This is a genomic window from Rhizobium sophoriradicis (assembly GCF_003939025.1).
GTDB classification, from domain to species: Bacteria; Pseudomonadota; Alphaproteobacteria; order Rhizobiales; family Rhizobiaceae; genus Rhizobium; species Rhizobium sophoriradicis.
The window spans coordinates 1-57,671 of record NZ_RQIH01000020.1 but is presented as its reverse complement, the minus strand read 5'-3'; the positions used below and the strand labels follow the sequence as shown (position 1 = coordinate 57,671).

41 protein-coding genes and 11 pseudogenes (1 of these 52 running past the window's edge) are annotated in these 57,671 nt (G+C 58.6%); 26 read left to right on the top strand and 26 right to left on the bottom strand.

Going from position 1 to position 57,671, the window contains the following annotated elements:
* On the top strand, positions 1 to 2,138 hold the end of the coding sequence (traA, locus tag EFR00_RS27940; RefSeq protein ID WP_077991369.1) for a Ti-type conjugative transfer relaxase TraA. It extends 2,560 nt beyond the left edge of the window; only the last 2,138 of its 4,698 coding nucleotides appear in the window; the start codon falls outside the window, past its left edge; its stop codon occupies positions 2,136 to 2,138.
* Positions 2,139 to 2,242: 104 nt separating this feature from the next.
* Here traA and rctB read toward each other — a convergent pair whose 3' ends face one another.
* Both rctB and EFR00_RS27930 read right to left on the bottom strand, forming a co-directional pair.
* Entirely contained in the window at positions 2,243 to 2,713 is a 471-nt protein-coding gene (rctB, locus tag EFR00_RS27935) for an SMa0974 family conjugal transfer regulator (RefSeq protein ID WP_077991370.1), read from the bottom strand.
* Positions 2,714 to 2,876: 163 nt separating this feature from the next.
* Positions 2,877 to 3,890, bottom strand: a complete 1,014-nt coding sequence (locus EFR00_RS27930) for a class I SAM-dependent methyltransferase (RefSeq protein WP_077991371.1) — start codon at positions 3,888 to 3,890, stop codon at positions 2,877 to 2,879.
* On the opposite strand from EFR00_RS27930, the gene EFR00_RS27925 reads away from it, so the two are divergent.
* The 5 genes from EFR00_RS27925 to EFR00_RS27905 all read left to right on the top strand — a co-directional run bounded on the left by EFR00_RS27925 (position 3,889) and on the right by EFR00_RS27905 (position 8,634).
* Positions 3,889 to 4,182 carry a hypothetical protein gene (locus EFR00_RS27925; RefSeq protein ID WP_054185335.1) on the top strand — a complete coding sequence of 98 codons (294 nt, stop codon included), beginning with the start codon at positions 3,889 to 3,891 and terminating at the stop codon, positions 4,180 to 4,182. The two genes, EFR00_RS27930 and EFR00_RS27925, sit on opposite strands and share 2 nt — an antisense overlap.
* Entirely contained in the window at positions 4,179 to 5,030 is an 852-nt protein-coding gene (locus tag EFR00_RS27920) for a helix-turn-helix domain-containing protein (protein ID WP_245304433.1), read from the top strand. The genes EFR00_RS27925 and EFR00_RS27920 overlap by 4 nt, the downstream gene beginning before the upstream one ends.
* A gap of 63 nt (positions 5,031 to 5,093) precedes the next feature.
* Positions 5,094 to 6,359, top strand: coding sequence for an MFS transporter (locus tag EFR00_RS27915; protein ID WP_077991377.1), 1,266 nt, complete (start codon positions 5,094 to 5,096; stop codon positions 6,357 to 6,359).
* A gap of 2 nt (positions 6,360 to 6,361) precedes the next feature.
* Complete coding sequence (locus EFR00_RS27910) at positions 6,362 to 7,768, top strand: hypothetical protein (protein WP_077991379.1); 1,407 nt, start codon at positions 6,362 to 6,364, stop codon at positions 7,766 to 7,768.
* 380 nt (positions 7,769 to 8,148) lie between these two features.
* A complete protein-coding gene (locus tag EFR00_RS27905) occupies positions 8,149 to 8,634 on the top strand; it encodes a helix-turn-helix domain-containing protein (protein ID WP_077991382.1) in 486 nt (161 codons plus the stop codon).
* An 82-nt stretch (positions 8,635 to 8,716) separates the two neighbouring features.
* Here EFR00_RS27905 and EFR00_RS27900 read toward each other — a convergent pair whose 3' ends face one another.
* The 4 genes from EFR00_RS27900 to EFR00_RS27885 form a co-directional block, all read right to left on the bottom strand.
* Entirely contained in the window at positions 8,717 to 9,952 is a 1,236-nt protein-coding gene (locus EFR00_RS27900; protein ID WP_077991385.1) for a CapA family protein, read from the bottom strand.
* Between the two features lie 81 nt (positions 9,953 to 10,033).
* Positions 10,034 to 10,876 carry a transporter substrate-binding domain-containing protein gene (locus EFR00_RS27895; RefSeq protein ID WP_011053397.1) on the bottom strand — a complete coding sequence of 281 codons (843 nt, stop codon included), beginning with the start codon at positions 10,874 to 10,876 and terminating at the stop codon, positions 10,034 to 10,036.
* A gap of 57 nt (positions 10,877 to 10,933) precedes the next feature.
* Complete coding sequence (locus EFR00_RS27890; protein ID WP_016737468.1) at positions 10,934 to 11,683, bottom strand: ABC transporter permease; 750 nt, start codon at positions 11,681 to 11,683, stop codon at positions 10,934 to 10,936.
* Between the two features lie 4 nt (positions 11,684 to 11,687).
* Entirely contained in the window at positions 11,688 to 12,353 is a 666-nt protein-coding gene (locus EFR00_RS27885; protein ID WP_077991388.1) for an ABC transporter permease subunit, read from the bottom strand.
* A 242-nt stretch (positions 12,354 to 12,595) separates the two neighbouring features.
* On the opposite strand from EFR00_RS27885, the gene EFR00_RS27880 reads away from it, so the two are divergent.
* Both EFR00_RS27880 and EFR00_RS33735 read left to right on the top strand, forming a co-directional pair.
* Positions 12,596 to 13,507 (top strand): LysR family transcriptional regulator, encoded by a 912-nt coding sequence (locus EFR00_RS27880; protein WP_029875814.1) that lies wholly within the window; start codon positions 12,596 to 12,598, stop codon positions 13,505 to 13,507.
* 173 nt (positions 13,508 to 13,680) lie between these two features.
* A pseudogene (locus EFR00_RS33735) lies at positions 13,681 to 13,858 on the top strand (IS630 family transposase); the annotation flags it as partial.
* A gap of 209 nt (positions 13,859 to 14,067) precedes the next feature.
* Here the strand turns inward: EFR00_RS33735 and EFR00_RS27875 are convergent.
* Both EFR00_RS27875 and EFR00_RS27870 read right to left on the bottom strand, forming a co-directional pair.
* Positions 14,068 to 14,178, bottom strand: a pseudogene (locus EFR00_RS27875) (IS630 family transposase); the annotation flags it as partial.
* A 58-nt stretch (positions 14,179 to 14,236) separates the two neighbouring features.
* Complete coding sequence (locus EFR00_RS27870; RefSeq protein WP_010068053.1) at positions 14,237 to 14,431, bottom strand: hypothetical protein; 195 nt, start codon at positions 14,429 to 14,431, stop codon at positions 14,237 to 14,239.
* A gap of 471 nt (positions 14,432 to 14,902) precedes the next feature.
* Here EFR00_RS27870 and EFR00_RS27865 point away from each other — a divergent pair, with 471 nt between their 5' ends.
* Positions 14,903 to 15,079 (top strand): DUF3606 domain-containing protein, encoded by a 177-nt coding sequence (locus EFR00_RS27865; protein ID WP_004668584.1) that lies wholly within the window; start codon positions 14,903 to 14,905, stop codon positions 15,077 to 15,079.
* Between the two features lie 789 nt (positions 15,080 to 15,868).
* On the opposite strand, the gene EFR00_RS27850 is transcribed toward EFR00_RS27865, so the two are convergent.
* Positions 15,869 to 16,135, bottom strand: a complete 267-nt coding sequence (locus EFR00_RS27850) for a hypothetical protein (RefSeq protein ID WP_237358605.1) — start codon at positions 16,133 to 16,135, stop codon at positions 15,869 to 15,871.
* Here EFR00_RS27850 and EFR00_RS33730 point away from each other — a divergent pair.
* From EFR00_RS33730 to EFR00_RS27825, 4 genes are all read left to right on the top strand, one after another.
* Entirely contained in the window at positions 16,100 to 16,255 is a 156-nt protein-coding gene (locus EFR00_RS33730; RefSeq protein WP_245435277.1) for a hypothetical protein, read from the top strand. The genes EFR00_RS27850 and EFR00_RS33730 overlap by 36 nt on opposite strands.
* A gap of 56 nt (positions 16,256 to 16,311) precedes the next feature.
* Positions 16,312 to 16,770 carry an ATP-binding protein gene (locus EFR00_RS27840; RefSeq protein WP_077991390.1) on the top strand — a complete coding sequence of 153 codons (459 nt, stop codon included), beginning with the start codon at positions 16,312 to 16,314 and terminating at the stop codon, positions 16,768 to 16,770.
* 91 nt (positions 16,771 to 16,861) lie between these two features.
* Entirely contained in the window at positions 16,862 to 17,485 is a 624-nt protein-coding gene (locus EFR00_RS33725) for a helix-turn-helix domain-containing protein (RefSeq protein ID WP_245304434.1), read from the top strand.
* A 135-nt stretch (positions 17,486 to 17,620) separates the two neighbouring features.
* Entirely contained in the window at positions 17,621 to 18,076 is a 456-nt protein-coding gene (locus EFR00_RS27825; RefSeq protein ID WP_077991393.1) for a phasin, read from the top strand.
* Between the two features lie 898 nt (positions 18,077 to 18,974).
* Here EFR00_RS27825 and EFR00_RS27810 read toward each other — a convergent pair.
* From EFR00_RS27810 to EFR00_RS27800, 3 genes are all read right to left on the bottom strand, one after another.
* Positions 18,975 to 19,193, bottom strand: coding sequence for a lysozyme family protein (locus tag EFR00_RS27810; protein WP_245304464.1), 219 nt, complete (start codon positions 19,191 to 19,193; stop codon positions 18,975 to 18,977).
* A 69-nt stretch (positions 19,194 to 19,262) separates the two neighbouring features.
* Positions 19,263 to 19,568, bottom strand: a complete 306-nt coding sequence (locus EFR00_RS27805) for a hypothetical protein (protein ID WP_004680432.1) — start codon at positions 19,566 to 19,568, stop codon at positions 19,263 to 19,265.
* Between the two features lie 525 nt (positions 19,569 to 20,093).
* Entirely contained in the window at positions 20,094 to 21,065 is a 972-nt protein-coding gene (locus tag EFR00_RS27800; RefSeq protein ID WP_064842651.1) for a leucine-rich repeat domain-containing protein, read from the bottom strand.
* A 130-nt stretch (positions 21,066 to 21,195) separates the two neighbouring features.
* Here EFR00_RS27800 and EFR00_RS33970 point away from each other — a divergent pair, with 130 nt between their 5' ends.
* Positions 21,196 to 21,324 carry a hypothetical protein gene (locus EFR00_RS33970; protein WP_010068000.1) on the top strand — a complete coding sequence of 43 codons (129 nt, stop codon included), beginning with the start codon at positions 21,196 to 21,198 and terminating at the stop codon, positions 21,322 to 21,324.
* Between the two features lie 465 nt (positions 21,325 to 21,789).
* On the opposite strand, the gene EFR00_RS27795 is transcribed toward EFR00_RS33970, so the two are convergent.
* Entirely contained in the window at positions 21,790 to 23,817 is a 2,028-nt protein-coding gene (locus EFR00_RS27795) for a type VI secretion system Vgr family protein (RefSeq protein ID WP_077991395.1), read from the bottom strand.
* A gap of 549 nt (positions 23,818 to 24,366) precedes the next feature.
* Here EFR00_RS27795 and EFR00_RS34100 point away from each other — a divergent pair.
* Positions 24,367 to 24,504 (top strand): annotated as a pseudogene (locus EFR00_RS34100) (CoA ester lyase); the annotation flags it as partial.
* Positions 24,505 to 24,609: 105 nt separating this feature from the next.
* Here the strand turns inward: EFR00_RS34100 and tssG are convergent.
* The 7 genes and pseudogenes from tssG to tssA all read right to left on the bottom strand — a co-directional run.
* Positions 24,610 to 25,581, bottom strand: a pseudogene (gene tssG / locus EFR00_RS27790) (type VI secretion system baseplate subunit TssG); the annotation flags it as partial.
* Positions 25,545 to 27,431, bottom strand: a complete 1,887-nt coding sequence (tssF, locus tag EFR00_RS27785; protein ID WP_077991400.1) for a type VI secretion system baseplate subunit TssF — start codon at positions 27,429 to 27,431, stop codon at positions 25,545 to 25,547. The gene tssF and the pseudogene tssG, both read right to left, overlap by 37 nt.
* Entirely contained in the window at positions 27,431 to 27,934 is a 504-nt protein-coding gene (gene tssE / locus EFR00_RS27780; protein ID WP_004680427.1) for a type VI secretion system baseplate subunit TssE, read from the bottom strand. The genes tssF and tssE overlap by 1 nt, the downstream gene beginning before the upstream one ends.
* Before the next feature lie 86 nt (positions 27,935 to 28,020).
* On the bottom strand, positions 28,021 to 28,554 hold the full coding sequence (locus tag EFR00_RS27775) for an Hcp family type VI secretion system effector (protein ID WP_064842664.1): 534 nt from the start codon (positions 28,552 to 28,554) through the stop codon (positions 28,021 to 28,023).
* A gap of 115 nt (positions 28,555 to 28,669) precedes the next feature.
* Positions 28,670 to 30,157, bottom strand: coding sequence for a type VI secretion system contractile sheath large subunit (tssC, locus tag EFR00_RS27770; protein WP_077991402.1), 1,488 nt, complete (start codon positions 30,155 to 30,157; stop codon positions 28,670 to 28,672).
* A gap of 2 nt (positions 30,158 to 30,159) precedes the next feature.
* Positions 30,160 to 30,714 carry a type VI secretion system contractile sheath small subunit gene (gene tssB, locus EFR00_RS27765; RefSeq protein ID WP_064842668.1) on the bottom strand — a complete coding sequence of 185 codons (555 nt, stop codon included), beginning with the start codon at positions 30,712 to 30,714 and terminating at the stop codon, positions 30,160 to 30,162.
* Positions 30,715 to 30,749: 35 nt separating this feature from the next.
* Positions 30,750 to 31,742, bottom strand: coding sequence for a type VI secretion system protein TssA (gene tssA / locus EFR00_RS27760; RefSeq protein WP_064842670.1), 993 nt, complete (start codon positions 31,740 to 31,742; stop codon positions 30,750 to 30,752).
* A 93-nt stretch (positions 31,743 to 31,835) separates the two neighbouring features.
* On the opposite strand from tssA, the pseudogene EFR00_RS33720 reads away from it, so the two are divergent.
* A pseudogene (locus EFR00_RS33720) lies at positions 31,836 to 32,221 on the top strand (IS3 family transposase); the annotation flags it as partial.
* A 1,292-nt stretch (positions 32,222 to 33,513) separates the two neighbouring features.
* Here the strand turns inward: EFR00_RS33720 and EFR00_RS27745 are convergent.
* Both EFR00_RS27745 and EFR00_RS27740 read right to left on the bottom strand, forming a co-directional pair.
* Complete coding sequence (locus EFR00_RS27745) at positions 33,514 to 35,793, bottom strand: hypothetical protein (protein ID WP_125864868.1); 2,280 nt, start codon at positions 35,791 to 35,793, stop codon at positions 33,514 to 33,516.
* Positions 35,794 to 37,148: 1,355 nt separating this feature from the next.
* Positions 37,149 to 37,696 (bottom strand): annotated as a pseudogene (locus EFR00_RS27740) (transposase); the annotation flags it as partial.
* Between the two features lie 228 nt (positions 37,697 to 37,924).
* Between EFR00_RS27740 and EFR00_RS27735 the strand changes: the two are divergent.
* The 9 genes and pseudogenes from EFR00_RS27735 (at position 37,925) to EFR00_RS27685 (ending at position 51,462) form a co-directional block, all read left to right on the top strand.
* Positions 37,925 to 38,874, top strand: a pseudogene (locus EFR00_RS27735) (IS481 family transposase).
* Between the two features lie 483 nt (positions 38,875 to 39,357).
* Complete coding sequence (gene tssK, locus EFR00_RS27730) at positions 39,358 to 40,713, top strand: type VI secretion system baseplate subunit TssK (protein ID WP_064842673.1); 1,356 nt, start codon at positions 39,358 to 39,360, stop codon at positions 40,711 to 40,713.
* Between the two features lie 61 nt (positions 40,714 to 40,774).
* Complete coding sequence (locus EFR00_RS27725) at positions 40,775 to 41,941, top strand: type VI secretion system-associated FHA domain protein (RefSeq protein ID WP_077991407.1); 1,167 nt, start codon at positions 40,775 to 40,777, stop codon at positions 41,939 to 41,941.
* Complete coding sequence (gene icmH / locus EFR00_RS27720; protein WP_012489524.1) at positions 41,941 to 43,230, top strand: type IVB secretion system protein IcmH/DotU; 1,290 nt, start codon at positions 41,941 to 41,943, stop codon at positions 43,228 to 43,230. The genes EFR00_RS27725 and icmH overlap by 1 nt, the downstream gene beginning before the upstream one ends.
* Before the next feature lie 9 nt (positions 43,231 to 43,239).
* The gene (gene tssM, locus EFR00_RS27715) at positions 43,240 to 46,845 is read left to right on the top strand and encodes a type VI secretion system membrane subunit TssM (RefSeq protein WP_077991410.1); all 3,606 of its coding nucleotides are present in this window, start codon (positions 43,240 to 43,242) and stop codon (positions 46,843 to 46,845) included.
* 296 nt (positions 46,846 to 47,141) lie between these two features.
* The gene (locus tag EFR00_RS27705) at positions 47,142 to 48,758 is read left to right on the top strand and encodes a hypothetical protein (RefSeq protein ID WP_064842681.1); all 1,617 of its coding nucleotides are present in this window, start codon (positions 47,142 to 47,144) and stop codon (positions 48,756 to 48,758) included.
* A 100-nt stretch (positions 48,759 to 48,858) separates the two neighbouring features.
* A pseudogene (locus EFR00_RS34095) lies at positions 48,859 to 49,105 on the top strand (SIR2 family protein); the annotation flags it as partial.
* 826 nt (positions 49,106 to 49,931) lie between these two features.
* Positions 49,932 to 50,258 (top strand): annotated as a pseudogene (locus EFR00_RS27695) (carbamoyltransferase N-terminal domain-containing protein); the annotation flags it as partial.
* A 193-nt stretch (positions 50,259 to 50,451) separates the two neighbouring features.
* Positions 50,452 to 51,462 carry a LysR family transcriptional regulator gene (locus EFR00_RS27685; protein ID WP_040111826.1) on the top strand — a complete coding sequence of 337 codons (1,011 nt, stop codon included), beginning with the start codon at positions 50,452 to 50,454 and terminating at the stop codon, positions 51,460 to 51,462.
* Positions 51,463 to 51,672: 210 nt separating this feature from the next.
* On the opposite strand, the pseudogene EFR00_RS27680 reads toward EFR00_RS27685, so the two are convergent.
* Positions 51,673 to 52,230: pseudogene (locus EFR00_RS27680) on the bottom strand (radical SAM protein); the annotation flags it as partial.
* Positions 52,231 to 53,005: 775 nt separating this feature from the next.
* Between EFR00_RS27680 and EFR00_RS27670 the strand changes: the two are divergent.
* Positions 53,006 to 53,581, top strand: a pseudogene (locus EFR00_RS27670) (nuclear transport factor 2 family protein).
* 984 nt (positions 53,582 to 54,565) lie between these two features.
* Here the strand turns inward: EFR00_RS27670 and EFR00_RS27655 are convergent.
* The 3 genes from EFR00_RS27655 to EFR00_RS27645 form a co-directional block, all read right to left on the bottom strand.
* Entirely contained in the window at positions 54,566 to 55,897 is a 1,332-nt protein-coding gene (locus EFR00_RS27655) for an IS1182 family transposase (protein ID WP_077991417.1), read from the bottom strand.
* A 111-nt stretch (positions 55,898 to 56,008) separates the two neighbouring features.
* The gene (locus EFR00_RS27650; RefSeq protein WP_040111827.1) at positions 56,009 to 56,896 is read right to left on the bottom strand and encodes a hypothetical protein; all 888 of its coding nucleotides are present in this window, start codon (positions 56,894 to 56,896) and stop codon (positions 56,009 to 56,011) included.
* 605 nt (positions 56,897 to 57,501) lie between these two features.
* Positions 57,502 to 57,671 (bottom strand): transposase (locus tag EFR00_RS27645; protein ID WP_208655982.1); only part of this gene is annotated, 170 nt, incomplete at its 5' end.

Sequence of the window (57,671 nt, the reverse complement as noted above, 5' to 3'; positions counted from 1 at the left end):
CCGTGACGCTCAGAAAGGATGGTGTCGAGCGGGTCAAGGTCCAGATTACCGTTGTCGACGAGGAGACAGGTCACAAGCGTTACGAGGAGAGGGAGGTCGATCGCAACGTCTGGACGGCCAGTCAGGTCGAGACCGCTAGCGCACGACAGGAGCGCATCGAGCGGGAAAGTCATCGGCCGGAACTCTTCAATCCGCTCGTCGAACGCTTGTCGCGCTCCGGTGCCAAGACGACGACGCTCGATTTTGAGAGCGAGGCCAGTTACCGCGCACACGCGAACGACTTCGCCCGGCGCCGCGGGCTCGATCATCTCTCGCTTGCCGCAGCCGAGATGGAGGAAAGCCTTACCCGGCGCTGGGCGTGGATTGCCGAGAAGAGGGAGCAGGTGGAAAAGCTCTGGGAGAGGGCAAGCGTGGCGCTCGGCTTTGCCATCGAGCGGGAACGGCGGGTCGCCTACAATGAAGAGCGGAGCCAGACGATGGTCGAAGCGACATCCAGTGACGCGCGAACTGCATCCCACTACGTCTCGGGCGCGAGCGCTGATGAAACACCCTATCTGATCCCGCCGGCCACGTCCTTTGTCAGCAGCGTCGAGGAGGATGCGCGGTTGGCGCAGCTTGCGTCGCCGGCCTGGACAGAGCGGGAGGTGATCCTGCGGCCACTGCTGCAGAAGATCTACCGGGATCCGGATGCAGCGCTCATCTCCCTGAATGCACTGGCGTCGGATATCGGAGTCGCACCCCGCAGGCTCGCCGACGACCTTGCCGCAGCCCCTGGTCGGCTTGGCCGGCTGCGTGGCTCCGAGCTGATCGTCGACGGACGCGCGGCGCGTGAAGAGCGCAATGTCGCTGTTGCGGCCGTGAAGGAACTGCTTCCGATGGCCCGTGCCCATGCGACCGAGTTCCGCAGGAACGCCGAACGGTTCGAACTGCGCGAGCAGACGCGCCGCGCGCATATGTCATTGTCGATCCCGGCGCTCTCCGAACGCGCGATGGCACGTCTTCTCGAGATCGAGGCGGTGCGCAGCCAGGGCGGGGACGATGCTTATAAGACGGCCTTTGCGCTCGCCGCCAAAGATCGATCGGTGGTGCAGGAGATCAAGGCGGTGAGCGAAGCTTTGACGGCCCGCTTTGGCTGGAGCGCATTTAGCGCGAAGGCGGATGTGATCGCTGAACGCAATATTGTCGAGCGCATGCCGGAGGACCTCACGGATGAATGGCGCGGAAAGCTGACCCGCTTGTTCGAAGCCGTGCGACGCTTTGCCGACGAGCAGCATCTTGCCGAACGTCGGGATCGCTCAAAGATCGTTGCCGGCGCCAGTGTCGATCTGAGGACAGAGACGGAGAAGGGGGTGGGGAAGGAGAACGTTCCCATTCCCCCTATGCTCGCCGCCGTCACCGAGTTCAAGGTCCCCGTTGACGACGAGGCGCGATCTCGGGCTCTTGCGTCGCCTCTCTACCGTCAGCAGCGTGCGGCACTGGCGAACGCGGCAACGACAATCTGGCGCGATCCGGCTGAAGTCGTCGGCAAGATCGAGGAACTTCTCCAGAAAGGTTTTGCCGCCGAGCGCATTGGAGCCGCGGTGACCAACAATCCCGCCGCCTATGGCGCCTTGCGTGGTTCGGATCGCCTGATGGACCGGATGCTGGCCTCCGGCCGAGAGCGGAAAGAGGCTGTGGCGGCCGTGCCGGAAGCTGCAGCGCGCCTGCGCGCGCTCGGTGCGGCCCACCTCAATGCCCTCGATGCCGAACGCCAGGCTATCACGGACGAACGGCGGCGCATGGCGGTTGCCATTCCAGCTCTTTCGAAAGCTGCGGAAGAGGCGTTGGCGCACCTGACGGTCGAGGTGAGCAAGGACAGCAGGAAGCTGAGTGTTTCCGCCGCTTCCCTCGATCCGGGCATTGGCCGGGAGTTTGCCGCTGTCAGCCGAGCGCTCGACGAGCGCTTTGGTCGCAATGCCCTCGTCCGAGGCGATAAGGCTATCGCCAACGTAGTGCCACCGACGCAGCGCGGAGCTTTCGCGGCGATGCAGGAGCGGCTGAAGGTCCTGCAGCAGACTGTCCGCCTGCAGAGCAGCGAGCAGATCATAGTGGAGCGGCGCCAAAGGGCTGCTAGCCGCGCTCGCGGCATCAACCTCTGAGACTCGAAGAAAAGCGGGGTGACGAAATGGTTGGTCGATGGGAAAAGCACTACGACCTGATTGTCCCGAGATCGATTTTCCTTTGGGTGGCGGAGCGGTCGAAGCTACTGTTCGTCCCTTCCGCAGCGGTCGTTGTGGAGGCGATTGCAGGTCTCACCAGATCGCGTGCTGTCTGCGTGAAGCCACTCTATAGCCCCCTCGGACACGGACGTGGCCAGAAACAAGCCTGCTTCCAACAGCGCGCGGATGCCACAGAATGTGACGAGGTCTCGCGCTGAGACCGTGAAGAACAGGCTTTCACTGGTCGGCCTTATGATCGCGCCTCCACCTTCGAAAGCTAGAAGCCTGTCAGGTCCCACGGCGACGAGGGATTGGTAGAAGTCCTCGATTTGCGTGCAGATCTTGTCGGCAACGTGCTGCGTGCGCGGAATAGCGACACACGCTTCGGCGACATGAACGCCCGTTGGAACATCTTCCTCACCCGCGATTGATGGCCCTCGTGGCAGGACCAGATGCGCGTTGCCCGGCGGGCTCAGCTTAACGAAGTGACGGACTTCGCCAATCGATTTCTTCATGCTGTTCCTGCCCGTTTGAAGAAAAAAGGCTTTTCGAGATGGCAAAGCGCTGAGGGCTGCTCAACGTGATGGAGCGCTTTCTGCTGACGCGAACGTTGTTCCAGTTGAGGCTCGTGAAGACGTGACGCAGTTGCACTCACGCGACGGTGACGATGAGGAGTCGCTAAAGGGTCCAGGATCGCCCCGATAGCCGCCTTGCGTCGGATTCCGGGTAAAGGCGGTAAGGAAGGTCCGCATAGACATATTCTGCCGGAATCGCGGGTGGGGACAGCTTCGATAGGAACAGGTCGAGATTCTGCTGACTGTTGCTGGAGACAAGCGTGTAGAAATTGCCGCTGTTCCAGGTGACGAATGAGTGTCCAAAGAACCGGCGTAGTGTTTCGCTCATCTCCGAAAGGGTGACTTCGTTTCGATCCATTCGCGTTAGCACCGTCTCTTCCTTCGCGCTAATATCTGACGCGCTGAAGAAGCGAGCTTTGAAGCTATGGTCCTTCTGGCGTTCCCGCCGCCGATATTCCTCGTCGTCTTCATGCCTGAACTTCTCGACGAACATGAAGAGCCCGTTGGTCTTGAGATGCTGCGAGACGAAACGGATCTGATCGAAGCGATTTGGCGAATACATCTGGAAAGTCGTGTCCTCGAGGATGATATCGAAACCGCTGCCAAACTTTCGGAGCTCCACGTCTTCTTGGACCCTTTGCGATGTCAAATGATGAAATGGTCCGTGAAAAAACATGGCATGAGGAGGAACGCCATAGGCATAGAAGCTTCTAAGGTTTTCGACGTTGGGACTGCATGACAGCGTTTCTATCCTGCCCTTGCCAAGTTCGCCGATCACACGGGCCATCGTCCCCTCGGCTGTACCTAGCGTGTAGAGTTGCAGTTGACCCTTTCTGGCCCGCGCGTATTTGAGGATCGCGCTGCCTAAACGGCACTCTTCTTCGAGCCGGTAGGGTATGCTGCTCAAGTAGTGCTTATCAAACGGACCTTGGCGCAGCGGATGAAGGGCTGAAAAGCGCCTGAACGTCATGTCCACTGGGAACAAGCGGCGATCGAGCTCAGGCGGACGGATAGGCATTCCGGCCTCACCGGATGCGGTCGTCGAAAAAAACTCAGTAAGCTCGTTAAGACGAGGGGCGCGGTCGCACTCCTCAATGAAGTCGGCAAATTCACGCATGCGAAAGCCTGCCTTTCTCTCGCACCATCGCGTTTTTGGGATTCAGGAGGAAATCGCGCATCCCGAAAAGATTGTGCCGTCAGCGATGATGTCGGCAGAAGATGATCGCGAACATCATGTTTTCGCATCCACGATTTTGATTGGTTTTCATGAAATTGACATGAAATTCGACCTGAGGTTAAAGCCTGGCTTGTTGACAACTTGGGGTGAGGTAGGGTCGCTACCACGCCGGTTTTTCAAGGGAGCAGCTGTCGAGTGGGGATCATTCCATCAATTCACCCCGAGAGGATGAAGAAGTCACAAGGGGAGATCATCCTTCACCAGCAAGGCCATTGGAGCCATGCCCGCGCAGATGTCGTTCGCCGGCGCAGTCTCGGGCGACAGGTTATCGACGTTGTCGCGGATGACCACCTGATCTTCCTCAACATAAGGGGTACGGCGGCATCCGGCGAAAACTTTCTGGACGGACGAAGAGTCGAGTTCAGTCCGCGTCCAGACGGCTCGCTTGTTTACATTCCGCCCGGTTGCCATTGGAGCGGTTGGGATGAAGGGGATGCTGAGGGTTGTTATCTTATGATAACCGTGACGCAGGATTTTTTTTCAAACCTCACGACTAAGCTGCCGCGCGTCGGCACCTTGCGTCCGGAGCTTGGATTTAGAGATCTGCCGATCCAATGCTTGGCGCGGCAGATTGCCGGAGAACTTTCACACGACGATTCCATGGGGAGTGTGATCGTGGAAGGGCATCTCGCGGCTATCTTCGGACTTCTGCAGCGCCGCTCCGGCACATCTGGCAGATTGTCTCGAGGAGGATTGTCGCCTACCGTTCTCAAGCGCGTGATAGGGCGGATTGAAGCTCACATCGATCGACCTCCAAGCGTGCGCGCTCTGGCTGAAGAGGCGGGATTGACCTACGAGCATTTTTCCCGCGCTTTCAAGCAGTCGCAAGGCTCGACGCCCTATGGCTTCTATAACCAACGCCGTCTTGAACGCGTGACCGACCTTCTCCGCACGACTGCGATCAGCGTGACCGAGATCGCCATCGCCTGTGGCTACTCCAGCGGGAGCCACCTCTCGACCAGATTTCGCCGCGAAACCGGCTTTTCACCGGCTGAGTATCGGGCGCTCTGGAAGGGATAACCCGGTTCTGACCAAGAGAAAATATCAAATTCATGAAAGCCCTCGGCTGCCGAGACGACTAGCATGTCCTCACGAACCAATCCAGCAGGGAGCGTGGATGAAGTGGGTATATCGGTCGGCGGCCTGATTGGGCGGTATTCCGCCCGCCACATCTATCTCTTCGGCGTTGTGGCTTCCGCAGCTGGGCGCAATGCATATTTCGTGATGGTGGCTTGGATCGCGGTCGATGTCAGCGGTAGCGCGAGCGCTCTTGCTATCCTTTTGGCGCTCGGCAGTGCCGCCGAATTGTTGACAAGCAATGTCGGCGGCGCCCTTGTTGATCGATTCGACCGCCGTCTCGTTTGTATCGGCTGCGATTTGTCCAGGTTGCTGCTAATGGTGATGACCGGACTTGCTTTCTTGTTCTGCGACCCGCTCATTGTTCTTTACGCATCGTGGACGATCTTCGCGATTATCGACAGAACTTGTTCAACCGCGCTGCAAGCCATCATCCCGTCTCTCGTACCCCCAGAGAACCTTGGTTCGTTCAACTCGGTGTCTTATATCGCCATGCAGGCAGGTAATTTGATCGCCGCCATCGTGACTGGGTTCACCCTCGCCGCCATCCGGGTGGATCTGACGCCGATCCTGCCGAGCGCTTTTTTCAGTCTGTCGCTGTTGGGGTGGTTGGCTATGCTGGGCCAACAGCGGAACTCCTTCCCTCGACGCGGCTCGAAGAGCGAAAGCATCCGTTGCCTTGATCTCATGCCGACGACCTTCTCCTTTCACCCCCTGAAGACCCTCGCTGTCATGTACGCGCTGATCTATGCCATGGGCATGCTTGTTTCCGTACTCGGCTCCGCATACGTCATTCGTGAACTCGAGGGGTCAGCGCTGCAGTTCGGTTATCTCGAGGCGGCCTGGGCTCTAGGTTCGATTGCAGGCTGTGCGGCCTTGCTTTTTGGAAGCGTAGTTTCGCGACGGCAGAGAGTCCTTTTCCATTCGGCGCTCGAGGGCGTTGTTCTTTCCGGTTTTTTTGCTTTCCAAAGCCTTCCATCCGCACTTGTCCAAATGATGGTTCTGGGCTTGAGCTACAATATCGCGCGGGTTCTGATCGATGTACGGATTCAATCGACTGTTCCGGCCGGCATGCTGGGGCGGGTGCGAAGCCAAGTCCACACGATCTGTGTTGCGATCGGGCTTTTCGCGTATGGCATCATCAGCGCCATCGGGGATGCAATTCTACCTTCGGAGATTTTCGGACTCTTCGGGTCGTTGATGGTTGCCGTCGCGCTCTTCTTTCGTTTCAGAATGGATAGAGGAGAGCCGCTTGAACGCCGGCTCGTCTGAGGATGGAGACATTGATCGACAAGGAGCTGGTCTCAAAAGAAGAGGTTTTGGCCCTCATTTTTGAACTATTTCCGTGGATGCGTCAGTTTGGCGTGGGATCGTTGAACGACTACGCAAAGGCGGTATTTTCCGTTGAGTCCAATCAATCAGAATGCGCCGCGAGAAGGCACGCCATGTCGCTGTTGCGGTCGTGGGTCGGAACCGTCGCGCAATGTCGAGGTTTTTCGGCAGGCGCGGTATCGAGATTTCAAAGGGAAATCGAAGCCGCTCCGGTGCTTCAGAGCGGTCCCCACCTCCACCTGTTGATCGAGCCAGACGCATTCTACACCCATTTGTTCTCCCTGATGGGGCTCCGCGCCCGTGGCAGGAAATGTTATATCTCCTATGCCTGTTCGACGGTGAAGTTCGTAGAGCGGGGCCGCAAGGGTCCAGCCTGGCTGCAGATCAATGGCGATGCGGTCAATGTCTTCGGCTTGTCGCGCAGCAAGATGATCCCCTACAGTATACTCGGTAGAAATAGCAGCTATCGCTTCCACCTCCAGAATGTCGATAGGCCCGGTCCTGACTTGGAAGCAGTTTCGTGCTTGCGAGAACTTTTGCCTGCCGACGAATTCCAGTCCGCGGCAGAAGCAATCAAGGCAGCAAATCTTTGCCTCTGGAAGCGGTATTTTGACAGCCAAGTCGACTTTCTTCAGCTTGACGATAGCGACGTTGCCGATCTGGTCGCGGATCATCTTTCCGACGACAGATCCTGGCTGCGAACTTCACTGGTCGAGGACACAGCATTCGCCATGCGGCTCCTCGTCTGCATCGATCAACTCGCGGATACGGCTTGGCGAGGCTGGCTGAAAAATTCGACCCACTTCTTTTGGGGCTGCATAGAAGGGCGGCTCTTTCCACTTTGGCTGGATGGCGCCGTTCTCCGATCTAAAGGGGCGGAAGATATCCGCGTCAAATTTTCGCCGGCAAGTCTTGTTGAAGCCCTGAAGGCGGGCCGGATCGTGCCGAACCTTCTGCTGATGTTCATCGTGACATCGCTCCTGCCTGGTGTGCGCGTCTTGGGGGGAAGTCGACATGCAGTCTATTATCCTTTGATGCGCTGGGCGCTCTGCGAGGCTTTGAAGAACAACAATCGCGACCCGCAGCTTCTCAACACACTGTCAAAAGACGAACGCCCAGGGGTTTGGGGCCATCGGGTCATCTCCTCGCCATGCGAGCCGTTTTCGATGCTGAATCAGCTCGGCCAGGGCGGCATCTCGACGCTTCTCGATCGCTTTGGCGAGAAAAGCATTGTCGAAGCCTGCGGACCCTTTTCGAGTTTCACGCAGGATCCCTTGTGGGCAGAGCTAACGGCGGCCTACTCCTTTGGGAGGATAGGCAGGAATTGCCCGCAATGGGTATTTTGCTGATCGCATTGCGATAGCCCTTTCGATCATTCGCTGCCGAAGGACAACTAACGGGGTCTCGGGACGTACGCCTACGTGTAGGGCGAAGCTATTGAATCTTGTGAAGAATTCGGTTGAACGCCGCGCGGATTTCAACTATTCTTTTTGATGAGGCAGTACGCGCTGCCTTGGGGATTAGAACCCCCTACGAGCGGTTGGTGCCGGCCGATACGGCACCAAACTCCTTGACCTTCGGTCGAGGAGCCTGTGGCGTATGTCCAGGTTCCTCGGAACTAAAGGCCATAGGGCCGTCTCGTACGGTGTTCTAACTCCCCGATCAGTGGGTTGAGCGAGTTATTCCGCGGGGGCGTACCGCGTGAAACTCTCCACACGGGGTGTAGTCCATGAATCATTTTACAGCAGCCCTTCAAGTCCGATCGTCGAGGCGAGCGCGGGCCGCGCAGAATATTGCGCGTGCGTCGGTGCATCCGGTAGACCTGCATGTCGGGCAGCAGATCCGTATTCGCCGGTTGCAATCGAATGTATCGCTGGGCGATCTTGGCGCCGGCATCGGCGTCAGCTTGCAGCAGGTTCAGAAATATGAAAGCGGCAAGAACCGCGTTAGCGCTTCCATGCTCTATGAGCTTGCCAATTGCCTCAAAATTTCTGTTTCGATGTTTTTCGAAGGCCTCCCAGATCCCGAAAGCTTTCAGGACCAACAACTCACGACGGAGATTGATGAGAGGATTGCTTACATTTCCACCGCGGAAGGACGACGGCTGGTAGAAGACGTTTTGCTCCTTTCCCCACGTGTGCGCAGTCGCGTCGTCGCCCTCGTCAGCTCGATTGTCGACGAAGAGACGCCTGAAAAGACTGATTTTGATCGCTAGGAGAACAACAGGAAAAGGCGGCAGGAGAGCCAGCCAGTCGTTGACTTTGGGTAACCGTCTGCCGCGCGTTCTGCTTTCGCATCTACAAGGCGATCCGCCCGATGTCATTCTCCCGAGATAGCACTGTGCCAAAACCGGCACTGCGGTCGGCAAGATCGTCAAGGATATCTGCCGCCATTCTGCCACCGGCAAGCACAGGGAAGGGGAGGCGATCGTGTGCAGGATTGGATAAAGCCTCGGTTCCCCCGATCACAATCGGGCGCAAGCGGATATTCTCCAGCCGTCCGCTAGATTCAAAATTGCAGGTCGCGATGACGCTTCTCCACACCTCCGGCGGGCTCCATTCCTGTTCGTCCTTTTCCGTATGGAAGAGGAAGTTGCCAAGGCCGTAGAAAATTGGCGTATTCCGATATATCTCGACCGCTTGAAGGACCGGAGCGCCATGGCTGACAAAGAGGCCTGCGCCCGCGTTCACGCAATCGTGCGCAAATTCCCGGACCCAGGCGGGGACTTGCTGCCAGTTCGGCTCCCAATGGTGATGATGCAAATACACGATGACGAATGTATCGCGGCCCGCTTCTTCCGCAATCGCCGAAAGGTGAGCCGAGGCGCTGTGCCGGTCCACCACGATGCGGCGAGCCGTCTCATCTGATCTGCAAAACACGGTTCCATAGAAATCAATTTCGTCTTGGCCATGAAGATCAGGCGGATCCTCCGGCTGGGCATAATTCGCGCGCTCCAAGGGCGAACTTAGAAGACGCTCCTGGATGGAGCGAAGCAAGTCGAATGTTCCCGCTTCCAAGTCAAATACCCTGGAGACTTTCAGACTATTGATGCCGGGCCTTGCTATCCTGCCCTCAGTTGCGTCCTCAGCGTACATGAAAGACGGGCCTGGCCCAGCGTCCATGGCAATCAGCGCAACATTTCGGGATCCGAACGTCATTTTCTGTGCCGTGGAAGCGTGATGCTTGTTGTGGCCGATGCCGGCATGCAGGAAATTGTGTGCCGCAACCTCCTCCAGCGTCGAGAGGATCCCCGGCGGTCCAAGATCGAAAGCATGGTTGTTTGCCAGAGCCAGGCTATTGAAACCGAGCTCCTTCAACGCCGCCAAGACATCCGGCGCTGCAGCGCCGAAATAGCTGCCTTTGAGCGGCCATCCACCATGACGACCATAGATAGTCGTCTCGAGATTGGTGAAGGCAACATCGCTTGCTTTGAGGATCTCGGCGATCTCAGCGAGCCGTGGATCGCCGATCGCTCGAAGATCATGACGGATGAGCGACTGGCCGGTGACAGCAATGGAAAAGGGTGCGGACATATGGTCTACCTTCGATCTTTGGGACTGCCGACTGCTCACGCGCTATGGCTTCGGGGGAAATGCGTGTCGTAGAGCCAGTGTCTAGTTCGATGTCTGCGGCGAAACATCGATCTTGAACCATTGCTCGCTCAGCCGCTTCAGGGTTCCGTCGCTCGTGGCGGCCTCGATGGCGCTATCGAATGCCGCAACCAGTTCGCCGTCGTCTTGCCGAAGCCCGACGCCGACACCCGGGCCCCACAGGCCACCGGAGAGCCGCGGGCCGTAGAGCGTTGCAATCCCGCCATCCGTGCTGTCGAGGAAGGCTTTCCAGGTGAAATAGTCGGCAAGGCCGCCATCGATGCGCTCAGCCACGAGATCGAGATGCATGTTGTCCTGGGAATCGTAGCTCCTGATCGTCGCGACCTTTCCGAACAGTTCATTGAGCACTGCTTCCGAATTCGATGATCGCAATACGCCCAAAGTTCTGCCGTTGAGAGCGGCTCGAAGCTCCTCGATCTTTGCCTGCTTTTCAGGGTCGATAGTTGTGAGGTCGAGCTCGGCCAACGTATCCGTGGGCGGAAGATTGAGATCTTTGCGTATGACAACTTGGTTGAAACCTCCGGCGTAGGGCTTGGAAAAAGCGATAGATTTCTTCCGCTTCTCAGTTATCGCCATCCCCGACATGATGGCATCGAACTTTCCAACGGTGAGCGCCGGTATGATTCCGTCCCAGTCCTGAGGCACGAAAGTGCACTCGAACTTCATCCTCCGGCAAAGATCGCGGCCGACGTCGATGTCAAAGCCGGCGAGCTCCCCTTGGGGGGTGATGGCATTCCAGGGCGGCGAAGCACCTTCAGAGGCGATTGTCAGTGTCTTCCTGTCCATTGCTCCCGCGTTGTTGGCGCAGACGACAAGAGACAGGGCAAGCAGAAGTGTTCGTTTCACGACGATGTTCCTTTCATTGCTGAGTTTGATTGTTGGCGTCCGGGATGTGGGCTGGCGTCAAGTTTCAGCCGAGGCGAGAGGCGGCTTTCCGTTCGCTCTTCGAGGTACAGGTTGCGCCGGCGGTGGACGGTTTGCCGTCGGCGTCCAACGCGTCTCCAGCATCTGGAAACCTTGCGTGATCAAGAGGGTAAGCAGCAGATAGAAAGCCCCCGCGGCAATGAAGACCTCGTATGGGGCGAATGTCTCCGACACCAGCTGTCGGGCGAGCCCGGTCACCTCAAGCAGCGTGATGGTGCTTGCGAGGGAGCTTGCCTTCAGCATTCCAACCACCTCATTTGCATAGGCGGGAAGAGCGATCCTGAGGGTCAAAGGGAACACGATAAGACGGGCAGTGTGGAAACGGGAAAGGCCCAAGGCTTTGGCCGCTTCAATCTGCCCACGCGGGACCGCCTGGATCCCGCCGCGCAGAACTTCTGTCGTATGGGCGGCGCTGTTCAGGGTGAAAGCAATGAAGGCGCACCAGAATGGCTCTCGCATCACGGCCCATAGAAAGCTTTGGCGGACGAGGGGAAGCTGGCCAATCCCGTAGTAAATCAGGAAAAGCTGAACCAGAAGTGGCGTGCCGCGGAACGCATAGGTATATGCCAGCACGGGCGCGGAAGCCCACGGATTTGATGATGCCCGTAGGAAGGCGAGCGGGACCGAGACGGCGAAGCCTGCGGCAAGCGATGCGAATGTCAGAACCAGAGTGAGAAGAAGGCCGCGGGGAAGGGTGAGAAACGCTTCAAGCGCGATGGTCATGCTCATTGCCTCAACCTTTCATCGCCGGGAGCGAATAGCGGCGCTCCAATAACCGGAACGAAAGAAGCGACAGGCTTGTGAGGGCGAGGTAGATTGCAGACGCTGCGAGATAGAAGGGGAGCGGAGCGCGCAGTGAGCCCGCGCCAATATAGGCGACGCGCATGACGTCCGTCAGCCCGACGACAGAAATCAGCGATGTATCCTTTATCAAGGAGATGCAAAGGTTACAGAATGCCGGCAGAGCAATCGGGATCATCTGGGGAATGATGATCAGAAACCAAATCTGCGCGTTCGAAAGCCCGAGCGCCGCTGCAGCCTCTCGTTGGCCTGGTGCAACCGCGTTGATCGCACCACGGAATATTTCCGCGGCGTACCCACTGAACACGACGGTCAGTGCCGCGACACCGGCCGCAAATGCATTAATCTCGATGTAGCCACCGGCAATCGCGCTCAAAAGGGCGGTTCCGCCGAAATACGTTAGGAGGATGATCAGAAGTTCCGGAACACCCCGGATGATGCCCGTGTAGCCCCGCATGCACGATGAAACCGACTTGCGGGTCGAGTTGCGGAGAACGGCAATAAGCAAACCTAATAGGGTCCCGAAAGCGCAGCTCAAGGCAAACACTAAAAGTGTGTTTTTCAATCCAGATAAAAATTGATCTACAAATGCGTACAATGAAAGTCTCCAATATTCTAGCGAGCGCACCGAAATCGGAAAGGTATTCTCCCGACATATACTAAGAGCTTGCCGAGATTTAACCGAGGGTAGATTGGATTTATTAGCTTAACCAGCGCTCTAAGTTTGGCGTATGTCAAAAATATACTTTGACTTGCCGCCGTCAATTTATAAGATTCAGGAAGTTTTGATAAGCGCAACTTATGAGGCGCGTCGCTCGACCACGATTGAGATTCCCGGCCATGGAAATCACCGACTCCGGAGTGAAGATCCGCCACCTTCAAATATTGCGGGAGGTTATGCGCGCCGGCTCGGAAAGGCTCGCAGCGCAGATGTTGCGAATAACCCAGCCGGCGGTCAGCCAAAACATCAAGCAGCTAGAGGAGACTGTCGGCTTCGCGCTCTTCCGCCGGGAAAACAACAGGTTGATCCCCACCGTCAAGGCATGGGAATTTCTGCGCACAATCGACGCGGCGTTTGCCGGACTTGATCGGATCGGACCGTCAATCGACTTCCTGCGGAACAACGATACGCGAATGATCGGCATCGCGGCGCCAAGCACTTTTTCCTTCGCGACCTTGCCGAAAGTGGTCAAAAGGATTCGGGAGAGAAGCCGCTCTTACGCCGTTCAGGTGAAAACAGGCACGTATGAGCAGATTGCAGATCATGTGTTAAACGGCCGCTCGGATCTTGGCATCTCCCGATTGCCTATTGATGAGCGCATTCTTGATTGGGTGCCGGTCGGCTCGGCCACCAACGTATGTCTTTTTCCGGTCAACCATCGATTTGCGGCACAGCAGCTTGTCACTGCCGAAGATCTTGCCGGTGAGGCGATCATTGATATCGACCCGCAATTTGCCTCTCACCAAATGAGCGTCAATGCCCTTCGGTATATGGGAACCGCTCCTGACATCGCCGTGGAATATGACGCCAATGGCCACGACATCGGCTATGTCATGGCAGGGATCGGCGTTTCGATTACGAACGAGATCATCGCGAGAGAATATGCTGACTTCGGCGTCGCGTTCCGCCGATTTCATCCAGGGGCAATATATCACTACGTCGTCGTTTGGCAAAAAGATCGAAAGCTGAGTGATAGCCTAAGATTTGCATTGGAAGAGATAGTCGCGGCTTTGACAGATCGGGCTGCTTGACGATCGCATCGAGGTATGACCCTCGTACCGGAAAACAGATGTTGCGAGTTCATGCTGAACCGCGAGTTGTGCGCGTAAGCTTAGAGCGGGATGATTTTAGGTAGACCCGTGAGAAGGATTCCCTATGACGCAAATCAGATTCATCCTTCTGGCCGGTCAGGAGGCTGAGCTGGATGGCGAGACCTGTTTCGAATAACCGCGAGAAGTTGTAGAAGCGGTGATACAGGAGGGGTGTGGTGCCGGGCGGCGTCCAAGCGCTTCCGCATTGGCATCAGCATCGCGATCGATTGGGTGCGGCGCGTGACGCGACGGACAGCGCAGCCCGGCAGGATGAGTAGCCACAAGCCGCGAACGGCGGTGGCTTACCTAAGCCACCGAGCAGATAGTTGCGCCATATCGTAGAAGAACATCGCGACAATCGGAACTGCGTCGGTTGGCAGAAGCGGACCGGTTGTTTGTGCGATCATTGGTGCCATGTTCTCTTTAAGTGATTCTGCAGTTATCTTAAAATGGCGGATGACACTTCAATTGGACGCAATATCGACTAGAGCAAATCCTGTTCAATCCGGGTCATATCCAGCAGCCCTGAAGTAGTTTGCGCATTCTGTCGGCGTGAAGCGGAGCATCAATGCGCCTAGGACGTCCCATAGAGCATCGATCTTTCGTTCCGCGCCCTCCGTGGTTGACTGCGGCCCCTAAACCGGGACCGCGTGCCGGTGGTGACGGAAGCTATGAGATCACATGCTCAATGCGCTCGAGGTGGTGCTGAGGCACGATCTGAAGGGGTTCCTCGGCCGCTGCGATTTCCTCGACCGTAAGTCCGGTGGCGATGGCCAGGTCCTCAAGGCTGTAGCCCTTCGCAATCCTGGCTTCGCGGCGACGAGCGGCTGCGGAGGTGTTGTCGGCGGTAGCAAATTGATCCATTCCAAACTCCAAATCACGTTGATGTAGCGGCTGAGGGGGATCTGTCCCCGATGGGTTGGCTCCTTCGTGGTGCCGACTCGGTCAGAGGTTAGCCGCAACCTGCCGAGCCGCTTGGTTTCTCTTCGCAGACGCTCTTGCGTGGCTTCCGCCGCGATCTTGTTCTGCGTTCGGATGCCGAGCGCTCCTGCATTAGCGCTGTTGTTCTAGTCCTGCTTTCTATGACAATCAATCCATGGGTTTGCTCATAGGCACACGACGAGCCGTACCAACTGCCTGGGAAGAATTGTCCGCTACTGATTAACTGCGGTCGCAGATATGCCTTGCGCGATCTCATCGTCGAAGTGAACCATCTCGCCCGAGGCCATGTGCAGCGCGTCCGCGACATCGCCGAAGCGCGCCTCACCATAACGGAGGCCGGAACTTATTGAATCGGCGCCCGTTCGTAAGGACCGACATTAGGAGGATCTCACCATGGCAACGACATCCAAAGCCCGCAGCCAGGATCGTGCTCGCGTCGCAGGTGGTCAGGATCACGAGGTGAAGTACGAAGCCCGGAAGGAAGGCATTTCCAAGGAAGCGGTGAAGAAGACCGTGAAGAACGTAGGCAACAGTCGCAAGAAGGTCGAAGCCGAACTCGACCGGCACTAATCCGGGTTGGAGAGTTCAACCGTGAGGGTCCGCAGCCATAAAGTCAGCGGCGGAAACAGCCGCTGAAAGTCTGGCTCCGACGGATCATAACGCTGCGGCGGAAGGCGCCTGACTGCAGGAGTTGACGACCCCGCAGGAAGCGTTTCGGAGCAAGGCTATCGAAGCTGCGGGATACAGCGCCGTCGAGCAAAGCCAAAAGTATTGGGACGCCGGAGCGTTTCTTGCAAAGGGGCGGAGCCGCATCGCATGAGGAAGGGGCTGGCGAGCGAACCCAACGAGCTCCAAAGTCGCGATACGCGACGGCGTCGGCTGACTTTACCTGCAGAACAGAATTCAGAGGCCGACAGACCGTGGGGCACCGCGTGCGGACGCCGGTCCCGACCGGTTCGTTCAATCGACTTCTAGAAGCTGCCATCCCGTTTTTGGGACCGGCCAGCATCGTCGATCTTCTCGTGCTCACTGCGCTGAATAGGAAGCGCGGTCGGTATTAAGCCATTCTCCCGTAACGCCAAAGGCGAGCGGCGGAGCGCCGATCAATCGCCCGAGTCGGGTCTCCAGTGTTTGAAACGATGCTCAGGGAAGCGGTCGACGTGAACCTCGCTTAAATCCTGCGGAGTATTCCATTGCCGACATGCCAGTCGATCAGATCCCGAAACAGGCTTAGCGAGTGCCACGTGCATCGTCGTCCCGATGTGGACTGTAGACTAGCTTCCTGCATAGGGCGATGCGATCCTGAGTTGCGTTCATGTGTCCTCTCCTTCGCGACGGAGAGACCCTAAGCTATGCCGACTAGGCGGCCGCTATGGTGCCGGAAACGTTGGCAAAGTCGGTTAATCGGCATAGTTTGCTGGTCAGCATAAACGTGCTTTTGCCGCGCGCGGCAAAATGCAGTTTGAAGCAGCGTCGCGATCGTCGCCCAAGTCCTGCCGCCGCCTTCCGAGCCGGGTTCATAATGCCGGATTTCCGACGTTTGAAGCAAGGGTCACCTATCCCTTCCATCCACTGGTTGACCAAACCGTCTTGGTAACCGGCAGCCATGAGCACGAAGGCGTTCACTATCTGCTCATTCTGGCACACGGTGGTTCATTTCAAATTCCGGCATGGATGTTTGATCCTGCGGCAAGTTCGATCGAGATCGTAGCTGCGCCGCGCCTTTCGGCAACCAAAACTCGTTGAACTGCGCGCCAAGCTTTGTTGCCTGACTATTCCGTTGCGGTCGCTGCGGTCGCCGATTGCACATTCAATACTCCGGGAAAGGCGGCAATACGCAGCGATATGTTTGTCGCGGCACGTTCGGCGCCACGGCGGTCGGCAACTGTATCGGGTTCGGCGGCATGCGGGTCGATCGGGCCGTGGCGCAGGAGGTGCTCGAGCGATTGCAACCTCTGGGAATCGAGGCGGCCTTGCGGGCAATGGAGGCGCACACGCAGCGTCATAGCGACAATCAACAGCAACTCGAGAACTTAATCAAGCAAGCACAATACGAGGCTGCCAGGGCGCGCCGCCAGTATGATGCTGTCGATCCGGGCAATCGGTTGGTCGCCGGCGAACTGGAGCGGCGCTGGAATGAGAAGCTGATCCTATTGCGTGATCTCGAGGTCCAGTTCGAGATGCTCTCGACCGACCGTAACACGCCTGCTTTATCGGCCGACGACCGTACAAGATTGATGATGCTCGGTAGCGATCTATAGTAAGGCATGGGACAGGTCCCGACGCGTCTAACGCGAAAAGATCATTCGGCTGCTGATCAAAGAAATCATTGTCGATACCGTTGACGACACATTGGCGCTCGTCATTCATTGGCAGGGTGGCGATCACACCCGGATGACGGTGAAGAAAAACAAGATCGGCCAGACCCGCTGGGCAGTTAAGGCTGATGTTGTCGATCTCGTTCGCAACTTGGCGAGGCAGTTGCCCGATTTGTCGATCGCAGCGATCTTGAATCGATCCGGCAAGCGGACAGGGCATGGCGCCAGCTGGACGCGAAGCCACGTCTGCAGTCTTCGCAACATCCACGGCATCTCCGTCTATCGAGAAGGTGAACGGGCCGAACGCGGTGAGAGAACCCTCGACGAGGCCGCCGACATTCTAAAGGTGAGTCGAGCTACCGCCTACCGGATGGTCAGCAGCGGTGTCCTTCCCGCTCGCCAGTTATGCACCGGAGCGCCGTGGATCATCCAGCTTTACATTTCTCGCAAATGTCGGGCATCCGCCACTTTTGTCAGGTTTGTCGTGATTGGAACGTTTTGTTCGCCGGTCTCTCCGTCAAATACACATCAACCTGCCCTCAACCCGCCCATTGATAAAAGAAAATCATCTTCTTGGCGCGTCGGAGCAGTTGGCATGGTGTTTGCTGATCCCTGGTTACAAGCGGCAGAAAGCAGTCTGCATTATGCCGGTTCATGAAACGAACGGAACGGAGGCCACCTGACCGTTCGTCATCGGATCCGCGTTCTACCAAGCGGCCATGCATAGTCCGCCGGCGGAAGGGTCAATCCCGATGTCACAGCTTGCAACCAACTCAAAGAGAAGGAAAATGCAATGACCAAGATTTCCGAAAGATCCTTTGAAACGATCGAAAGCCCGGGGTCATCGCCGCTCAAGGTGCCAGATCAGTTCGGCGCATCTGTTGAAAAGGGGAACAAGAAGGTGACAGAGGCTTTTTTGAAATTTGCGTCCGGCGCTGAAGCGACACAGAAAATGCTGCCTCCGATCCTCGAAACGACAAGTCTATTCGGCAACGAATTGTGGTGGAAGACGATCGCTGCACTGCAAGCCGACGCCGAGGCCGGCTTCTCACATTTGCAAGCTTTGCTGGGCGCGAATTCGCCGTCGCAGATCCTCGAACAGCAGTCGACCTTTTTTCGCAAGCGGGTTGAGACAAGTTTGCAGCACGCCAAGGAAGTCCGGGTGCTCTCAAGCAGGGCGGTGGAGGAAATCTCAAAGCCGGTCAAGGATGCTTTTGACAAGGTGCTGACGGACCTCAAGGCGACGTAAAAGCGGACTCGCACTTAAATCGCCTGGACTGATCGGGGGCGGCCTACCTTATTCATGGACGGAAAAGATGGTGACGGGGACCATCAGGTCGGGAGAGAGCTGGAAAGTGTGTCCTGCGATCTCGGTAGCTCCAGCTAACAAGCTCCTGAAAACGGATCGCGGGCGGCCGGCGTGACATATTGGACGGTTTGAACTGGCGAAGAACCCACCAGCTTGGTATCTAACCACGTAGGCGGCAGGCGGCAGGGAAGTGGTAATGGATTCACACAGGGACATAGCCGAGCGGGTCATCGCGCGTTGGAAGGCGCGAAGAATCCGGATCGATGAAGACCCGGGTTTCATGGAACCGGTCGCTCTTTGGACGGCAGGGTCGATTGCGTCCGGTGAAATGCGCCGCCGGTATTCGGCGCTCCAGCGCGAGCGGTCGCTGTCCAGGTCAAATCCACTTGATGTGTATCCCTGCGACGAGGGGGCGGAGGTCGATCATCGATCGATTGCGATTCCAAACGACGAACCAGATGAACGGGGAGGTCTCGGACTGCCGGCGCAAGGGTGACTCTTACAAAGGGCTCAGCACGCACCATTTCCTGGCGAGCGCGAACTTCACGAAACAGCGGGTCGACAAGCGCTGCGTCGCGTTGTGCATATTCTCGGGAAGAGTCCGAAAAATCCTTGCCACGAGCCGCAATGGCTGGCGGCTCAGCAAGGTAGAAGGTGAGGAGCGGCCGGCGGTACTGAGTCAACATCTTTATCAACTGTGGGCGTGTCGGCTCAGGGCATCTTCAAGCATGGCAAGGCGGTCGCTGCCCGCTATACAGGGTGCATCGCTAATGCCGAGCTTGTCGGCAGCATCTTCAACGCTGAGTCCCTCAGTCTCGTGCGCCCAGCGTCCGACAAGTTATTGTCTTCCATGGGAGTCCGGCTTGCGCAAATTGCCCCCGATGAAGGTTGGTCCGCCCGGGTCTTCCGCATGGAAAACGCGCGTTGCCTCAAAAACGCCGGTGCGCCATGCATAGGTCGTATCGTCGATCATCTGCGGCAAGACCTCCTGGTTTGTCCAACGACCGTACCATTTGGTGACGATGCGGGCGACTTTGGCGACGAGCGCGGTACTCATGCGAAGGTTCGAGTGTGCATCGAACATCTCCGGCGCCAAATAGCATCGAGACCTCGTTTGGGCGAAAGGTTATTCCTTTGCTGCAAAGCCTAGCTCAACGCGGCTGACATCTAAGATCGCCCGAAGGACGTCGATGCCGAATTTGAGGCTTTCCACCTCGACATCCAGCGAGATGCCCTCGGTGACTGTGCCTTTTGCGTTAGCGATTACCACCTCCTCCAGGTCTTCGAACCACTGAGGACTGTTCCCTTTGTGAAGCTTCGATAGTTCCGCAATCGCGACACTAAATGCCGATTGGACCGCGATTAGAGCGGCGCCGAGCTTTCGTTCGTCTACACCCGAGATGCAAACAATGGGGCTGTTTTTCTCATCCATGGGCTGTTCCTCTGCTGGCTCGCCACGAAACCCTATTTCAACTAATAGGCGACAGAGTCGTCGATCGCCGACGAATGCAAATAGGCCCGTAGGCTGGAGTCTCGGGTAGTTAGATCAACGAATACGCGATGCTGGGGGTGGACCATGTGGAAATGGTGGATGCGCTTGAGGCCTGTTGAAATCTGGGTCCAGCTTCCGAACGTTCCAACCGGCGGCAATGCCTCTAGGCCGTAAGCGTCGCACCTCCTGGTACGCGATAGCGGGTAATCCTTTGTACGAACTGGCTCGCATGCAAGGTCGCCCGAAGGACACAAGTGCCGAGCCTGGGCTTTCCGGCCATAGTCTTCAGTGAGACGTCTGTTGCTTCCACAACTCAACACATTCCGGCGAGCGGCATAAACCTGCAAACTCATTGTTTTTGATCCGCACGCGTCATACCTGGCCTGCACCCCACCGCCATGGCTTCGGCAAAAGGCCTTTTACTCAAAACGCAGGGATCTAGTTTGGCCCGTTTGTCAGGCAGCATCACAAAAAGATCTGCGGAAGGCTCGTCCCGCTTTGCGCGCTCAGGTGCGCCCGCAGTCGATCTGGCAGCGGATTGTTATTCAGGTACACTTTGCAATGAGGCGGAAGCTGCGACAGAATGTACGGCAGTGCAGTTCGCCCGTCGCCAAGTCCTCTCAGGTTGTTTCCACGAACGCTAAGCTCCTCCAGCCCCCTCGGCAGGTTAGGGGGCAGGTGGGTCAGTTCATTACTGTCGGTGCTGAGCCACTTTAGGGTGGCCGGGAGGTCCTCGGGTAGGCTAGTCAGTTCATTGTGAGGGACTTCGAGCCGCGTGAGCTTTGCAGGAAGGCGCTCGGGCAGGCGAATTATATTATTGAGTTCGGCGCGGAGATCCGTCAATTCGAGGGGGAGATTCTCCGGCAGGTGCGCGATTTCGTTGCGGGTGACATGAAGCTCCCTGAGCTCAGGCGGCAGGTTATCGGGCAAACTGGTCAGCCGGTTGTGGTTGACGTAGAGATACTTTAGTCCGGAAGGAAGCTCGTTCGGCAATCTGGTCAGCCGGTTGCCGTCGACGTAGAGCGTCTCGAGCATGTCCGGAAGAACCTCAGGCAGCGTGGTCAGCTGGTTGTCGCAGGCAGAGAGCTTTCGCAGACCGGGCGGGAGGTTGTTGGGCAGCCTGCCCAACCGGTTGTCATTGGCGTTGAGCCGCTGGAGGCCGGCCGGTAAGGTGGGGGGCAGTGCCGTTAGGGACAGCGATGTTAAGTTCAGGGGGGCACGAAAATTGCGGGTTTCCGTCCAGGCCTCGATCCGTGCCATTGCCTCGTGCCGGTCCTCGTCCTGCTCCTGCTGCCCGTCTTCCGCCCAGGCCAGTAAAATTTCTTTCAGTGCCGCTTCGCTGGACGAGGAGCCAGTCAAGCCTTCAACCCAGTTAAAGGTGTCTTCACCGCCTTGTTCGGAACTATTGCCAACACGCCCCTGCCTTCTGCCGTACATTGCGTCGTTCCTTAGGTCATTGCGTCACTGCTGATGTTACTTCCGTCGCGACCTTTCCTTCCAATACCAAATTCGTATCCCGTTATGCTTCGGGGGCATGGCCAGCGTCCTTCCTCGAGCTGGACAGCGCATGATTTTTATCGCGACGTTGAACAATCCCACCATTGACATGCTGCGCAAACTCGGCCTGACAGGCATGGCCAGCGCCTATCAGGAACTCGAAACGCAAATAGAAGCGAGACACCTTCGAGCATGGTGAAAGGCTTCGACTGCTGCTCGAGGCGGCCACGCTCCGCCAGAAGCGCTTCGAGGCGAGAGCCCGCCCTGCAAAGCAGCGCTGTAACGCCAAGATCGAGAACGCTGATTTTTGCGCCGCCCGCGCCCTGATCGCAATTTCGTGACGCCGAGTGATAAAGGTATTTCATCCCCATCGATGGGCTATACACTAGTTCCCGCTTGGTGGAGACCTAAACCAGACGCATGCTTTCGGCCGATTTCGCGTGGCAACTCCATCTAACTGAGGCGCAAGTTCCCGGAACAAACGCTCACGCGCGATAACCTTTCCTCATTTTCGGGCAATCTCGCAGTGTCACGTTGATTTGGTAGGTCAGCTTACGACGCCGACGCCGTTACGCTTTTTCTCTACGCCTGCAGGGCCCTGCCGACTTAAAGGCAACGACTTCCGGACAGCCGAGGCCGAGAACCAGTTCACCTTGACATCGTGTCACTCTGGCGTAACAGGCGGCAGCCCGAGTGTCGCAATAAGCTTCATTATCGACGGCGTGGGTGGACCCGGTGTCGGCGGCGGCATGGAGACGATAGACCCGAGCCGCGGAGGCGTTGCCATAACGCCAATCATCGTGCCGATAATGGCGATCCCATCGCCGCTGATTTCGATGGCCTGCGGGCCGGTTCTGCCCGATACTACAAGGCGGATCTTGTCGGGTGTTACCTCGACGCGGCTACCTAAGGCCGCTGCGGCAGGGGAGTCGGGCGCGGCGCCGCCCGAGGTCAGGAGGAAGTGTCTCTTGACGTCGATGCTGTAGATGTTCCCGACCTCGACGGTATGATTCTTCTGGGCCTTCAAATAGACCTCCTCACGGCCCTGCTTGTCCTCAAAGCGCAGTTCATTGTAGGCATTAGCGGCGCCGCCATCGGTATGCGTCCGGAAGGTCGACCGCGTTTTGTCAGTCGGCAGGGTTTCAGGCGGCAGATTTGAGCCATTGTATACGACGCCGGTCACCAGGGGCGTGTCGGGATTGCCGTGGATGAAATCAACCACGACCTCATGGCCGATCCGTGGGACGACCAGGTTGCCAAAACCCTTACCAGCGAAGTTCTGGGCCACCCGAATCCAGCAGGAGCTGTTCTCGTTCTTTCCGCCTTCTCGGTCCCAGAAGAACTGAACCTTCACACGGCCGTACTTATCCGTCGCGATCGACTCGCCCTCGGGGCCCACGACGACGGCCGTCTGCGGTCCGTGAATCAACCGCGCCGGTGTGCGGCGCCTCGGGCGGTACTGGGTGGTCGCGGGGATAATCTCCACGTTGCTGTGATAGAGGAACCGCTCGCCCTTCCCCCCCACGGTGTCCGCAGTGAGATCGTCCCCCACCTCACCGATGACAGTGAAGTCCTGTCCGATTGCCAGAAAGCGATCGGTGGGTTTCGGCCGGGAACCGATCTGGCCGTAGTAGAAGGGATTTGCGGCCTTGAATAATGACCCGGTCGTTATCTGGCGCGCAGTGCTTTCGATCCGCGCGCGATAAGCGTTGCAGGCGAGTTCCTCGGCACGGATGGTGGCGTAGAAATCGCCATCGCTTTTTTTTGTATACTGGCCTGGATACTCGAAGACCTCCCGCATTGCCGTGCAGCCGCTGCTTGCCGACGAGGTCTCGCCCGTTCTGACCGCCACGCTCTCCCGCGGTCGGGTGATGGCGCTTCCCGTGAGCTTGCATGGCGGAATGCCGCCTGTCCTCACGGGAGGAACACGCGCGACAGACGTCAGTTCTGCCATCGGCTTCTCATGGTCATAGTCCCTGAGAACGACCTTGTTCGGCTGTAGCGATACGACCTCGTCCCAATGCAGGATGACATCTTCTTGGTAAAGACTTCGGGCAGGCCTGAGATTGTGGTGGGTCTCTACGATCTCAGGCGTGCAGGCCATGTGACTCGCGGCGTTGTCGACCAGCACCAGGTCATGTTGGTCCTCAGCATGTTCAAAATAGTAGTAGATGCCGTCCTGCTCCATGAGGCGGCTGACGAAGGCCAGATCCGTTTCATCGTACTGGACGCAATATGGGCGCTGTGGGAACCGTCGGGCGGTCTGATTCTTGAAATTGCCTCTATGTTCTCGAAAAATCGTGGTGATGATCTCGATGCTCGTCTTGTTCTGAAAGACCCGACTGTTAGAGCGATGCTCGAGCAATGAAATCCACGGCCGCACCTGCGCCACGTAGTTGAGGTGCTCGGTATCGTCGAGGCCGAGATATTGGAAGCGCGTAACAACACCGTTGAAGAAGCGCGTTTGCGAGTCCTTGAGCTTAAGGCCGATTGTCAGGCTTTGACCGGGGATCGTAGCAAAGTTCTGAACTGGATCGCGGCTGGCGAGCTTCACCTCGTAGAGGAAAGGTTCCCCCAGTCGCTCGGTGCCACTGAGCCGTCGGAGAGAGATTTCATTCAACTCGGACGCGGCCGAAGTGACCGCAACAAAACGATTGTGCCTTAAGAGACTCTCGATTCTTGACTCGACCATGGTGGTGTGTGTTCCGCAGATTTGATGAGAAGGCGCGGTTGCGCCCGATGGCGTGAGTAGGATGCTGCCGAAGCCATCGGCGAAGATGCAGAAAAGCGTTTATTTCGTGCATCGAAATCGCCGACCGTTGCTCAGCCAAGATGTCTTGCTGGCCCGCATCGTCAGAGCCAAGCGGGGGAGGGCGGGGCGAAGAAAGCGTGTGGGTCTCTTGGAACTCACCCACGCTAAGTCCCACCCAAATCTCGCCATGCGGCCTTGTAACATCGATGAGTCGGCGGATTCCGGCGGTGCTAGCGACGACGTGTCTCCTGGAAGATTCAACCAGGCCCAGGGCGCAGCGCCCGAGCGGACAACCACGGTGGTCGAGTTTCGCCGCGATCGTCGGCTCGATCGGCCTCTCCGCTGCTGAAGCCTCAAGGGCGTCAAAATGGCGAGAACGTTCCAAAGAGGCGTCACGGCGAATTTTGCAAAGGGCCTTGGCGGTCCCATTGCAGTTTGCGTTGAGCTTACTGAAGAGAGTCGAGCTTCCGATGCTTGTCATAACGGGCCTTCCAAGCCGCCGCCCGCCGTGCCGCCGCACTTGGTATCGAGGTTACGTGGGCCATTCATCCGTTCCAGATCGATCTCGCCAAGGAGATCTTCTCCCCGCCCGAAAAGAAGGTCGAGCGGGCCCGCCGCATCATGGATGTCCGTTTCAGGAGAGTGCCATGCGGGAGCCGGTGGGCCCCGGTCAGTCGGGGTAGTCGTCAAGTCATCGGCGTGCTGGCGCGTTTTCCGCTTGCCCATCCAACTGGACCATCCGAGTCTGCCGCAGCGACCCAACTGCACTTCCGGGACCTGCTCCTGACGGAGAACGAGGTTAATCTCCCAGTCAAGTTCATCTCCAAGGTAGTTGCAGATGATCTCCGCTATCGACTTAAGGCCGGGAGCTGCGGGCAGAAGCGATTCGTAATGAGCCAGGCTGAGGGGACCCACAATGAGTCGGAACCGATGGTGCCACACTCTGACCCTCGCACCTGCAATAGCGTTGCCGTTCAGCGTGCCCGTGGCCGGGTCGCGGCCCAGGAGGCAGAGCGATATGCGGGGCAGATCCACCCATTTTGGGACAAATTCACGGATATCAACCGGCGCCTCGACGAAGCTGGCGAGGATGGCAGCGAGCCCCTCGGCGTTGCGGGTGTGTGAGGCGAGACGGCCGGTGAAGTGGAGTTTGGCCAGATCAGGCATAGCATCCCGCGCGCGCAGGGAGGTCATCCCGAAGCCGGCTAGCGCGCCGAGCTGAAGGGCAAATCGATCTTCTTGTGGCCTGTCATAGCTCACGGTCGGTTCGCCCTCCGCCCATGCGCGGAAGAAGAACGAGGCCATTCGATGATGAAAGGTATCAGCAAATCGGATCAGCGTCTCATCCGCGGCGTTGTGCTGCCGGAGAAGGGCGTACTCCGTCAGATGCAATGGGAGGGGACCGTGGGGTCCAAACAAGCCGAAGGCGTAGGTGGAGATTACGGGGTCGTTCTGCTCGTGCGCAGTCACGCCCGCGATCGATCGAGGCGGAAATGCAAGGGAGGGCTGCTGGGCGATCCGCACGCGATCCAGGCTGGGACCGCTCGATTCTCCCAGCCGAGGCCGATCTGAGCAGATTGCATCGATCCGCCGCAGAGCCTGGAAGAAGTCGCAGGCATGCGGTTCGGCCCTGAGCGAGCTTAGGAAGTCGCCGAGTGCCCCCGAAATCAAAGGATCGCCCGGCGGCCGGCCATCGTCGGCCATCGCATTACCTCCCCGCGCTGTAGCGTCGAGACGACCATCTCGGTGAAGCTGTTGATGGATACGTATTTCGCGAAGAACTGGTTGAGCACGGAGGCGAGCGGAAAGATGCCAACGCCTTCGAAGGCCGCTTCGTCCAGGATGATACCAACCTCAATCCCACGTGCTACGGCGGCTTGTCCACCGCTGGACAATCGCCTGACCGCAGGCCTGGACCGAATCTCCCGGATCCCGTCGATCTGCCGTGAGGCGAAGGCATTGACTGGATCGACGTAGAGGCGGAGGAGTTCACGCAGCGCTTCTGCGCCCCGGTGGTCGTTCCTATCGGAATTGCTGATCGAGAGGTAGTTCAGTGAAAGATGGCTAATTAATCGCCAGGTGATATCGCCATTGGCGAAGGAGTGGCGCGGTCGGCTCGGGGGCGATACGCACCGGGTGGCGGTAACTGGAGCGCCGATTTCCAGGGTGAAGTCTGTCTTGTCCCGGCCGATCGGCAGCAGCAGCGCCAGATCCCGGTTCGAGCACAGGCAGTTTACAGACAAATGCCGGAGTTCCGCCGAATAAGGAGCCGCCTGGCGATCAACTAGAGAAACGAACGTTTCGCTGCCGATGTAGCCAGTCCGCGCGCCATTTAGACGCTGGTGCTCCGACATGAGGCGCTGCTCCCGGCGGATCGCGTAGTATCTGGAATGCTGCTCCTCCTGACCGTGCGCGCTGATGCTATAGAACGGGTAGAACCTCACGGGAGCCGCTTCGTTTTTCGCCCCGTCTCCGCTCATTTCGAGGATCGAGTGGACCTCAAAGTCGAGCGGCCTCATCCTGTCAACAATCACATGATGCTCGGTGTTCTTGTCGCTCACGTGGACGAGATCTGCCTGGCGTTCGAAGAGATTAATCGCGGGCGTTGCGAAGAGAACGATATTTTGGGGTCCGAGCTGTCGTTCCAGCCGTGGCTCGACTCGTCTGAGTGCGAAGACGATCTCAAGGGTCTCGGCAGTTGACAGGGCTACTGCGTCTGCCAGCCCGCTAACCTCGACGAACAACGTCCGCTCCGCGAGGGCGAAATACTCCTGTAGGAGACGGTACCCGTCGAAAGAGCGTGGCACCTCGGGCAGGAGAGCACAGCTCGGCTCCAAACCGCGTTGCTGCAGCGCATGAACCGGAATCTTTTCCTGCCAAGGGATAGGCCGGCCGACCGGACGGGCTATGATATTGCATGCGTCACCGAGAAGCTGTTCGGCGAGTGCGGCGCCGATGCCACCGGGGCCTGTTAGGTGCAGTGTGAGAGCCTCTAGTCCGAGTTTATTGAACGGCATGCCATTGGTGGTGCGAAGGCGTAGTCGCAAAGCAGCCTTCGCATCTTGCCGGGCCGGAAGATCCAGTGCGGCGATCTGCCCCGGCGTCGAAAAATAATCGGCAGCGCTCACCACAATTGGCCAGAGATGCACATCATGGGCCGTGCGGAACTCGCAATGTGTGACGGCGCCCGGAGCAAGACGGCCCAAAAGCTTGGTTTCCCGCGGCACGAGGTATCCATTTTCAAGTGGTCCGGCATCCTGGTCGGGCTCGAAACGGACGATCGTCATCGAGGGGAGCGGCGGTAGAAAATGCGGATAGACCATCTCCAGGAGGTGCTGGGTGAATTCCGGAAAGCGAGACTGAAGCTTCAATTGCACCCGCGCCGCCATGAAAGCGAAGCCTTCCAGAAGCCGCTCGACGTAGGGGTCGGCGACCTCCGCTGATTCCATCCCGAGCCGGGCGGCGACCTTCGGGAATGCGCGGGCGAACTCGGCCCCCATCTCGCGCATATAAGCAAGTTCGTCGTTGTACAGTCGCAGGAGCCGGGGATCCATCAGCTTATCTCTGTACCGAGATGAACGCGGGCGGATTCGAGCTCGGAATCTACCTCCGTACGCATCACCATTCGCACCGGCAATGGCTGCGCCCACAGATCGGCTTCGATCCTAAAGCGAAAAGTGCCGCAACCCTGACCATCGTCCAGGACCGTGACCTTCAGGGTGTCCGGTAAGAGACGCGGCTCAAAGCGCTGAAGGCTCTCGATTATCGCTTCGCGCAATGCGCTCTTATCCATGCCTTCGCGAATTTGTCCGCTGAGAGGCCAGGCACCATAATTAAGTGCACTGGCCGCTACGTGAGGGTACGCTTGTAGATCTACGGTTGCACCCAGTTGATTGGTGTTCAACAACCAGGAAACATCGCGTAGAATCACCTCTTCCAGTTGGCGAACAGAGAAGCTGCGCTTGTCCTGCGCTTCACACGAGCTGCGCGGCTCATCGTCCGTAAGCCGGTCCAGGAGGGATGGTTGCACGAGATCCCGCTTAACATCTCTGCCCATGTTACAATCTCCAGGTGCAATAGCGACGAGTCGATCCGTCGTTTTCGCGCGCAGCCCCGAATATTCCCGGGTTGCCGATGGCCCCATCAGCCGACGAGCCTATTGAAGTCGGTGCTGTTCGCGATTTGGTTCCAGATGCCCTCGCCAGCTTTGGTAAGAGCGCCTTTTTCATCCTGCCTGTAATAAATGACCTTGCAGGCGCCGAACCGGAATGTGATCGTCTCCTCGGGGGCGTCTTCCGCATAGGACCACTCGACCTTCTCGACTACCAGCATGTTGAAACTCCAGTGCAAGAACAGGTTCGATTCTGATGTAGCTTGTCCGCTCCCCGTCGCTTTGAAAAGTTTCAGTTCGACGCTATTGAAGTGGGCGCCGCGACCACAGGCAACGTACAGAGAGGGCGATGACGTATCCACCTGCTTCTTGATAGTGAAGACCTCGAATTCGGCCTTGCCCGCGCCCGCCCCGGCGGTATGAGGCCCAATGTTCAGCTTGTTTTCGAGTGAAAAGCTCCATTCGTCCGCTAGGGTGATGCCGTCCTTTAGAATGATAGATTCGCCCTTGGGCAAAATGCCGTCCTTGGACGCTTGCGTGAATTTTATAACCGCGTCGAACGCCATGATGGACTTTCCTTTTCTCGTTGATCTGATTGGGCCTGGATTGCATCGGCCAGCCCAGGGCAGCTATTCCGGAGTTTTGGCGCCGAGAACGGAGCACAATCATCTGCGGGTTTTCTCAGTCCTTGCGGGCGGATGGCAGGCGCGAGACCAGTCTCAAAGAGATGGTTAGGCCTTCGAGCTGGTAGTGTGGCCGCATGTAAAATCTCGCAACGTAATATCCGGGATTATCTTCGACCTCTTCCACCTTGACCTCGGCTGAGGAGAGCGGCTGCTGTGCCTTACTCTCTTCGCTCCCAAGCTCGGGCGAGGGGTGGACATAGCCCTGAATCCATTGGTTGAGCCACTCCTCGACCTCGTGGCGCTCCTTGAACGTGCCAATCTTGTCCCGGACCATACACTTCAAATAATGTGCGAAGCGGCAGGTTGCGAAGATGTAGGGTAGCCGGGCACTGAGTTCGGCGTTCGCTGACGCGTCGGGGTCTTCGTATTTGACCGGCTTGTTAATAGTTTGAGCGCCAATAAATACGCCGAGGTCCGTGTTTTTGCGGTGCAACAGCGGTAGAAGACCGTTTTTGGACAGTTCGGCCTCACGGCGGTCGCTGATCGCGATCTCAGTGGGGCATTTTAGGTCGACGCCACCGTCGTCGCTGCGGAAGGTATGTACCGGCAGACCCTCGACCAGGCCGCCGGATTCGACGCCACGAATTCTGGAGAGCCAGCCATAGAGCTTGAACGAGCGCGTGATATTTACGCCCATGGCGTAGGCTGCGTTCGTCCAAAGGTATTTCTCGCTGTCGCCGCCGTCTGTGTCCTCCTCGAAGGCGAATTCATCGACCGGGTTGGTTTTGGCCCCGTAGGGCAGCCGGCCAAGGGTGCGTGGTAAGGTCAGGGCCACGTATCGAGAGTTCTCGCTCTCGCGGAACGCTCGCCAAGGGGCATGTTCGGGCGTGAGGAAGATTTTTGTGATGTCACGCGGGTTCGCAAGCTCACGCCAAGAATCCATCTGCAGCAGATGTGGTGAGACGGCAGATATAAGCGGTGAGTGGCTCGCCGCCGCGATCTGCGCCAGTCCCGAAAGCAACTCAACGTCCGGTGGGGTATGGTCGAAATAGTAGTCGGCAATCAGGCAGCCATAGGGTTCACCGCCGATTTGGCCGTATTCGTCTTCGTAAATTTTTTTGAATAGCGGACTCTGATCCCAGGTGATACCCTTATATTTCCGCAGAGTTCGGGACATCTCCACCTTTGAAACTGGGAGAACGCGAATCTTCAACGTTTCATCGGTTTCGGTGTTGCTGGCAAGGTGATGCAAGCCCCGCCAAGCTGATTCCACGCGCTGGAAATTTTCGTGATGGAGGATCTCGTTGAGTTGTGCAGAAAGCTTCTGGTCGATCGAAGCAATCATTGCTTGGATAGTCGTGACGACATCGTCGCTGATCAGCGACGTGTTTTGAAGTGCCTGCTCGGCCAGTGTTCGGACGGCACTCTCCACCAAGTCACGGGAGTGGTCCGAGCGGATCTTGAACTCGAATCGAAGCATGCGGGTGAAATCGCCGAGATCAACGGTGGCGACCTGTACATCTGTGGCATCTGCAGGCATCATGATCAGTTCTCCTCTGTGTCTGGGGATGCCAATGGCGGAGCGGCAACCACTGCATCAGGCTTCTCAGTCTCCATGCCATTGCCGAGGGCGCTTAGCAGTGCCGAATCCGCGAGGAAGTGGGTGAGCAACTCTTCGGCACCGTTCTTCCCGTCCATATAGGCCAGCAGATTGGAGAGCTCCGTTCGCGCCTCGAGCAGCCTGCTAAGGCTGTCGACCTTGCGCGCCACGGCCGCCGGCGAGAAATCTTCGAGCCGCTCGAACGTCAAGTCGACAGCGAGTTGGCCTTCTCCAGTCAATAGGTTCGGCACCCGCATCACCACCCTGGGCCTCAGCGATCTGAGCCGATCATCGAAATTGTCGATATCGATCTCCATCATCTTGCGCTCCGCGACAGGGGCAAGCGGCTCGGCAGCATTGCCGGCGAGGTCGGACATCACGCCGACCACGAAGGGAAGCTGAACCTTCTTCTGAGAGCCATAGGTCTCGACGTCGTATTCGATCTGTACACGAGGCGGACGAACCCGCGCGATGAACTTTTGACTACTCGCCTTTGTCATGTGTTCCACTCTCCTGATAGGGAAGATTGCGCACGTCACGTGCCCTCGCCGACCGCCAGACCGGCAATCGAACGGTATTGGGCAACCCCTTCTGGCGCCAACTCTTTGATAAGAGCCATGAAGTCCTTCGAGACAAGTCGCTGCGCGCGCTCCAGGAGGGCTGGCAGCGGGCTCGCGGGCTCATTCACCTGGTACCAGTGGCAAATGCGGCCAAGAATTTCGACAACGTCATCGCGGTTGCGGATCACTTCGGGGTAAGAGGCCTCGCTAGAGTCTGGCAATGGAGATGCCGGGGCTGCAGGCTGGGCCCTTTTCCGATGGGCGTCGACCAGATCCTTGGCCTGGGTGAGTAGCACTATCAGAGGGTCGAATCGAACGGCCTCGTCACTCGCGACGTGCTGCCGAACACTCGCGTCTAGATGGGTGGCGGCTGCCAGGCTGGCGTGGAGACCAGTGCTGATCTGCTCGAGCTGCAGTGGATCGGTGTCGATGAAGGCGTGCTCGATGGTCGAACGATCAATTTCCGTAGATTGGGACCGTAGCGCACCAGCCCAATCGCGGAGCGTAAAAGTCCCGAATTGCCTGGAGGAGGTGAGTGGAACTTGGCGTATTTCTGCCAAGAGCCCGGAGAGATCGCAGAGGCTCGCTAGAGCGTTGAGGCGAACGGTCTGATCTTCGTCATCTTCTGGATCCGGTCGCGGATGTAGCTCTGACCAGTAGAGCTCGACATAGGCCGCGAGCAGCTCAAGCCCCCGACTTAGACCAGAGAAGCCGAACTGACTGAGGGCGGATCGTGTGAGCAAGATGCCGACTCTTAGATCCTTAGTGCGGGCAGAAAGGTCGAGGCCAAGCCGCCACACCTCTGTCCAATCGGGAGCCTCCCCGGTGGCGATGGAGTCGCCTATCTGCTGGTGCGGCTTGCCATGCGACGCTATCTCCAGCTCCAGGAAGCTCAAATCGTAATCGAGAGCATCCCCGCATGCGTTGCCGTCGCTGATCGGTTTTAATAGATGATCCGCATCGAGCATGACCCAAATCCCAGTTTTCCCGACATAAAAGATCGTCGCGCCTCTGTTTCTCAATGTTTAGCAATGAGCAGACGCGATTGCTCATGCACAATCGACATTCGTATATGTCGTGAATGCTTGGGGCGTGAATGCCGCCGCTTCGGATCTTGACGCAGCTATGTGCTGCTCAGGCGCGAGGGACACCTTGTGAACAACAAGAAGCTCTTCCGGGTCCATCGGGAGGAGAAGCTCACGATGCGCAAGCGCCGTGGCCGGAAACAAGCGAAAGGCAAGCGTTGGTGTTGATCCAGCTGGCTGCCAATGATCGTTGGTCGCTGGACTTCGTGTCGGATCAACTCACCTATAGCGCGGGTTCAGGCTTCTGATGGTCGTGAGGAAAGCCGGACTCTCGTCGCCGATACTTCGCTCTCCGGCCTGCGGTCGCCTGTGGACTGGATCGGGTTATCGAGGAGCGTGGCAAGCCAAGCACTCTGGCCTCGGCTGACTAACCCTGCAGAGTTCGCCCAGATCGTCAACCCGCGACGTGATGCAGTGCTGCGCAGCCGGAATGGTCTCCGCACCTAAACCCGCCGATGCCGCCGCAGATGCGCAACCCACCGCTGGAGCGAACCCCAAACTGGATAAACTTGACGGTACAAGCTCAGCCAGATTGAATTGACATCGTCGGGCAGTCGTTGCAAAGGGCAACCTGCGGAGTACCGTTGGAAACGTGAGCCTGAAGGCCTCCAACTACAAAGTCTTCGCGCGGCCGCCTCCGCGCCAGTTGCTGCATAAGGTGGATGGCGTCCTCGGCGATCGCTCTTGGGGGTGTCGGCGCGCGGACCCTCATCGAACGAGCGGCCAGCCGGCGGGTCCATCGCGCGTGCAGCGACCCCGGCGTCAGTGGTAGAACGGCTCGAGCACTTCAACGGCATATATCTCCTGCGCTCCGCCGGACCGCCGCACGAGGCATATAGGGCGACAATCTGGATGAGATCCGTATTGACCGCATGTAACGATGCTCCCCGAGATTCGCACGTTGCCTCATTCATTTTGCTCCCAGTTGGAGCGAAGGAGTGGGGTGCGGAGATGGCGGGGTTTCGCAGCGGCCGGCCTCCTTCGTGAGCGCCATTGCCGTTTTCGACGGAAGTCTGAAGTTTAATAACCATCGTCGCGGTATTTACTTTTGACAATGGGTGTGATGCGGCTTTGCGTGATCTTCTAAAAAGAATCGAGTCCCGCCGCCAATCTCCCGTTCTATCGCGCACCTATCGCATCCCAACGTGACTGTCGACCCTGCTTCCATTAGTCGTGCAGGGCAACCACGCGGTCTCTCGTGCAGATCCCTGCGATTTCGAATTGACGGACACCGACCCCGTTTGACGGTCGTGGAGTGCACGCACTTAGTCACCCTAGCCGCCCGCGCACTGCAACCCCGCTGTAGCGATCCTTCTACCTCTATGCTAAAGAAAGTTTTGGAAAAACTTGCCTCCTCGCCATCGTTCGACGGCGGCCTTGGCGCCAATCTTGCGAGGAGCGGGCTGATGGTCGCAGCGGCATGCGAGCCGACATTCTGCGATCCCGACCGTCGAAGACGAGGTCGCTCTCGGCGTGTTAGTCAGCCGGAATGCGCCCGCCGTCGTGCCCCTAAATATCGATCTCGAGCCAGGTATTGGCCTCCAGACTGAAGAAAAATTCGGCGCTCTCACATGCTCATGCAATCCCGTGGTGGACAACCAACGCACATGATGGTGCAGTTCCTAGGGAATGTGGTGATGAGTCGTGAGCCGTCCTATATCACCTTGAACGCTGCCCTCCTGGCTATCCGTTTCTTCGAGGCACCCACGATTATGGCGGCATCGGCGGCGCTGAGATCGGGATGGGCCGCCTTCAGTGCGTCTGCCCACGCCCCCTTGCTCTGCCCCGGCAGCTGCGGTGTCTGCCTAGCGATTTCGTCCAGCCTCGCCTGGTCCTGGGCCGACACCGTCTGGAACGCCGTCCTCACGGCGATATCGCGCCTTACGGCACCCACGACTATGGCGGCATCGGCGGCGCTGAGATCGGGATGGGCCGCCTTCAGCGCGTCCGCCCACGCCCCCTTGCTCTGCCCCGGCAGCTGCGGTGTCGCCGCCTTGATCTCGTCCAGCCTCGCCTGATCCTGGGCCGACACCGTCCGGAACGCCGCCCTCCTGACGATATCGTCCCTAAAGGTGCCCACGATGGTGGCGGCATCGGCGGCGCTGAGATCGGGATGGGCCGCCTTCAGCGCATCGGCCCAGGCCGCATTGCTCCCCCCCTGCCGCGGTGTTGCCGCCGCGATTTCGTCCAGCCTCGCCTGGTCCTGGGCCGACACCGTCCGGAACGCCGCCCTTTTAGCAATATCCTGCTTTATGGCACCCACGATTACGGCGGCATCGGCGGCGCTGAGATCGGGATGGGCCGCCTTCAGCGCGTCCGCCCAGGCCGCCTTGCTCTGCCCCGGCAGCTGCGGTGTCTGCCTAGCGAGTTCGTCCAGCCTCGCCTGGTCCTGGGCCGACACCGTCCGGAACGCCGCCCTCCTGGCGATTTCGTCCTTTAAGGCGCCCACGATTGTGGCGGCATCGGCGGCGCTGAGATCGGGATGGGCCGCCTTCAGCGCGTCCGCCCAGGCCGCATTGCTCCGCCCCTGCCGCGGTGTCACCGCCGCGATTTCGTCCAGCCTCGCCTGGTCCTGGGCCGACACCGTCCGGAACGCTGCCCTCACGGCGATATCGTCCTTTAAGGCGCCCACGATTGTGGCGGCATCGGCGGCGCTGAGATCGGGATGGGCCGCCTTCAGCGCGTCCGCCCACGCCCCCTTGCTCTGCCCCGGCAGCTGCGGTGTCTGCCTAGCGATTTCGTCCAGCCTCGCCTGGTCCTGAGCCGACACCGTCCGGAACGCCGCCCTTTTAGCAATATTATGCTTTACGGAACCCACAATTATGGCGGCATCGGCGGCGCTGAGATCGGGATGGGCCGCCTTCAGCGCGTCCGCCCACGCCCCCTTGCTCTGCCCCGGCAGCCGCGGTGTCTGCCTAGCGATTTCGTCCAGCCTCGCCTGATCCTGGGCCGACACCGTCTGGAAAGCCGCCCTCCTGGCGATAACCCGCTTTACGGCGCCCACGATGGCGGCGGCATCGGCGGCGCTGAGATCGCGATGGGCCGCCTTCAGTGCGTCCGCCCACGCCCCCTTGCTCTGCCCCGGTAGCTGCGGTGTCTGCCTGGCGATTTCGTCCAGCCTCGCCTGGTCCTGGGCCGACACCGTCTGGAACGCTGTCCTTTTAGCAATATCCTGCTTTACGGCATTCACGATTATGGCGGCATCGGCGGCGCTGAGATCGGGATGGGCCGCCTTCAGCGCGTCCGCCCACGCCCCCTTGCTCTGCCCCGGCAGCCGCGGTGTCACCGCCGCCATTTCGTCCAGTCTCGCCTGGTCCTGGGCCGACACCGTCTGGAACGCGGCCCTTTTAGCAATATCCTGCCTTACGGCACCCACGACTATGGCGGCATCGGCGGCGCTGAGATCGGGATGGGCCGCCTTCAGCGCGTCCGCCCACGCCCCCTTGCTCTGCCCCGGCAGCTGCGGTGTCTGCCTAGCGATTTCGTCCAGCCTCGCCTGGTCCTGGGCCGACACCGTCCGGAACGCCGTCCTCCTTGCAATATCGTCCTTAAAAGAGCCCACGGTTATGGCGGCATCGGCGGCGCTGAGATCGGGATGGGCCGCCTTCAGCGCGTCCGCCCACGCCCCCTTGCTCTGCCCCGGCAGCTGCGGTGTCGCCGCCTTGATCTCGTCAAGCCTCGCCCGGTCCTGGGCCGACACCGTTCGATACGCCGCCCTCCTGGCGATAACCCGCTTTACGACGCCCACGATTACGGCGGCATCGGCGGCGCTGAGATCGGGATGGGCCGCCTTCAGCGCGTCCGCCCACGCCCCCTTGCTCTGCCTCGACTGCCGCGGTGTCTGCCTGGCGATTTCGTCCAGCCTCGCCTGGTCCTGGGCCGACACCGTCCGGAACGCCGCTCGATTGACGAGATCGCCCGTTGAGGCCCCCACGATTATGCCGGCATTCGCGGCGCTGAGATCAGGCGCCAACGCCTGCGGCCTTTGAGCATATAACGTCTGCCTGCGGCTGGGCCTGGGATCTGCGTCCTTCTCAGTAGTCCGCCTCTTGCGCCCGCCACCGGTCGGATCGCTGGGCTCCGCGGGCACCTCGGACATGGCCGAATGCTCCTCTCTTCCACCCGGCACCTCGGTGGGCCCGGCAACCGCTGAGGCTTCTAAATTCCCAAGGCCATGCAGCCCCCCGCGCTGAGGGCCAGTCTCCAGCGGCTGGCCCTCGACGAGGTGAATAGTGCGATCGGCATTATTGTATTCATCTGTTGTCCTCGTGAGGTTGAACGCGGTCTCTGCCGGGACGACCGGAACTCTCGTCAGTTCCGTCATGTCAGCCATCATTTGCGGGGTTTGTTCTTCAGGGCTTTGAAGCTCGGTCGGCGGGCTTGGCTGGTGGACGCTTAGCCTTTCCACGTAACGCAATACAGAATTCTCTTGCCAGATGTCGTCCGAATTGAAGTTGTCGGCCACTTGATCGACACGCGCCACTGAAGACTGCGCTTTTTGATCCGCTGGGTGCCGGCCCTCATCCGGCCGCGAAGAGCACTGCCCCTTAGTCCGAGGGTCCCTGTCAACCATGCTCACCCCCCTGGGATATGGCCTTCAGGAAACAAGGGGTCAGCTGTCGAGCACCGACTGCTGACGGAAGGTCAGAATTTATCAGGGGCTCAAGCGACTTAACCAGAGTGCAAGGGGCGCGACTGCGACCATCGACCGCTCCAGCTTGCCGAGCCTCGTTCAGACGCCGCTTAATCACCGTGGGTCCCGTTTTTTGCTGTTGTGGCATGGGGCGGCTCTGCGGAATCGAGCTCAGGTGACGGGAGGCCGGCAGATCCCGAAGACATGGCCAGGCCGTTGATAACTGGTAGCGTAAACGCATCATTGCAGCAGAACCTCGAAAACCACGGAGAAGAGCCCGCGATTCAAACTAGCGCAGTCCCGGTATTGGGTTGCATGCACAGGTGATATGCTCGCATCCGGTTAGTGAACGGCTATGGCGCAGCTCCTGCGTGAACCCATAACAACAGCGGCGATCCTTCGAGAGATGCAGCGACGACCCGTTCTCCAGACCGGAGGTCCGCGCTTGATGTGGCGATCGGCACGGATTGCTATCAACGCTGACGGCCGCCGGTGCCGCGCAAGCCGGTTACGACGAAACATCGACATGATCTCTTCTATGGTGGGATTGGCCCACCGATACCTGGGTAGTGGCAACTGTCGCCAATTGCGGCGCCAGTGAGGTCGGCCTTCGTCTTCGAACTCCTTGCTGGCTTCCGCTAAACAACGCGGCCTTATCACAAAAGGCTGGGAGATTTAACGATGATCCCGGCATCCGGACTTCTGCGCATTGCCGGCCGGTAATAGCGCGAAAGACTTGCAGCAATCGCAGCGCCGGCGGCAGCCGTGACTAGTATCCGCACTGCCTGGCCCGTAACAATGCGCTGTGACCAGCGGAAGCCGATCTCGTGGAAAGACAAGGCATGCTGCGGGCTGATATGATGAAAGACGCCGGCAATGGTGCGGCGGACCCGGGCCTTGAAACCTCCCACCGAGTGGACGGCGACTTGGACGAATTCGCGGCTCGAATGCTTTACGTTCTCATGCGTAGCAAAGCTCTTGCCAATCGCCATGAACGCCTCACCGCCCATCAGGCAGGTTGCGGTTCGATCCCTTTCGCCGTCGCGCGCCCTGCATGTATCGAAAGGCCTTTTCGGCCCCGTCCAGGCGGTAGACCGTCCGGATCCATTCTCGGTCGCTCACCGAGATGAAAACGGTCGATCTCCACCGTGCCATCTAGCATGTGCTCGCGCGCCAACATGAGGCGCAGCGCATATCCCATTCGCTAGCTATTGGGCATCACCAAATGTGGAAATGCCTATCTTCGCCGCATGAATGATCCATGCCGCCAGGGCTGCTATCCCGCACCTGGCGCGAACCGGGACTGCAACCGGTTCGTGGATCGTGTCCAGGAGGTGGTTGTCTAATCGCTAAGCTGGTCGTCAAGGCGCTTTAGGTGTTTGGTCCCGGCATTTGATGGTGCAATATTTTCCTTGGCATGGAGGGAAGCACTATGGGCCAGGTTCTACACGGGAGCGCCACGACGACAGAGGCAATCCGTCGAGCAATACAAAATAGTGAAGAGAGCCTGAGAACGCTTTCGAAGCGATACGGGATCAACCAGAAAACCGTGGCGAAATGGAAGAAGCGGACATCGTTGGTCGACCTTCCTACAGGCCCAAAGGACCCGCACTCGACGACCCTTTCCCTCGAAGAAGAGCCGTTATCGTCGCCTTCCGCCGGCACACGTTGCTGCCGCTCGATGATTGCCTCTACGCTCTTCAGCCGACCATTTCATATCTGACGCGTTCGTCGTTGCACAGGTGTTTGCAGCGCCACGGCATTTCACGTCTGCCGGAGGTCAGAGGCGACAAGGAGCCGAAGAAGAAGTTCAAAAGCTATCCGGTCGCTTACTTCCACATCGATATTGACGAGGTGCAGACGGCCGAGGGCAAGCTCTATCTCTTTGTCGCAATTGACCGAACATCCAAGTTCGCGTTCGCGGAACTCTACACCAAAGCCGGCAAGATGAATGCCGCTCAGTTCTTGCGCAATCTGATCACGGCAGTGCCCTACACCATTCACACCGTTTTGACCGACAATGTCATTCAGTTCACCAACCGAGCTTGTGATCGAAATGCCTTCCAGCACATCTTCGATTGGGTCTGCGACGATCACAGCATCGAGCATCGCCTGACCAAGGTGAAGCATCCCTGGACCAACGGACAGGTCGAACGGATGAACCGAACGATCAAGGAGGCGACCGTCAAGCGCTTCCACTACGACGATCATGCGCAGTTGAAAAAACATCTGGCTGACTTTATCGACGCCTACAATTTCGGGCGCCGGCTCAAGACGCTAAAGGGCCTTACGCCTTACGAGTTCATCTGCAGACAATGGACTTTGGAGCCGGATCGATTCATCATCGACCCCATCCATCAAATGCCGGGACTAAACACCTAGGGGCGGCGGCGCGTGAAGACGATGTTGGCGGCGGCACTGCCTCAGCGTATTCAGGAACATTTTCGACGAGGCAATGCGCATCACGTGTCACCTTGCCTGTTGCGCTGCTCTTTTGGCCCCGTACTTGCGGCGCCGGCTCTCAAGGCTTCCGGGCGGTCATTTGCGAGATTCATCCCGTACGAGTGACAGGACAGGCGAATTGGCGCGTTGTAGGTCAGTGTGAACATGAACGACCAATAAGGCTCTGAGGGCAACGGGCTACTGAGCGACAGTCTAGATGAGACCCCTTGCTTGTCGCGCTGCAAGGGGGCTCATGACCAATCCTGATGAGCTTCGGCGCTTGCATATCTGAGCTGTCCCGACACGCGATGCCCTTCTACCAGCGCATTGTTGGATATCAGATGTGCATGCAAGGGGGCAGTGAAGCTCTGCTACTTTTACGGAGAAAGCCGTTCTGTCAGGTGGACGCGAGGCGAGTCTTGAATGTCGTGGAATAATAGGGTCGTCTGGTCGGAGGGCTTGTTCCTCCGCCCGCAGCATTTTCAGCAGGCCGATCGTCACGTCGAACAGCTGGTGCGCAGCAGGACGGCGGTTTTGCATGGGTACGGGTGGGGTATCAGCGAGCTGCGGCTCAATCGAGAGCTGCTTGGTCTCGGAAAGATCGCCATCGAAGCGGCTCGCGGCGTCTTGGAGGACGGGATGCCCTTCAGTATTCCTGACGAAGCCAACCAGCCAACTCCCTACGACGTTCCGCCGGATTTTCGAGATTCGCTTATTCACTTGGCGGTACCGTTTTATCAACCCGGCGCTCTTGAAACCGACGCGCAAGCGGGAATTGACGTACCTATCCGCTTCGCAGTCTCCACTGAGGATGTTGTCGACACCAACGCTGGCGAGCGAGGCAGCGCCTCCATCGACGTAGCGAGGCTGGATTTTCGATTGCTGCCGGACGCGGCAGACCGGTCTGGCTACACTTGCATCCCAATCGCCCGTATCATAGAGGTCCGGGCCGACCGACAGATCATTCTGGACGAAACGCACGTGCCGCCAACCCCCGACTGCGCCAGCTCCCGGGTCCTCTCGAACTACATCACTGAGATCACCGGCCTGCTTCACCATCGTGGTGAAGCTCTGGCCACTCGGGTCTCTCAGTCGGGAACGAACCGGGTTGCAGAGCTCGCGGACTTCCTTCTGCTGCAGGCGATCAATCGGTACGAGCCGTACTTCTGCCACCTGTCCAAGGCCGCCGTTGTAAATCCGGAATCGCTGTATGTTGTCATGCTCCAGTTGGCGGGTGAACTAGCCACGTTCGCCCGCGTCGATAAACGTGCCCCGACCCTTGGTGTTTACAAGCACGACTCTCTCGCGGAGGCGTTTTTGCCAGTGATGCAGTCGATCCGGGCTTCGCTGGGTGCAGTGATTGAGCAGACTGCGGTCCCCGTACCGCTGCAGCGGCAAAAATACGGTGTCCATGTGGCTGAGGTGGCCGACCGCTCTCTCTTTACGACCTCGAGCTTCGTGCTGGCTGCTCGGGCTGATATTGAGGTCGAGCGCCTCCGGCGCGAGTTCCCGTCTCAGATTAAGATCGGCCCGGCGGAGAAAATCACGGAACTCGTCAATGTCGCACTGCCCGGCATTATCATCAATCCCCTACCGGTCGCGCCGCGTCAGATCCCGTTCCATGTTGGATTCAGCTATTTCGAGATCGATCAAAATAGCCGCTTCTGGAAGGAGATGCCCCAATCCGCCGGCTTGGCGCTGCACGTTGCTGGCGACTTCCCAAATCTCGAAATGGCTCTCTGGGCCATCCGAGCCGGACAGAACCCACATTTGAGTTAGCCCACCAATGCCCCTCACGCTACGTGTACACAGCAAAAGATGTAGTTTTCCGGAATATCTCGTGCCGGGCGACGCGGCTGGTGGACTGACTACCAGCCGAGCAGGCAACAGCCTGGTTCTGCCGGATGATCAACAGATGGTCTCGAAATCCCACTGCTCAATCGAGTGCATGGCACGGCGATACGTACTGATCGACCGAGGCCGCGACGACACATGTCAAAATGACGAGGCGGTGCCGCTTCCGTCAGAGGCGCCGGTCGCCCGGAAAACCAGCGATTTTATTCAGATCGGCGCCTATAGGACCGATGTCGTCGCGGTGTCGCCTTCGATATCCATTGCGGAGAGTGCCGCCGAACCGGAGGGACAACTTGCAGCGACAAGTGAGGAGTTGAGTCTTCTTGGCCCCCTCGAAACGGCCTCGTCGCTCCTGGCGGGCAATTGCACCCGGGGTGAAGAAGCGCTGCTGGACCTGAGGGACGGCGAGTTCCTACCATTGCCGTTCTTAGGCACTCGTTTAGACGCGCTGGCGGGCATGATGAGAAGTCCGTGGGATATCTACGCAGACAGTGTGCCAGATCGGGCCCCCATCTTGACGCAACCCAAGGTGGAGCAATCATCTCGCCAAGAATCATCGAGCGGCGGTCACGGCTTTCCTTGCCGCCTGCGGCTTATCATTGGCAGATGTCCGGAATGCCGGCATCGTAAGCGTGCTGGATCGTGCAGGGAAAATGCTTCTGTATTCCGCCGCGCTGCACAGCATACTCTCCGAGCGAGAGCTGGCGAACAATTATTCAGAAATAAGAGTTCCGACGAAAAAACCCTGAGTCTCGTTCCCGATGTCGGTGAGGCGTTGCTCGCAGTTCTGTGCAATGACTCCAGCGGGTTCCTCCGCGGAGACCTGGCCGTTGAGCAAGCCTTCACCGACCGTGGGACGCATGACGTGTCATTCGCGGCTGTGCAGAAGGCTCTGTCCAGCGTTCGTGCACGCTTGTCCCTAGCAGGGATCGAGAAGGCGATGGGGCGGCCCCGTTCCCTTTTGCACCGCAACCATAAGGCGCGAAACCGGAGCGCGTACGTGCGCGTCTTCAATGACGTCGTATCGAGCATCGAAACCGATTTGCTCCGGAGCTTCGGCGCCGACTTCGCGCGCCCAGTGCGAGAGCGTAGTCGACCCGCCCGCCGATCCCACGATGAGAGCGTCCGCTCCGAAGGGAAGTGGGCGGGTTGATGATGGTGATTGAGGAAACGATGCCAAAATCCCAGCCACTCGTCCTCCTTCACGCCGAGGAGCAGTTGGCTGTCCCTTCGCCGTCATCGCCAGTGGCGGACGAACTTACCTGGGAGATGCTTGCGCTCGACCGACTTAATCCACTGGTCGCGGCCGCGGCGGCGCTGCTGGGTCTCAGCGCTCAGCTCAAGAGCAGTGCTAGCCATATCGACGTTGAAGCACTGCGCCTTAGGGTGCTGCGGGAGATCGATGCTTTTGAGCGTCGGATCACGCCGCTCGGATTGCCCTCGCGAGCGATCAAGGTCTGCAAATACGCCCTCTGCGCGACCATCGATGACATCGTTCTGAACACAGCCTGGGGCAGCAACAGCGTCTGGACGACGCGCAGCTTGGTGGGATCGCTGTTCAGCGATACCTGGGGCGGCGAGCGCTTCTTCGATCTGCTGACGCAATTGAAAAATGAACCGGCCATCAATATAGAACTGCTGGAGCTGCTCTACTACTGCATGAGGTTGGGCTTCGAAGGCCGCTACCGCGTCACTGCGGGAGGAGCCGCAGAGCTCAGTGTGCTGTGCGAAGACGTCTACCGCCTGATCCGAGCAGCCCGTGGTGACTTCGAGCGCGAACTATCCCCGCACTGGCGGAGGAACTCAAATAATCCGAAGCCACGCCGCACAATCGTTCCAATCTGGGCCGTCGTAGCGTTTGGGGCAGGATTACTCCTCTCGATCTATACCGGACTCCTGCATGCATTAAATGCCCGCGCCGACGCTGTCTTCAACGATATCGCGACATTGCCGCCGAACGGCGTTGTCAGATCGGCGAGAATCGCATTGCCACCAAAGGTTGTTATGAGCAGCGACCGACTGCGTAACTTCCTCGAGCCCGAAATCCGCGAAGGGCTTGTCACTGTGTCCGAGGACCCACAGCAGATCGTCGTTATCATTCGCGCCTCCGGGATGTTCGATTCTGCTAGTCCGGAAGTGAAGAAAATGTTCCTGCCGCTTCTTTTACGAATTGGTCGTTCTCTGAACGGTGAGTCGGGATCGGTCCTCCTGACCGGGCACACCGACGCCATTCCGGTGCAATCACTCGCCTTCCCTTCAAACGATTCCCTTTCGCTCGCGCGTGCGAGCGCAGCTGCCGAGATTATCAAATCCATGATGGATGACCCAGGCCGCGTGCGAGAAGAGGGCAGAGGGAGCGGAGAACCGGTCGCTTCGAACCACACGCCCGAGGGCCGCGCGCGGAACCGTCGGATTCAAATCATCATCACAAAGACACAATGAAGACAAGCCATGCAGTCAATCAAGAAAGCGCTTAGGTGGCAATGGCTCCGTGTCGGCGGGGCGGCGATCGTATGTGCCTTAATCTTCACGCTCGGACCGCATATCTCGGTCGGAGGATTTGCGCCGCTTGACAGCCTTCGCAGCCAGATCGCGGCATCGATGCTGATTCCGGTCGGATACACCGTGATCTACTTGATCCAGTCCCAGCTTTACAAGGTTCAGGCCTATTTTGAAGACCTCGTCCAATCACGAGTGTCGGGAGCGCTGGACGCGGGTGGGGCCGAGCAGAAGAAGGGAGACCCAAGGCCTTCCGACCGAAGTGTGGGGCAAGCCAGCACGCTTGCTGAAAGAGAGCTGGAGGCGATTCGTCATCGTTTTCGCGAGACCCTTACCACACTCAAGGGGCGCCGCTACGCAGGAGGTATCAGCAGGCGGTGGCTCTATCAGCGGCCCTGGTATGTGATGATCGGTCCGCCCAACTCGGGGAAGACCACAGCAATAGTCAATTCCGGGCTCAGCTTTCCGATGGCGGCGAGGTCCGGTCTGAGAGCCGCCGGTGGGTTAGCGGGTACGGAAAACTGCGACTGGTGGATCACCGATGACGCGGTGTTCGTCGACACTGCTGGGCGCTACACGATACAGGAGGGTGATGCAGACCGGGACAAAGCGGTTTGGCGTGGCTTGCTTCATATGCTCAGACGCTCCCGGCCACGGCAGCCGCTGAACGGTGTCTTAGTCACGATCGCAATCAGCGAGCTGAATTCTACATCCGAGGAAGTGCTCGCCGATCGCGCGCGCTGTATCCGTGAGCGGCTCCTCGAAGTGTACAGGGAGCTTCGCCTGCAACTGCCGATTTATGTGCTTTTCACTAAGAGCGATCTGCTGGCGGGATTTGTTGAATTCTTCGACGATCTGGGTCGCGAGGGGCGGGAGGCGGTGTGGGGGTTCACCTATGCGCAAGAGGCGTCGGAGGACGAAGGCGATCCGATGGCGTTTGCCGCAGCATACGATGCGCTTGTTGGCCGCCTAAACGAAAGGCTGCTTGAACGAATGCAGCACGAAAGCAACCTCCAGCGTCGCGCGCTCATGTTCGGCTTCCCACAGCAGGTCGCTAGCCTCAAGCACCTGACGCAACAGTTCTTGAAGGAAGCCTTTGGCGGGAATTCGTTCCAGGAACCGCTTATGCTCCGCGGCGTCTACTTCTTAAGCGGCACGCAAATTGGCATGCCCTTCGATCGAGTTGCGAACGCCAGATCTCAGACCTTCGAGATCGCTCAGCCGCCCTGTACAGCGCTTCGTGGCCCGGGCCGTAATTATTTCATCAGCCGGCTGCTGCGCGAAGTCGTTTTCGCCGAAGCTGGGCTCGTCGATGCCAATCACCGCTTCGATCGGCGCCAGCGGCGGATCCGGTATGGCGCCTACACGATGATAGCGGCGGTCATTGTTACCGCCAGCGTCTTATGGACGTTCAGCTATATTCGGAATGTTCAGCTGATCGAGAGCGTTCGCCTAATGGCTGGCAGCTATGCTAGAGGGGCCGAAAAGCTGAAGCTCGACCGGGTTGAGAGTGGCGATCTTCGACCCATCCTGCCACTGCTTCAGCGGCTGCGTGATGCCAACGGCGACAGCGCGGGCGGCCGCCTATCAAGTTCGGGTCTCGACCAGAGTAAGAAAATCAAGGTTCAGACGCTCGCGGCGTACCGCCGCGCCGTGAACACCATCCTGCTGCCGCGGCTGATGTTCCGGTTGGAAACCTTATTGGTCGAGCGGCACGACGATGATCAGTTCGTCTACCAGGCGTTAAAGGTTTACCTGATGCTGGGTCAGCAGGGTCCGCTCCAGCGCGCGGTCGTCAAAAACTGGATGGCTGCCGACTGGCGAGTGATGTTTCCGGCCGAAGCCGATGCCGGCCTGCGCAGCGCGCTCGCTGATCACCTGGATGCACTCATGGAAGGGCCGCTGCCCCATAGTGAGCTTAATGGCGAACTGATCGAGAGGAGCCGCGCGAAGCTCCAGACCGTCTCGATGGCGCGCCGCGTCCTCGACATCATCGCGACCAGTCCCGAAGCCTCGCGGGCGCCAACCTGGCGTCTGGCCGACCATGCCGGGCCGCTGGCGCAGGGCGTCTTGGCTCGCAAATCGGGACAGCCGCTCAGCGAGGGGGTTCCTGGCATCTACACGAGGGCGGGGTTTTACGGAACCTTCCTGCGATTGCTGCCGCAAGTGGCTGACGCTGTCGCTGCAGAAGGCTGGGTTCTCGACTCACAGGTAGTCGCGCCGATTGCAGCCGGTGATGTGAGCCAGAAGCTGCGGCGTTCGGCGGCGGATCTCTACGCTCAGGAGTTCGCGTTGCACTGGGACCAGCTCATTGGCGATATGTCCATCCGCCCGTCTGGGGGTATCGATGACGCGCTGCGCACCTTGAACACGCTGTCCGCGCCGACGTCACCAATGCGCCTGTTCCTTTTCGCGGCGGCGCAGGAGCTAAAGCTCAAGCAACCACCGGCTCCCGAGGACGGCTTGACTAAAGGTGACAGTGTCCCCCAGGGCGAGGTGTTGCCAAGCGAGCTCGAGGCACTCTTCCGGTCTCAACCGGCCGCGGACACGCCTGAAGCTCACGTCCAGCTCTATATGGGCGATCATTTCCGGTGGCTGCACCAGCTGGTCGAAGTGCCGTCGAACAGCCAAGCGGGCGCGCAGGCGCCGATCGACAGTGCTCTCCGGGATCTCGGCGAACTGTATCGCTCCCTCAGCCAGGCGCAGGGGCTGGCGGGTTCGAACATCTTGGAACACAACGGGCAGGCGGGCGTCGCCATCCAACAGATCGAGGCGGGGGCGGCCGATCTGCCCGAACCCATCCGGCAATGGATCCTCGGCCTCAGCCGCCACAGCTCGGACCTAACCGTCAGCGGCATGAGGCGCGGGTTGGCGAGCGGTTGGGCGGGCGGCCCCGGCGATTTGTGCCGACGGGCTACCGAAGGACGGTATCCCTTCGCGAGCGGATCCCGCCGGGATATCCCTTTGAGCGATTTCGCCCGACTGTTCGGCCGCAAGGCGGAGATCGACACTTTCTTCGCCGAGAACCTTTCCCCATTCGTCGACAAATCCAAAGGTTCGTGGCAGTTTCGGCCAACGAGCGGTGTCGATTTCCCTATCGGCCGCAATACCTTGGCCCAGTTCCAACGGGCAGCCACGATCCGCGACACCATGTTCGATGATGCCGGCCAGGTGTCAGTTGGATTCCTGCTCACCGTCGCCGAGACCGATCCGTTGACAGACCAGGTGGTGGTAGACATCGACGGCCAGCGCCTCGAACATCGACGAGGAACGGCCGCCGCGGCCATGCATTTCCATTGGCCTACGGCCGGCGGCGTCGGCGGCGCTTCCGTCGCTTTCATCGGTTTTCAAGGCGCCACCCTCTCCAAGAGCGGCCATTGGGCGCTGTTTCGCCTCTTAAATGAGGCGGATAAGCAGCCATTGGGAGGAGGGGACCTTATTCAGGTACGACTGGTGTCCGGTCGCCATTGGGCGGTTTTTAACCTCCAGCCTGACAGCGTGATGAGCCCGTTGTCACGCAATCTGCTGTCAGAATTCCGATGTCCAGATTTCTTATGAACGCCGGGATAGCATCCGACTGGCGCTGGGAAAGCCCTATGGGGTCACGAGACGCCCACGCAGGTCTGCGGCGGGAGAGGTCGGCATGTCGGTTGCCGGCCGGATCGGAGGCGGTCACGGCTGCGACTGGCGGCGATCGTCGCTTGATCTCGGCGCGCCGCTTTCCCGCTCGACTCGACCGCTGGAGAGCGCGGTCACCTCCATCAGGCAGATCTTCGGGAAGTTGGGTGATCAGATCCTGTCCCACCCTATCAACCGACGTACACTGATCTAGAACAGGAAACTGGAGAGATATAATGGCCGGAATGAAGCACAATAGGACAAGAGCGAAGAAATTTCTGCAGTTGATCGACCAGACGAAGAACAGAGCGGATTTGGAGTTCTGCTTTGCGGTTGGCACGGTTGGCGATCTGCGGAAGCCTGCTGTCCTGGTGAGTAAGAAAAAGCTCAATGGATTGGCACAAACTTTGAAAAACATGCCTTTTGAAGATGATGAGGATAGTAGTAAGGAGAACTTTTCGCTTCTGCGGAGAGGCACGGGCAGGATGAACGAAAACGGCGTTATCCTCGTCAAGTTGGCTGATGGTGGAAAGGCCGGGTTCCCGCAGGTCCAAAAGGTGATGAAGAAGTATTTCGTGAACTTCCGCATGAGGTTGCCTGACATGCAGGAAGCAGGAATCTTAACTGAAGAAGACATTCAGCAGTTTGAGATGAACGCCGAGGAGAACTCCCAATTTCTTCCGCCCGACGACTCTGAAGAATTCAATCGGCCGATGACGGCGCTCGATAGCGCGGAAGGGAACTCTGCAGGGAGTGTTGAAGAAACTGAAGAGAGAAGCAAGCGTGAAGGCGGGGCTGAGCTCCTGGAGCAGCTTCTCCCGGAAGTGAAGGAGGGCATTGCCGCCGCGGCCGCGACCATTTCCAATCACGCAGTAAGTCTCAGCGCGCAAATTGGCGCGGGACAGACCGCAGAGTTGTCCCATCTGACCACGAAGATCGCGGATTGGCTGCAACGTGTGCTGGCTGCGACGCCTCCGGAAGAGCAGGAGGCAACGCTGCACAACTTCGCCGGCCGACTTCTGTTGATGCTGGCCTATCCTGAGAATCTGCGAAATCTTCAATATGTGGATGACATGCCCGATGGGGCGGGGCAGGGCGAGACAAACGGCGACCGCCGCGAAGAGGTCGTGGTGAATGGGATCGATCTGAACAGAGTTCCAACGGGCGCTCTCGATCAAGACGAGGTAGTAGAGTCCTTGTTCCGTCTGATCAAGGCAAAGGCTCAGGAGCGACAACTTTCTTATCCGCTAGAGAACGCGAATTCTGAGAGGATTGCGAAGATAGTGTCGTCGCAATGGCCGAAGGAACTAGGCGATGCAGCCCGTAGGCGCGCGGTTGTGGAGCGTCTGATCGCAGCGGTGGTCCCGCGGCCCGGTAACGATGATCAACTTCTGGTCCTTCTTGGCATCGCAGACCAGCCCGAACGGACCAAATCCATCGAGAACTCGGTCGAAAGTATCATAGCTATATGGCAGGCTCATCTCGACACTGCCTTGACGCTGCGGGATGAGGTAAAGAGCAAGATCAACCAGATGGTCGATGTGGAAGCCCGCGGCGGAACGTGGAGGTATGTCGACGACATCTTCCTGCAGTTCGGAGGAGAGCTTTCAGATCAGCTCTCCGCCATCACCGAACGCAACGGTGAGGCACTGTCGAGCGCGACCGAGCGTGTCCGAACCACAGTCCAGAAGAAGCTCGATTATCTCAACGGCAGCGACATTGTAGCCATGCTTGACAATCCTCCAATCGACATCGGTCCGGGCACTATAGGGCAGACGCTGCGGGAAGGGCTCGCGGCCATCACCGATGGACTGAAGCGCATCGAAACCTCGCGCGCCGCGCCCGCCGCGTAATAATCGCCTGTTCTCGATGCCGGCCGACCCACCGGAAGGCCGGGCGAGCAGGCCATCAACGGCCTCATCAGCGACGGAAGGAGTTCCGCCGCTCAGGTGGGTCAGCGAAGCGGTGAAGGAGCGGCGCACCAACAGAGGCTCTTCGGCTCTTCTTCATCGGCTGCCGCTTCAACGACCAGATGCTGCGCGCCTACGCCCGACAGATCATGACGCGATCCAACGCACCACGTTTTGCGGTGCTGGATGCGGCAGCGCCGACCAACAACCAACGCCGTTTCCTTGCAGCAAGCCCGATCACGCTTATCGACGTGCCGACTGGCGAAGCTGCGGCTAGGCTTATCGGCTGAAAACCAGAGTAGAGAAGGAGTGTTGCGGGTACGACGATACACGAGGATTTCGGAGGTCGGTCGTCGGCACCGACGTCGGAGGCGGATTTGCCGTAAACGTTGATCATCACGGCCGCTGTTTGAAAGTGCCGCTCGCCTTGCTATGAATCCACCCATCCCTTTTTTGCACGCATTCCATCCAAACAAACAATTTTACTGGTCAAAACAATTGCCCTTAGAAAAAACGCTGAAGAGCGCTGTGCAGAACGATTGTGTGGAGTTCTAAAAATGGGTCCTCAGGTTCGGTAGAGACTGTGCTGGAAAACGAGTTGGAGCACTCTGTCAGTTGCCTGGCCTCGATTGTTATCACGTTGGACGTGATCGGCCAAATCTTGGCCGTTGCTTCTGCCGTTTCAGTGCTAATGGGCTCTCACAAGAAGCACTGTTGCCTGGTCGACTAAATCTGTGAGTGCATCCCTCACAATGACTAGAAGCCAGAGCAGGCGCGCTCGCAGCCGCAAGGACATGATCTGCGTCTTTTGCAGGAACACCAAACCTCGTGATTTTCTTGCGGCTGTCGGGCCGAAATATGAAGGACTGAGTAATGTGGATAGGTTACGTGCAGTTCTGCTGCAAATGCTTCGGTCAGGGTTTCCGTGCGGCGTCGCAACTATAGCATCAAGAAGGTTGCGCAGCATCGATTGTCGGCAATGTCGCCGAGCCGGTCGCTATTAGTATCGGCTTCGCCTGTGAGCTCTATCTGACACGTCAAACACAAGCTTTGAACTTACGAAAGCCGGCGGTCGGGCCAGAGCGACCTACCTTTCGAAACGGACTGGAGAGCAACATGCTGTGTCTAGGGCTGAGTGGGCGTCTAAGCAGAGTCTACGAAAATTCGTTCGATCTACCGAACAGCTTTATGCACAATGGGGCTGCGGTTCGCGTTCGCGACGGCCGAATGATAGCGGCAGTCGAGGAGGAGCGCCTTAACCGGATCAAGCACTCCAACACGCTACCAATTCGTTCGATTCAATATTGCCTCGCATCTGCAGGTGTTCAGCTCAGCGACATCGACCGCATCGCGTATTATGCAACCGAGGCCTATTGCAACGCTGTGCTCGAGCGCGTGCGCCTCTCTCACCCAAGCACCCCAGTATCGGATGCGAGGCTGTTGCAACGGGCTCGGGGAGGTCGACACGGGCTCTATATTCCTGTGGGACACCCCGATGTTCCATGTGATCGCCATCGTCACACAGATCTGGCCGCCCATTGGACGCGTGATGGCACAATGCCATGGAGGTTGTCACCCGCGCTCCACCGCCGAGATGAACTCGAAAAACGTTGGACCCGGAATTGATTGTTGAGGAATGAACTTCATGAAACGCAATGTAGAAAAAGAGGTGACGGATCAACTCGCTTATAGGCGAAAGATGTTGCAAGATTGGAGAGGAGAGCGCCTCACTGGACACCAGATAAACCTAGCATCAATAGACCTCAACCTCCTGGTGGCGCTCGAGGCTCTGCTCGAATACCGGAACGTGACGCACGCGGGCCAGCACATCGGGCGGAGTCAACCGGCGATGAGCCGGGCACTGGGAAGGCTGCGCGGCTTGTTCAATGATGATCTCCTGGTGCGGTCTTCAACGGGTTTGATCCCAACGCCGCAAGGCGAACATTTGGCTCAAAGGCTGCCGTCGGCACTGCGTACGATCCGAGAGATGGTGACAAGCCGCAGCGTAATCTCAAAAGAATGGGGGAGGGGGGCAACGCTGGCGATCCCCGATCATCAAGCTTTGGCTGTACTACCGCGCCTCCTGCCGTGGTTACGCGAGCGTGCCCCTCATCTCGACACACTCGCCTGTTTGCCGTTTGATCGTGCCGTGCGGGGGCTTGAGCAAGGTGATATTGATTTGGCCGTTGGGCATATTGACGTGCAACTGCCTGGCTATTTTCGGCGCAGTCTCTATACAGACCGCTTCGCGTGTTTGTTGCGCCACGACCATCCCGCGCTGGCGCAGGAATGGACGATCGACAACTTCGCGACCTTGCGTCACGCTGCCATCAGTACGGACTCCCCCGACCATTTCGGCCCGATCTACGACCACTTGCCCAACTTGCGAGAGGATCGTAGTCCCATACTTTTTTCCAGCGTTCTCACGGCAGCGGTGGTGGCTTCGGGGACGGATTTGGTATTGCTCGTCCCGCGCCGCGTTGCGACCCAAGTTTCCGCGATGCTGCCGCTTAGGGTTGTTGATCCACCCCTCGAGCCGGCACCGTACAAGGTCATGCTCATCTGGCACGAGCGGTGCCATCACGACCCGCAGCATAAATGGCTGCGCAAGGAGGTCGCCGCAGCGTTGGAGACGGGAGCAGACTGACACAAGAAGCGGTGATCGGGATGCTCCCGAAGCATCAAAGAGAGCAAACGGGGATTTTGCGCGGGGAGATGACCAAGGGCTCAGCGCTGCTGCGCCCGAGAGTGCCAGGCATGTTGGACGAATATCGAGACTTGGATGCCTATGTGCTCGCGGGGTCTGCTTGTATCCGGGCTTCTGCTGAGCTGCGGCTCGGCCCTGCAGTGGCGCGGATATCTTCGCGCCGGCTCTCGGATCGACCATTTTGATGGTGATCGTCAAGTGATCAACATTTATGTCAGCAGGCTCGCCGACACGGTCTGGCACTGCCGGACCGTTGGTTGAAAGACACAGCTTGATATCGGGGACCTCTGTGGCTCCGCGTGCAAATGTCGCCTTTGTCTTCTTCCGGTCATAACAGGCATCGCTTGGTCCGGCGATAAAGAGCACGGAAAGCTGAGGGACTTCATTGGCGACCGCAACGACCTTTCGCAGCGCCTGGTCAGGCGTCGGCCGGCTTTCGTTGGCGCAGTATTTACGATTGCAGTAGTTGCACTGGATATTGCAAGCTGGTGCGGCTACGACGTGCATGCGCGCGAAATAGTAGTGCGCTTGTTCTAAATAGCAGGAAAGGTCCGTGATTTTCTCCCAGACAGCCGGCTCGACGTGGTGCGGCTTTGCGGACGAACCGCACAATGACGCGGCGCAAGCAGTGGACTTCGCTGTGGCCAGCAGTTGGTTCATAGTTGTCGTGCTGGTCAGGTTCTTGAGCGAAATCATTGGTGGGGGCATTAAAGGCTCCGTTGCTGCTTAACTTGGCGGTTCAAGAAGCAAGGGCCATGCCAATGAAAATTGCTTAGGTTTTCAATTGGTTAGCGTTTTTTGTCCGGTTCCTCCATTTGCGACCCGACATAGGGCTGTCAGGCATTCGACAATAGACCTACACCGGTAAAATGGTGGCTCGCCTCGAGTGCTTGAGTTGAGGAGGCAGGTCGGGCCGCTCGACCACACCAGGCTTAGAACTTTCTTTCACCCCGATTTGATGCCCGCGGATGGCATAACCAGCCGAACGTGGGGTGACGCCGAGAGGCGAGCCGCCTGGCCCCAGATTTCTCCCTCGCGTCGATCAGCCGCTCCCGCTCGGTCAGACGAGCCCGATTGGGAGCCAGGCAGGATCGTTCGGATCACAGGCTTTGGAGGAGACTTCGCCGAGACAGGCACCGGCAGCCCCGGCGGCCGCAAACGGGGATCCAGTCGACATTGGTCTCTTTCTGGCGAACTCGTCGATCGCATTGTCGCCGAATGGACCGTTACCTACCTTCCACACAAGCGCAGAGAGGCCCTGGCTGTTCTTGCAGACAAAATCCAACGCACCAATGGTCCTTGATTGCGCGGGAGTTGCTGTCCTACGCACGCTGTTTGAGTTCACAGACGTTCCCTGGGAAGTGGCATTGCGAGACCAAGTCAAGCGCCGACGGCGCGAATGTCCGTTCGCAGATGCATAGAACGCCATTTTCAACTCAAGACCAGACTTGCGACGGGCCATGGACCACGAAAATGGGTCGAATTGCATGATCGCGAACGATCCGCGACTGTCCTATCGGTATTGCCGCGGGATAGACGGGCGGACGAGGCGGGGCTGCGCAGCTCCTTCTGGCCTGATGCGCAGGACGTTCACGGAGCGTATCCGGGCTCCGCCGAGGGATTCATTGAGTTCACGCTTGGTGTCTTCAAGACCGAACCGCGTAACATCCACCAGATCACCAACGTTCTGATTGAGTTTATCAGCCCGACTGAAGCAGCTGTCGAGAGCTACTTCACTGCGCTCCAACGAGGGCCGGACTGCGGCCGGATCATACTTGCCAGGTTTCTCCTATGTGGTCGATATTGCGACCATTTTCAGAAAAGGGAAGGGGAGTGGAGAATTGCCGACCGCACAGTGGTCTATGATTGGCTCGAGGAGCAGACACAGCAGGCGGCGTCGCCAGAGATTGAGCGGTTCGGTTTCAGGCAGCCGATCGGAACATCGCATTCTAACGACCCGGTCTATACGCTCGGAAGCGGCAAAGAGCATGAAAGCCGAGGCGGAATAGCGGCGCGTTCAGCTGGTGCCGAACTCTTCTTTTCCGGGACGTGGTGCTAACTTGCTGTCATCTGGCTCCTTTAGCGTTAGATCGCATACGCCGGAGCAGGAGAAGCTAATCCATGAAGCAAGCAGACACCCGCCGTCATTACACGCGCTGCAGGCGGGATTGGCCGCGCTCTGGTCGATGCCTTTGCGACAAACGGCGACATTGTCGTTGCCGTGGATCTTCCTGGAAGCGGAACGGTGCGGTGCGGCGTTGCCGCGCGGCCCTGTGATCTTCAATGTGGCCTCGCTGGGCGGGTTGCTGGGCGATCCCAGACGCAACGGCTACGCTGCCTGGAAGGGGCCTGATCTTGATCACGAAAAGTTTGGCATGCGAGTTGGCGTCGCGTCGAGTGGGCCTGACGGCCATAAGAGCTCGGCTATGTGCGCACGCCGATGGTCGAGAACTGGAACGCGCCGACGAGACGGATCTCGCCGCTATTCGCCGACGCGTGCCGATGGGGCCCATGGGCGCGTCCCGATGATGTCGACCGGACCGTGCGGTTTCCGGTCAGCTCGCACGTTGATCATTCATCGACATCGTGTCGGACGGTCGCCTTGGGCTTGGCGACGGGTCCGGATACGAGCGATTCGAGTTCAAGCGCTTCGGTGTCGTTATTCATGAGGCGCCTGGGGAGTACCTGGGTGATCTTTTACGGGCTCAACCAGAAGGTTTTCGAACCCGACGGCCATTATCAGAAGATACCCCAAACGGCGATATCGTTGCGGACCACCCAGAAGCCAGCCCCGCCAATCTGCATCGCGGCAGGATCGGAGTGCAGCATGAGGCGGGCCGTCGCAGAGAGTCGCAGCAATTATTGCAGTCTCTAATCTTCGCCTGCGTCCTCCCGTAATACAAGGGCGTATCAACTCAGAGCTTGTGAAGCTTTTGAGATGGTGCGGTTTTGGCCGGTCTTGGCTGGCCGATGCAGTCGAGCGTCAGACGATTGCGCGCTGCGTTCGGATGGTCGCGTATGGGCGCTGGGTGATGGCCTTGGCTTAGCCGTTGGCGAGCCGATGGCCTTGCAAGATATTGTTGGTGAGTGCGTAGCAGAGCACGACGGCCTGGACCTTTTCGATGCCGCGCACCGTCAATTGTCGCAGATTCCAGTTGCGCCAGCGGGCATGGATGCATTCGCAGATCGAGCGGGGTTTGTACTGAGCCTTGCCGGTCTCGCTTGCCATGCGGGCTCGCCAGGCCGACACACCCGGACCGTCGCCGCGCCGCGGCAAGAAGGGATCGGTTCCGTGCTTGGACTGAGTGGGCGGACAAAAGACCTCAACCCCTTCGCCGTGCGCCCACTCGATATCTTCAGCGCTGCCAAAGCCGCCATCGGCGAGATAGCGCCGCGGCAGATGGCCGCTTAGCGCGCGCAACCGCTCCAGCATCGGCCGCATGAGGCCGTGATCGGAGCCGGCATTGGTCACCTCGAGCCCGACCACGAACTGCTCACCGGCCGTGCTCGCAACCTGCACATTATAACCCGGGCGGAAGCCGCCGTCGGCCATCTTCATCACCCGCGCCTGTGCATCCGTGCTGGAGGCGCGCGGCTCCTTCGGCTTTTTGCGATTGCCGCGCTTTTCTTCGCGCGCCTGGCGATGGCGCTCGATCTCGTCAAGAGCGACCTGGGCTGCTCTGAGCCGCTCGCCGCGCTCGCGCGCCGCCCGCTCCCTGGCCGCCTCGATGCGCCGAGTGCTGGCATCCGAACGCGCATCGACCTCGTGCTTGAGCTGATCCACAACCGCCTCGGCAATGGAAAGATGCCGATCAAGCGTCGCCTTGCGGCCGAACGAGGCGGCCCCCGCGCTTGCCCGGACCCGCACGCCATCCTGCGCCAGACAATCGAGAGTGACGAGGCCGGCATCGGCAAGCGCCGCCAGATGCTCGGCAAGCAGCCGGTCGAGCAGATCGGCGCAACCAACCCGAAAGTCCGAAAGCGTGTGGTAGTTCATCGAGACACCGCCGCACAGCCAGCGATAGACGTCGTGGCTCCCGCACTGCCGTTCCAGCGCCCGCGCGCTGCCGACGCCGTCGCTGCTGGCATAGAGCCACAGCGCCAGCAAAAGCCGTGGCGAAATCGGTGGATGGCCTGGCCGGTGCTCACGCGCTTTGATCCGATCTTCGAGCGTGCTCAGATCCAGCCCCTCGACATAGCTCCAAATGACCCGCACCGCGTGATCCTGGCCGATCAAGCTGTCGATATCGACGGCACGCAACTCGACCTGATCGCGCACCGGCTCACGCATGCGCGCCGCCCCGCGCCCCACCTGAGCACTTCGCCGCGCTCCATGCACCGGCAATCCTTCGAACAGGTCGTCGCCCACCATCATCCTCCAAGCAAATCAACGACCCAACAGAATCACAATCCAATCGCCTCCGCCACCAAACATTCACAGGCTCTCAGCCGGCGGCGCAAAAAGTCCTCACGATGAGGCAAGCTTTTAGCCGCGGTTCAAATTGAGGTGTTCGAAGTACCAAGACGGGTCATCATCGGATGAATCTGTCTCGACACTGGCGTCACTCGAATGCTCCTCGACACCTGCTTCATCGTCGCTAAGATACTCCACGGTTTTAGAGAGATAACTCCAAGGTTTGTCGGCGCGCTGCCATCCACCCTTGCTATTCTTTGTCCACTTGTCGGGATGTTGCGTAGGGTCGAGCACCCAGCGATTTTCACCCACATCAACGAAACCCATCTGCTCTAGACGGGTTCCCATCTCCGGCGTAGCGGGACGTGACATGATCAACGGCTGTTCGCCGTCGAGTTGAAGTTGATGTTCGAGCAGAATATCGCCTGCGTTCTCGACAAGCGGATGAGTAACGCGAAGGTCTACAATCGACGTGATTCTTTTTCGACCGGGAAATAGTTCCCGCCACGGCTCGTTTTCGATGCTAAATCCATCCTCTGTTCTTAAAAGCCCAACGCTTCGTTCTCCCAGATCATAGCTGAAATATCGCGCGCTGGGCGTATCATTGTCGGTGCCGCCGTAGAGTCGAGCGATGGTAGCCGTACGCAGGGCTTTAGAGGACACGAAGGGCGAGTACTCTTGTGGATTGACGGAAATGTGCTTGATTTCATCACCGTAAAATTCCCTTACTTTTCTGGCAAATGTCGATCTGTCGAGCACCTTAATTGGAGGTTCGGAAGAGAGCGAGTATGGTCGCGTTGGCGACGAAGGCGAAAGAGCATGGGGATCTGGCGTTGATCGGGACGGCATGCCCGTAAGCGTTTGTGCCCCGGTCATATTCTCGATCCACCCCGCCATGGCCCGGGTGCGATCATCTTCCTCGGAAATGTTGTAGCACAGCGATCGTTCTGAGTTATCCATGGCGGTCTCTCCTGAGAGTGAAAGGTGTGATGAAGCGCATTCTTTTCAGTCGCTTCACATGGGAACGGTGCGCTCACATGTCCGGCCTATAAAGCGGATACGTGACTGCTAGACTCGATGAAGCGGGCGGTGCGCGTTGCATGCGCCGCTCCTGATCCCTTTACCTCAGCCCAAGCCTCGAGGATCCGCGAAAGCGTGGCTCCCTTCGCCAGACCATCGTCGAATCGGCTGACAGTCCGTCGGAGGTGTCTGCGCCGCGGCAGGGCTAAGATTAGCTTGAATGTTAGAGGCGTCTCGGAAAATTTTACCGCCCCGCGGGCCTGTTCTGTTTTCACCGTTGTTGGTCTCCAATTGCAGATTACGCATATGCTAGTGCAACCGGACTGGTCGCCATCATGCAAAATCGATATTCTAAAATGCTTTGGAAAAGCGGAGCCACGTAGACCCCTTAGGTGGTGAAGGTTCTGAGGAGTAGGTGGGCATCAGTGTTTTTTCGATCGTGTCCATGGGAGTGGGGTAGCTGACGGCTGATTGCCGTGCTTTCCGAGGTCGGGTCGGAGGGGATATCAGCGTGCCACAGCGGGCAGGCTGATTTGGGGCTCATCTCATTTGGCCATGGTCTCAAGTGTCAGATACCTGGCACGCTGGACGGCCCATTCATCATTCTGTTCGAGCAGCAGTGCGCCGACGAGACGGACGATGGCTTCGTCGTTCGGAAAGATGCCGACGACCTCGGTGCGTCGCTTGATTTCGCCGTTGAGACGCTCAATTGGAT

Bases quoted from the DNA above. Each gene is read 5' to 3' on its own strand.
- EFR00_RS27800 (WP_064842651.1), bottom strand. From the start codon at position 21,065: ATGTACGGCAGAAGGCAGGGGCGTGTTGGCAATAGTTCCGAACAAGGC.
- EFR00_RS27795 (WP_077991395.1), bottom strand. From the start codon at position 23,817: ATGGTCGAGTCAAGAATCGAGAGTCTCTTAAGGCACAATCGTTTTGTT.
- EFR00_RS27890 (WP_016737468.1), bottom strand. From the start codon at position 11,683: ATGAGCATGACCATCGCGCTTGAAGCGTTTCTCACCCTTCCCCGCGGC.
- EFR00_RS27905 (WP_077991382.1), top strand. From the start codon at position 8,149: ATGAATCATTTTACAGCAGCCCTTCAAGTCCGATCGTCGAGGCGAGCG.
- EFR00_RS27685 (WP_040111826.1), top strand. From the start codon at position 50,452: ATGAACTTCATGAAACGCAATGTAGAAAAAGAGGTGACGGATCAACTC.
- EFR00_RS27655 (WP_077991417.1), bottom strand. From the start codon at position 55,897: ATGATGGTGGGCGACGACCTGTTCGAAGGATTGCCGGTGCATGGAGCG.
- tssC (WP_077991402.1), bottom strand. From the start codon at position 30,157: ATGATGCCTGCAGATGCCACAGATGTACAGGTCGCCACCGTTGATCTC.
- EFR00_RS27925 (WP_054185335.1), top strand. From the start codon at position 3,889: ATGCGAAAGCCTGCCTTTCTCTCGCACCATCGCGTTTTTGGGATTCAG.
- EFR00_RS27870 (WP_010068053.1), bottom strand. From the start codon at position 14,431: ATGGATCAATTTGCTACCGCCGACAACACCTCCGCAGCCGCTCGTCGC.
- icmH (WP_012489524.1), top strand. From the start codon at position 41,941: ATGATGGTGATTGAGGAAACGATGCCAAAATCCCAGCCACTCGTCCTC.
- tssK (WP_064842673.1), top strand. From the start codon at position 39,358: ATGTCGTGGAATAATAGGGTCGTCTGGTCGGAGGGCTTGTTCCTCCGC.
- EFR00_RS27775 (WP_064842664.1), bottom strand. From the start codon at position 28,554: ATGGCGTTCGACGCGGTTATAAAATTCACGCAAGCGTCCAAGGACGGC.
- EFR00_RS33970 (WP_010068000.1), top strand. From the start codon at position 21,196: ATGATTTTTATCGCGACGTTGAACAATCCCACCATTGACATGCTGCGC.
- EFR00_RS27880 (WP_029875814.1), top strand. From the start codon at position 12,596: ATGGAAATCACCGACTCCGGAGTGAAGATCCGCCACCTTCAAATATTG.
- tssA (WP_064842670.1), bottom strand. From the start codon at position 31,742: ATGCTCGATGCGGATCATCTATTAAAACCGATCAGCGACGGCAACGCA.
- EFR00_RS27805 (WP_004680432.1), bottom strand. From the start codon at position 19,568: ATGGATGAGAAAAACAGCCCCATTGTTTGCATCTCGGGTGTAGACGAA.
- rctB (WP_077991370.1), bottom strand. From the start codon at position 2,713: ATGAAGAAATCGATTGGCGAAGTCCGTCACTTCGTTAAGCTGAGCCCG.
- tssB (WP_064842668.1), bottom strand. From the start codon at position 30,714: ATGACAAAGGCGAGTAGTCAAAAGTTCATCGCGCGGGTTCGTCCGCCT.
- tssE (WP_004680427.1), bottom strand. From the start codon at position 27,934: ATGGGCAGAGATGTTAAGCGGGATCTCGTGCAACCATCCCTCCTGGAC.
- EFR00_RS27900 (WP_077991385.1), bottom strand. From the start codon at position 9,952: ATGTCCGCACCCTTTTCCATTGCTGTCACCGGCCAGTCGCTCATCCGT.
- EFR00_RS27825 (WP_077991393.1), top strand. From the start codon at position 17,621: ATGACCAAGATTTCCGAAAGATCCTTTGAAACGATCGAAAGCCCGGGG.
- tssF (WP_077991400.1), bottom strand. From the start codon at position 27,431: ATGGATCCCCGGCTCCTGCGACTGTACAACGACGAACTTGCTTATATG.
- EFR00_RS27810 (WP_245304464.1), bottom strand. From the start codon at position 19,193: ATGAGTACCGCGCTCGTCGCCAAAGTCGCCCGCATCGTCACCAAATGG.
- EFR00_RS27930 (WP_077991371.1), bottom strand. From the start codon at position 3,890: ATGCGTGAATTTGCCGACTTCATTGAGGAGTGCGACCGCGCCCCTCGT.
- tssM (WP_077991410.1), top strand. From the start codon at position 43,240: ATGCAGTCAATCAAGAAAGCGCTTAGGTGGCAATGGCTCCGTGTCGGC.
- EFR00_RS27865 (WP_004668584.1), top strand. From the start codon at position 14,903: ATGGCAACGACATCCAAAGCCCGCAGCCAGGATCGTGCTCGCGTCGCA.
- EFR00_RS27705 (WP_064842681.1), top strand. From the start codon at position 47,142: ATGGCCGGAATGAAGCACAATAGGACAAGAGCGAAGAAATTTCTGCAG.
- EFR00_RS27910 (WP_077991379.1), top strand. From the start codon at position 6,362: ATGGAGACATTGATCGACAAGGAGCTGGTCTCAAAAGAAGAGGTTTTG.
- EFR00_RS27915 (WP_077991377.1), top strand. From the start codon at position 5,094: ATGTCCTCACGAACCAATCCAGCAGGGAGCGTGGATGAAGTGGGTATA.
- EFR00_RS27650 (WP_040111827.1), bottom strand. From the start codon at position 56,896: ATGGATAACTCAGAACGATCGCTGTGCTACAACATTTCCGAGGAAGAT.
- EFR00_RS27920 (WP_245304433.1), top strand. From the start codon at position 4,179: ATGAAGAAGTCACAAGGGGAGATCATCCTTCACCAGCAAGGCCATTGG.